This is a genomic window from Bradyrhizobium nanningense (assembly GCF_004114535.1).
GTDB classification, from domain to species: Bacteria; Pseudomonadota; Alphaproteobacteria; order Rhizobiales; family Xanthobacteraceae; genus Bradyrhizobium; species Bradyrhizobium nanningense.
In genome coordinates this window covers 1-56,947 of the sequence record NZ_LBJC01000078.1, presented here as the reverse complement: position 1 = coordinate 56,947, position 56,947 = coordinate 1, and the positions used below count along the sequence as shown (strand labels likewise).

Sequence of the window (56,947 nt, the reverse complement as noted above, 5' to 3'; positions counted from 1 at the left end):
TCAGGTGCGCAATTTCGCACCATAGTTCGTGCTCCGCGCGCCCCGGAATGACCGGGCTGCGTGCCCGAGGCCGCGCCAAGCCCGACAATTGGGCATTGGGCGACTTGAACGGGGCAGGCGAAAGGGATAACCACCCGTCTCAGTTTTCCCCTCCTTACGTGTCTAAAGGACAGGCTCACATGGCGCGCGACAAGATTGCTTTGATTGGCTCCGGTCAGATCGGCGGAACGCTGGCTCATCTCATCGGCCTGAAAGAGCTGGGCGACGTGGTGATGTTCGACATCGCCGAGGGCGTGCCGCAGGGCAAGGCGCTCGACATCGCGCAGTCCTCGCCGGTCGACGGCTTCGACGCGCATTACAGCGGCGCCAACTCCTACGAGGCGCTCGACAACGCCAAGGTCTGCATCGTCACCGCCGGCGTGCCGCGCAAGCCCGGCATGAGCCGCGACGACCTCCTCTCCATCAACCTCAAGGTCATGGAGCAGGTCGGCGCCGGCATCAAGAAGTACGCCCCCGACGCCTTCGTCATCTGCATCACCAACCCGCTCGACGCCATGGTCTGGGCGCTGCAGAAGGCTTCCGGCCTGCCGCACAAGAAGGTCGTCGGCATGGCCGGCGTGCTGGATTCGGCCCGCTTCCGCTACTTCCTGGCCGACGAATTCAACGTCTCGGTCGAGGACGTCACCGCATTCGTGCTCGGCGGCCATGGCGACACCATGGTGCCGCTGGTGAAGTACTCCACCGTTGCCGGCATTCCGCTGCCCGACCTCGTCAAGATGGGCTGGACCTCGCAGGCGCGCCTCGACGAGATCGTCGACCGCACCCGCAACGGCGGCGCCGAGATCGTCAACCTGCTCAAGACCGGCTCGGCCTTCTACGCGCCGGCCGCGTCCGCGATCGCGATGGCCGAGAGCTATCTGCGTGACAAGAAGCGCGTGCTGCCCTGCGCCGCCTACCTGAACGGCGAATACAGCGTGAAGGACATGTATGTCGGCGTGCCCGTCGTGATCGGTTCCAAGGGCGTCGAGCGCGTCGTCGAGATCGAGCTCGCCGGCAAGGACCGCGAGGCCTTCGACAAGTCGGTCGGTGCCGTCCAGGGCCTGGTCGATGCCTGCAAGAAGATCGCCCCCGATCTTCTCGGCCGCTAAGGCGCAACCAATCCCCGCCGAAGACCGAAAACCCGGTCTTCGGCGGTTTCATTTCCGGGGTCCGGAGCCGGCCGGCTCCGGGTTCGGCAGTCCAGAGATCGATGTCAAAGAATCCGGGTTGCAGTTCCTGTGGTATATGGTATGCCAGCCACAAGACTGAGGTGGGCCCTAGAGATCACCGCCCGCGGGTTCAGGGAGCGACCATATGAATATCCATGAATATCAGGCCAAAGCGCTGCTGAACGAGTTCGGCGTGCCGATCTCCAAGGGCGTGCCGGTCCTTAAAGCCGCGGACGCGGACGCTGCCGCCAAGGCGCTGCCTGGTCCGGTTTGGGTGGTGAAGAGCCAGATCCACGCCGGCGGCCGCGGCAAGGGCAAGTTCAAGGAAGCCAGCGCCGGCGACAAGGGCGGCGTGCGCATCGCCAAGTCGGCCGCCGAAGTCTCCGAATTCGCCAAGCAGATGCTGGGCGCCACCCTGGTGACCGTGCAGACTGGCCCCGCCGGCAAGCAGGTCAACCGCCTCTACATCGAGGACGGCTCCGACATCGACAAGGAATTCTATCTGTCGATCCTGGTCGACCGCGAGACCTCGCGCGTCTCGTTCGTGGTGTCGACCGAAGGCGGCGTCAACATCGAGGACGTCGCGCACAACAGTCCTGAGAAGATCGTGACCTTCTCGGTCGATCCCGCCACCGGAATCATGGGCCATCACGGCCGCACGGTCGCGAAGGCGCTGAACCTGTCCGGTGATCTCGCCAAGCAGGCGGAAAAGCTCACCGCGCAGCTCTATGCGGCCTTCGTCGCTAAGGACATGTCGATGCTGGAGATCAACCCGCTGGTCGTGACCAAGCAGGGCCAGCTCCGCGTGCTCGACGCCAAAGTGTCGTTCGACGACAACGCGCTGTTCCGTCACCCCGAGGTGCTGGCGCTGCGCGACGAGACCGAAGAAGACGCCAAGGAGATCGAGGCGTCCAAGTACGACCTCAACTACGTCACCCTCGACGGCAATATCGGCTGCATGGTCAACGGCGCCGGTCTCGCCATGGCGACGATGGACATCATCAAGCTCTACGGCATGGCGCCGGCGAACTTCCTCGACGTCGGCGGCAGCGCCAGCAAGGAGAAGGTCGCGGCCGCGTTCAAGATCATCACCGCCGATCCCAACGTGAAGGGCATCCTGGTCAATATCTTCGGCGGCATCATGAAGTGCGACGTGATCGCCGAAGGCGTCACGGCCGCCGTGCGCGAAGTCGGCCTCAGCGTTCCGCTGGTGGTCCGCCTCGAAGGCACCAATGTCGAACTCGGCAAGAAGATCATCCGTGAATCTGGACTGAACGTGGTGCCGGCCGACAATCTCGACGACGCCGCGCAGAAGATCGTGAAGGCCGTCAAGGGAGGCTAAGGCCATGGCCCAGGACCATCTCGCCGCATCATCTCCGCTTCCCGAGCATGCGCGTCTCGCCGCGTTCGCCGGCGAATGGGATGGCGAAGAGATGGTCTTCCCGTCGCGCTGGACGGCGGGCGGGCCGGCCACCTCTCGCGTTGTCGCGCGCATGGACCTCAATGGATTCTACCTGATCCAGGACGGTGTCCAGATGCGCGACGGCAAGCAGGTCTTCGCCACCCACGGCCTCTTCACCTACGACCGCGACGACCGGACCTACAAACTGTTCTGGTACGACTCGCTCGGCTACACGCCGCCCTCGCCCGCTTCCGGCGGGTGGGTCGGCAAGACCCTGACGCTGGTGCGCGGCTCGCTCCGCGGCAATGCGCGCCACGTCTACGAGATCATCGACGACAATTCCTATTCGTTGAAGATCCAGTTCTCGCCGGACGCGGAAGGCTGGGCCGACGTGCTCACCGGCGTCTACCGCCGCATCCACTGACCTCTCACTCGTTAGTTCGCGAAAGCAGACCTCATGTCCATCCTGATCGACAAGAACACCAAGGTCATCTGCCAGGGTTTTACCGGCAAGAACGGCACCTTCCATTCCGAGGCCGCGATTGCCTACGGCACCAAGATGGTCGGTGGCACCTCGCCGGGCAAAGGCGGCGCGACGCATCTGGGCCTGCCGGTGTTCGACACCGTGCGCGAGGCGCGTGAGAAGACCGGCGCCGATGCGTCGGTGATCTACGTGCCGCCGCCGGGCGCGGCGGATGCGATCTGCGAAGCCATCGACGCCGAGATCCCGTTGATCGTCTGCATCACCGAAGGCATTCCTGTTATCGACATGGTGCGGGTCAAGCGCTCGCTGATCGGCTCCAAGTCGCGCCTGATCGGGCCGAACTGCCCGGGCGTCATGACCGCCGGCGAGTGCAAGATCGGCATCATGCCCGCCAACATCTTCAAGACCGGCAGCGTCGGCATCGTTTCCCGTTCAGGCACGCTGACCTATGAAGCCGTGTTCCAGACCTCCCAGGAAGGCCTCGGCCAGACCACCGCGGTCGGCATCGGCGGCGACCCGGTTAAGGGCACCGAGTTCATCGACGTGCTGGAGATGCTGCTGGCCGACCCCAAGACCGAATCGATCATCATGATCGGCGAGATCGGCGGCTCCGCCGAGGAGGACGCGGCCCAGTTCCTCAAGGACGAGGCCAAGCGCGGCCGCAAGAAGCCGATGGTCGGCTTCATCGCCGGCGTCACCGCCCCTCCCGGCCGCCGCATGGGCCATGCCGGCGCGATCATTTCGGGCGGCAAGGGCGACGCCGGTTCCAAGACCGAAGCGATGAAATCGGCAGGGATTACAGTGTCTCCGTCACCCGCCCGCCTCGGCCACACGCTTGCCGAAAAGTTGAAAGGCTAATTCACTTCTTCGTGCTTTTCCGGGCGAAGTTTCGCAGCAAATAGGGTAAAGGGTGCCTGTCGCGCCGAGCCTCTGCCGGGAGCTCGGCGCCAGCGCCGTTTGTTATGCGCGAACCGAAATCGCCAGGAACTCCAGTATGTCTCGCCAGGACGCGAACGCAGCCTTTGCCTTGTCATCGTTTTTGCAGGGCACCAATGCCACCTACATCGACGAAATCTACGCCCGCTACCAGAAGGACCCATCCTCGGTCGACGCCGAGTGGCAGGACTTCTTCAAGAGCCTGAACGACGCTCCTGCTGACATCAGCAAGAACGCGGAAGGGCCGTCCTGGGAGCGCGACAACTGGCCGCTCACCCCGCAGGATGACCTGACCTCCGCCCTCGACGGCAATTGGGCCGAAGTCGAGAAGGCGGTCGGCGGCAAGATCGCCGCCAAGGCGCAGGCGAAGGGTGCTGCTCTATCCTCCGCCGACCTGCTCCAGGCGACGCGCGATTCCGTTCGCGCCCTGATGCTGATCCGCTCCTACCGCATGCGCGGCCACTTCCACGCCAAGCTCGATCCGCTCGGCATCGAAGCCCAGCGCAACCGCGAGGAGCTCGACCCGCGCACCTACGGCTTCAGCGAAGCCGATTTCGACCGCAAGATCTTCCTCGATCACGTGCTCGGTCTCGAATACGGCAGCTTGCGCGAGATCACCGCGATCTGCGAGCGCACCTATTGCCAAACGCTCGGCGTCGAGTTCATGCATATCAGCAACGCCGCGCAGAAGGCCTGGATCCAGGAGCGCATCGAGGGACCCGATAAGGAGATCTCGTTCACCCGCGAAGGCCGCAGGGCGATCCTGATGAAGCTGGTCGAGGCCGAAGGCTTCGAAAAATTCTGCGACACCAAGTTTACCGGCACCAAGCGCTTCGGCCTCGACGGTGGTGAAGCGCTGATCCCGGCGCTCGAGCAGATCATCAAGCGCGGCGGCAATCTCGGCGTGAAGGAGATCGTGCTGGGCATGCCGCATCGCGGCCGCCTCAACGTGCTGACCCAGGTGATGGCCAAGGCGCACCGCGCCCTGTTCCACGAGTTCAAGGGTGGTTCGGCCAACCCCGACGCGGTCGAAGGCTCCGGCGACGTGAAGTATCACCTCGGCGCCTCCTCGGACCGCGAGTTCGACGGCAACCGCATCCATCTGTCGCTGACCGCCAACCCCTCGCATCTCGAGATCGTCGATCCCGTCGTGCTCGGCAAGGTCCGCGCCAAGCAGGACCAGCATGGCGATCCGCCTGATATGCGCATCTCGGTGATGCCGCTTCTGATGCACGGTGACGCCGCGTTCGCCGGCCAGGGCGTGGTCGCCGAGTGCTTCGGCCTGTCCGACCTGAAGGGCTACCGCACCGGCGGCTCCGTGCACTTCATCGTCAACAACCAGATCGGCTTCACCACCTATCCGCGTTACTCGCGCTCCTCGCCCTATCCGTCGGATGTGGCGAAGATGATCGACGCGCCGATCTTCCACGTGAATGGCGATGATCCGGAAGCCGTCGTGTTCGCGGCCAAGGTCGCGACCGAATTCCGGCAGAAGTTCCACAAGCCTGTCGTCATCGACATGTGGTGCTATCGTCGCTACGGCCACAACGAGGGCGACGAGCCGGCTTTCACCCAGCCGGTGATGTACAAGCGGATCGCGGCCCATCCCTCGACCCTCACGCTCTATGCCAAGCGCCTGATCGCCGAAGGCGTGGTCACCGAGGGTGAGGTCGACAAGCTGAAGGCTGACTGGCGCGCCCGGCTCGATGCCGAGTTCGAGGCCGGCACCTCCTACAAGCCGAACAAGGCCGACTGGCTCGACGGCAAGTGGTCCGGCTTCAAGATCGCCGATCAGGAAGAGGACGCGCGTCGCGGCGTCACCGGGGTCGACCTTCCGGTCCTGAAGGACATCGGCCGCAAGATCACCAAGGTGCCGGACGGTTTTCGCGTTCACCGCACCATCCAGCGCTTCCTCGACAACCGCGCCAAGGCGATCGACACCGGTGCCGGCATCGACTGGGCGACCGGCGAGGCGCTGGCGTTCTGCACATTGCTCCAGGAAAACCACCATGTCCGTCTGTCCGGACAGGATTCCGAGCGCGGCACCTTCTCGCAGCGCCACTCGGTCCTGATCGACCAGGAGGACGAGAGCCGCTACACGCCGTTCAACCATCTCGGCCACGAGCAGGGCCATTACGAGGTCATCAACTCGCTGCTGTCGGAAGAGGCCGTGCTCGGCTTCGAATACGGCTATTCGCTCGCCGAGCCGAACACGCTGACGCTGTGGGAAGCCCAGTTCGGCGACTTCGCCAACGGCGCGCAGGTCGTGTTCGACCAGTTCATCTCCTCGGGCGAACGCAAATGGTTGCGCATGTCCGGTCTCGTCTGCCTGCTGCCGCACGGCTATGAGGGCCAGGGACCGGAGCACTCCTCGGCGCGCCTGGAGCGTTACCTGCAGATGTGCGCCGAAGACAACATGCAGGTGGTCTACCCGACCACACCGGCGAACTACTTCCACGCCCTGCGCCGTCAGCTGCACCGCGAGATCCGCAAGCCGCTGATCATGATGACGCCGAAATCGCTGCTGCGTCACAAGCGGGCGGTGTCGCGTCTCGAGGAGCTGGCCAAGGATACGACCTTCCACCGCATCCTCTATGATGACGCCCAGATGCTGCCGAACGAGGCGGTCAAGCTCGTCCCCGACGACAAGGTCCGCCGCATCGTGCTGTGCTCCGGCAAGGTCTATTACGACCTCTACGAGGAGCGCGAGAAGCGCGGCATCGACGACATCTATCTGATGCGCGTCGAGCAGCTCTATCCGGTGCCGCTGAAGGCGCTGGTGGCCGAGCTGTCGCGCTTCAAGAAGGCCGAAGTGGTGTGGTGCCAGGAAGAGCCCCGCAACATGGGTGCCTGGCACTTCATCGAGCCCTATCTGGAATGGGTGCTGAACCAGGTGAACGGCGCGAGCCGGCGTCCGCGTTATGTCGGCCGCGCCGCTTCCGCCGCGACCGCCACGGGTCTGATGTCGAAGCATCAGGCGCAGCTGAAGGCATTCCTGGACGAAGCACTGAGCTAGGCAATTTCAAACTGAGTCATGCCCCGCGAAGGCGGGGCATCCAGTACTCCGTGGCATTCGATCTCATCATCGACGTCACGGCGCACCGGATCGCCCGCCCCAGTACGCAAGCGCGCACAAGGCGGGCGCTGACACATGAATTCAAGACCGCGATCTCCTTAAGGAAAAGACCATGACTGAAATCCGTGTGCCGACGCTCGGCGAATCCGTCACCGAGGCCACCATCGGCCGCTGGTTCAAGAAGGCCGGCGATCCCGTCGCCGTCGACGAGCCCTTGGTGGAGCTCGAGACCGACAAGGTCACCATCGAAGTCCCCGCGCCCTCCGCCGGCACGCTGAGCGAGATCGTCGCTGCCGATGGCGCAACCGTTGCCGTGGGTGCGCTGCTCGGTCAGATCACCGATGGTGTCGGCGCAGCGAAACCCGCCGCGGCACCCGCCAAGCCCGCCGCAGCTCCGGCGCCCGCCGCTGCTGCGCCAGCTCCGGCAGCCAAGGCTGCGCCGGCCGATGCCCCGCTGGCGCCTTCGGTGCGAAAACTCTCCGCCGAGACCGGCATCGATGCTTCCACCGTTCCGGGCTCCGGCAAGGACGGCCGCGTCACCAAGGGCGACATGCTCGCTGCGATCGAGCGCGCGGCCTCGGCGCCGACCCCGGTCAACCAGCCCGCCGCCGCCGTACAGGTCCGCGCGCCGTCACCGGCCGATGACGCGGCCCGCGAAGAGCGCGTCAAGATGACCCGGCTGCGCCAGACCATCGCGCGCCGCCTCAAGGACGTGCAGAACACCGCGGCCATGCTGACGACCTTCAACGAGGTCGACATGACCAATGTCATGGCGCTGCGGGCCCACTACAAGGATGCGTTCGAGAAGAAGCACGGCGCCAAGCTCGGCTTCATGGGCTTCTTCACCAAGGCCGTCGTGCAGGCGCTCAAGGACATCCCGGCCGTCAACGCCGAGATCGACGGCACCGACCTTATCTACAAGAATTATTATCACATCGGCGTCGCCGTCGGCACCGACAAGGGCCTCGTCGTGCCCGTGGTGCGCGACTGCGACCACAAGTCGATCTCCGACATCGAGAAGAGCATCGCCGATTTCGGCCGCCGCGCCCGTGACGGCCAGCTCAAGATCGACGAGATGCAGGGCGGCACCTTCACCATCACCAATGGCGGCATCTACGGCTCGCTGATGTCGACCCCGATCCTGAACGCGCCGCAGTCCGGTATCCTCGGCATGCACAAGATCCAGGAGCGGCCGATGGTCGTCGGCGGCAAGATCGAGGTCCGCCCGATGATGTATCTGGCGCTGTCCTACGATCACCGCGTCATCGACGGCAAGGAAGCCGTCACCTTCCTGGTTCGGGTCAAGGAGAGCCTGGAAGATCCGGCGCGCCTGGTGCTCGATCTCTGATCCCTGATGCTCTGCGAGCGCCGTCGCCCTTCGCGACGGCGCGTGTCGAACCATGGAGGCGCGCGTGACGGATAAAGTCGTTGTCATCACCGGCGGCAGCCGCGGAATCGGTCGCGCGACTGCTCTTGCAGTCGCCGCGCGCGGCTTCCGCGTCGTGGTCGGCTATGCCAGCAACAAGAAGGCCGCCGACGAGGTGGTGGCGCAGATCGAGGCCAGCAACGGCAAGGCCATCGCGGTGAAATGCGACGTCGCCGAGGAAAGCGATATCCTCGAATTGTTCAAGGCGGCGGACAAGTTCGGCACCCTCGGGGCGCTCGTCAACAATGGCGGCATCGTCGGCCAGAGCGGCGTGCGCGTCGATGAGATGTCGGCCGAGCGCATCCAGCGCGTGATGGCGGTCAACGTCACCGGCTCCATCCTCTGCGCGCGCGAGGCGGTGAAGCGGATGTCGACCAGGCACGGCGGCAAGGGCGGCGTCATCGTCAATCTGTCGTCGGTTGCCGCCAAGCTCGGCGCTCCCAACACCTATGTCGATTACGCCGCGTCCAAGGGCGCGGTCGATTCCTTCACCATCGGTCTCGGCTATGAGGTCGCGGCCGAAGGCATCCGCGTCGCCGCGATCCGTCCCGGCCTGATCGACACCGAGATCCACGCTGCCGGCGGCGAGCCCGACCGGGCCCATCGTCTGGCCCATATGGTGCCGATGAAGCGCGTCGGCACATCAGATGAAATCGCCAACGCCATCGTCTGGCTGATGTCGGACGAGGCCTCCTACGTCACCTCAGCCATTCTCGATGTGTCCGGCGGACGCTGACGCGCCGGCGGACGCTGACACATCCTCATCACGCTAAACTTACGGGACTTTCTCTCATGGCTACCTACGATCTCGTCGTCATCGGCACCGGACCGGGCGGTTATGTCTGCGCGGTGCGCGCCAGCCAGCTCGGCATGAAGGTCGCCGTGGTCGAAAAGAACGCCACGCTCGGCGGCACCTGCCTCAATGTCGGCTGCATGCCGTCGAAGGCGCTGCTGCACGCCTCCGAGATGTTCGAGGAAGCCGGCCATTCCTTCGCCAAGATGGGCGTCAGCGTGTCCGCGCCGAAGCTCGATCTTCCGGCGATGATGAACTTCAAGCAGCAGGGCATCGACGGCAACGTCAAGGGCGTCGAGTTCCTGATGAAGAAGAACAAGATCGACGTGCTGAAGGGCACCGGCAAGATCCTCGGCACCGGCAAGGTCGAGGTTGCCGCCGACGGCAAGTCGCAGGTGGTCGAGACCAAGGCCATCGTCATCGCCACCGGCTCGGACATCGCGCGCCTCAAGGGCATCGAGATCGACGAAAAGCGCATCGTGTCCTCGACCGGCGCGCTGTCGCTGGAGAAGGTGCCGGGCAGAATACTGGTCATCGGCGCCGGTGTGATCGGGCTCGAGCTCGGCTCGGTGTGGCGCCGACTCGGGTCCGAAGTCATGGTCGTCGAATTCCTCGATCGAATCCTGCCTGGCATGGACGGCGAGATCGCCAAGCAATTCCAGCGCATCCTGGAAAAGCAGGGATTTGCATTCAAGCTCGGTTCGAAGGTCACCGGCGTCGAAGTGAACAGCAAGGCACTGCTTGCGAAAATCGAACCGGCTGCGGGTGGCGCGGCCGAGACCATCGAGGCCGACGTCGTTCTCGTCTGCATCGGCCGCGTGCCGTACACCGACGGGCTGGGCCTGAAGGAAGCCGGCGTCGCGCTGGACGCGCGCGGCCGCGTCCAGATCGATCCGCATTTCGCTACCAGCCTCAAGGGCGTCTATGCCATCGGCGACGTCGTTGCAGGTCCGATGCTTGCGCACAAGGCCGAGGATGAGGGCGTTGCGGTGGCCGAGATCATCGCCGGCCAGGCCGGCCATGTGAATTACGATGTGATCCCGGGTGTCGTGTATACCACGCCGGAAGTGTCCTCCGTCGGCAAGACCGAGGAGGAGCTGAAGCAGGCCGGCACCGCTTATACCGTCGGAAAGTTTCCCTTCACCGCCAACGGCCGCTCCAAGGTCAACCAGACCACCGACGGCTTTGTGAAGATTCTCGCAGATGCGAAGACCGATCGCGTGCTCGGCGTGCACATTATCGGCCGCGAAGCCGGCGAAATGATCCACGAGGCGGCCGTTCTCATGGAGTTTGGCGGCAGTGCGGAAGATCTCGCGCGCACCTGTCACGCGCATCCGACCCGCTCGGAGGCCATCAAGGAGGCCGCGCTTGCAGTCGGCAAGCGGGCCATCCATATGTAACAACGCGCCCAGCACCGAATCGGGCGGGAAACACATGCTGCGCCGCCTCCTTCAACCGGTCTGGGTCCTGCTTGCGATCGTCTTCCTGATCGAAGCCTGGCTGTGGGACCATCTCGAGCCGATCGTTGCGAAGGTCGTCGCAGCCATTCCGCTGGCGCGCTTCAAGCAATGGCTGACGGAGCGCGTCGATGCGCTGTCGCCGGCCATGACACTGATCGTGTTCGCCGTGCCTGTCATCCCGCTGTTTCCGCTCAAGCTGGTCGGCCTGTGGCTGCTCACGCATGAGTACTGGACCAGCGCGGTCTTCACGATCCTGTTCGCAAAGCTGCTCGGCGTCGGCGTCACCGCCTTCGTGTTCGACGTGACGCGCGACAAGCTTCTGGAGATGCACTGGTTCGAGCGGATCTACGAGCTGGTGCTGAGGCTGCGCGCCAAGGCCGCCGAGCTGGTCGACCCGATCAAGCAGCGCATCCGCGAGCTGATCGCCGGCAACGGCGAGGGCTGGTCGTCACGGACGCTCCGCCTGATCCAGCGCTTCAGGAAGAGCGTGCACCAGGCGCGGTGAGCTGCCGGCCACATATTCGGTGTTCGCCACACACTCGCTGTCATCGCCCGGCTTGACCGGGCGATCCAGTATTCCAGAGACAGAGAGATTAGAACCGAGAAGCCGCGGTGTACTGGATGCCCCGGTCAAGCCGGGGCATGACACTGTCTGTGTGGCGTCAAACCGCGCGCCTCAACACCCTAATGCAGATGCAACAGATGCGGCCACCACAGGCCGAGCGCGGTCATGAACAGGCCGGCGAGCGTCAGGATGCCGCTGACATAGGCCAGCGCGAACATGCCGGTGATGATGGTGGCCGAGGCCAGCACGATGCCGATCTGGAAGGCGGCCGAGGCCAGCTCGAAGTGATGGTATTTCGCGGTCGCCTCGTCGCGGTCGTGCTCGGCATGCTTGGCCTTCTCGGCGAGCTGCTCGGTGCCTTCGCCGGTCTCGGGCTCGGAGCGGTAGCGCTGCGCCGTCTTGGTCCAGTCGTCGACCTGCTTCTGCACGGCGGGCTTCTGCGCCTCGTCCGCGGCGGCGAGCGTGAGCTTGCCCTGTTCGGCCGCGGTCGCCACCACGGTGCGGCGGATGCTCTTGGCCTGGAAGAACGCCCAGAGGTTGGCGGCTTCGACGTTCTTGCTGATCGATTCGGTCTGGGCGCCTTTGCCGAGCGTCTCCGAGACCGCCAGGAACAGCGCCAGCACGGCGATCAGGAGCGCGATCTTCTTGTTCGAGCCGGACGCGTGTTCGGCGTGCTCGGCATGCTCCATGCTTTCATGTGCGCTCATAAGTCCCTCCTGCCTCGGTTCCGCAACGATTGACCGAACCGCGCGGCGTGCGCAAGAGGCCTGAGCGCTATGACGTCAGTATGTCAGCGGCTCTCGTGTCCCGGACGCGGCGCAGCGTGTAACGCTGCGACGCTGAGCCTGGACCCAGAAGCTACAGGCGATCACGCGCTGGGATGGGCCCCGGCTCAGCAGCGCACCGCTAAGCAGCGCTGCGCTGCGTCCGGGGCACGAGAGCTCGCCAAGTGTCACCGCCGCGGATGCGCGCTGGCATAGACCTCCAGCAGCCGCTCGGAATCGATGCCGGTATAGACCTGGGTGGTCGAGAGCGAGGAATGGCCGAGCAATTCCTGGATGGCGCGCAAGTCGCCGCCGCGCGAGAGCAGATGGGTGGCAAAGGAATGACGCAGCGCGTGCGGCGTGGCGCTGTCGGGCAGGCCGAGCGCGCCGCGCAGCCGCTCCATCGCGAGCTGGATGATGCGCGGACTCAGGGGACCGCCGCGCGCGCCGACGAAGATCGGGCCCTCCGCCGGCAGCGGATACGGGCACATCGCAACGTATTCCTGCACCAGCTCGAGCACGTTCTGCAGCACCGGCACCATGCGGGTCTTGTTGCCCTTGCCGGTGACGACGAGCACGTCGCCTTCGCCTGCCTTCGGCACCTCGCGGCGCTTCAGGCCGAGTGCCTCGGAGATGCGCAGGCCGGAGCCGTACAGAAGCGCCATCACCGCGGCGTCGCGCGCCAGGATCCAGGTTTCGCGATCCTCGCCGGCGCGCTCGTCGGCATCCGCAAGACGTTTAGCCGAGGCCATCGGCAATGGTTTCGGCAGGCTCTTCGCCACCTTCGGCGCGCGAATGGCGGAGAGTGCGCCGACCTTGCCCTTGCCCTCGCGTTCGAGGAAGCGCCCGAACGAGCGCAAGCCTGCGAGCGCACGCATCAGGCTGCGGCCAGCGATGTCGTCGGCCCTGCGCATCGCCATGAAGGCGCGCACGTCGGTCGCTTCCAGCGCGGCGAAGCGCTTGAGCGTGACGCGTTCGCCCCAATGGGCACAAAGGAAATCCAGGCATTGCCGCAAGTCGCGGCCATAGGCCTCCAGCGTCTTCGGCGACAGCCGCCGCTCGGCGCCGAGATGCGACAGCCAGCGCGTCATCTCCTGCGCGATCGAGGGATCGGCGCTGGCGAGCTCGATTTGGGGTGCGGCGGCTTTGCTCATCGCTCTGGACGGAATGATTCCGCTCAGTATATCGCATCACACTTGTTTATCGTTCGCTAAGGCGGGCCCCCGACGCTACCTTGACGCCTCCGGGTTCCGATTCTCCCTGCAAAGACCAGTTGATGGATCATTCGTCGCGCCGCACGACCACCCCCGCCAACGCGACCGGCATGGTCGACGTGCTGGTGCCGGTCGCGCTCGACCAGACCTATTCCTACAAGGTGCCGCGTGGGATGGAGCTGAAGGCGGGCGATCTCATCGGCGTGCCGCTCGGGCCGCGCGAGGTGCTGGCGGTGGTCTGGGGCGAAAACGCCAATCCGGATCCACGCCTGCACAACCGCCTCAAGGAGGTCAGCGAGAAGCTCGACATCCCGCCGCTGAAGCCCGAGCTGCGCCAGGTGGTCGACTGGGTCGCCAATTACACGCTGAGCCCGCGCGGCATGGTGCTGCGCATGTGCCTGCGGATGGGCGAGAATCTCGGCCCCGAGCGGCTGCGTCCCGGCGTGCGCCTCGTCGGCGATCCGCCGAAGCGGCTGACGCCGGCGCGGCAGCGCGTGCTCGAGGTGCTGTCAGACCGGCTGCTGCATGGCAAGTCCGAGGCGGCCAAGGAGGCGGGCGTCTCGGCCGGCGTGATCGACGGCCTCGTCGATGAGGGCACGCTCACGGTCGAGCCGATGCCGCCGCCGGCGCCGCCGCCGGTCCCCGATCCGGAGTTCGGCCGGCCGGATTTTTCCCCGCTGCAGCGGGCCGGCGTGGATGCGATGCGCGCGCTCGCGGCCAACGGCACCTTCCACGTCGCGCTGCTCGACGGCGTCACCGGCTCGGGCAAGACCGAGGTCTATTTCGAGGCGGTGGCGGAAACCATCCGCCGCGGCAAGCAATCGCTGATCCTGATGCCGGAGATCGCGCTTACCGGCCAGTTTCTCGATCGCTTCGCGCAGCGTTTCGGCGTGCGCCCGATCGAGTGGCACTCCGAGCTCACTCCGCGCACCCGCGCGCGCAATTGGGCGGCGATCTCCTCAGGCACCGCGCCGGTCGTGGTCGGCGCGCGCTCGGCGCTGTTTCTTCCCTACGCCAATCTCGGCCTGATCGTGGTCGATGAGGAGCACGACCAGGCCTACAAGCAAGACGAGGGCGTGCATTATCACGCCCGCGACATGGCGGTGGTGCGCGCGCATATCGCCAAGATCCCGGTCGTGCTGGCCTCGGCGACGCCGTCGGTCGAATCCGAGGTCAATGCGCGCAAGAACCGCTATCAGCGCATCGCGCTGCCCTCGCGCTTCGGCGGCCAGCACATGCCGCATATCGAGGCCATCGACCTGCGCCGCGAGCCGCCCGCGCGCGGCCGCTTCATCTCGCCGCGGCTTGCCGGCGAGATCAGGACCGCAATCGAAAAGCGCGAGCAGGCGCTGCTGTTCCTCAATCGCCGCGGCTATGCGCCGCTGACGCTGTGCCGTGCTTGCGGCCATCGCTTCGCCTGCACCATCTGCGATGCCTGGCTGGTCGATCACCGCTTCCGCCAGCGCCTGGTCTGTCACCATTGCGGCTTCTCGATGCCGCGCCCGCATCTCTGTCCGAACTGTTCGGCCGAAGAATCGCTGGTCGCGGTCGGGCCCGGGGTCGAGCGCTTGCAGGAGGAGGCGGCCGCGTTGTTCCCGCAAGCCCGCACCATGGTGCTGTCGAGCGATCTCATCACCTCGATCGAGACGATGCGCATCGAGCTCGCCGAGATCGCGGAGGGCCGCGTCGACATCATCATCGGCACCCAGCTCGTGGCCAAGGGCCACAACTTTCCCCGCCTCAATCTGGTCGGCGTGGTCGACGCGGATCTCGGCCTGTCCAACGGCGATCCCCGTGCGGCGGAGCGCACCTGGCAATTGCTCAACCAGGTGATCGGCCGCGCCGGGCGCGAGCAGGGCCGCGGCGTCGGCTACTTGCAGACGCACCAGCCCGACCATCCCGTGATGAAGGCGCTGATCGCCTGCGACCGCGAGGCCTTCTACGACAGCGAGATCGAGCTGCGCGAGAAGACGCTGTATCCGCCGTTCGGCCGGCTCGCGAGCTTGATCATCTCCGCCGGCGACCGCCCGAGCGCGGAAGGCCTGGGCCGCAAGCTTGTTGCGCTTGCGCCGCGCGACGAGCGCGTCGTCGTGCTCGGCCCGGCGGAGGCGCCGCTCGCCGTCATCAAGGGCCGCTACCGCTTCCGCATCCTGGTGAAATCGGCGCGTGGGTTTGATCTGTCGGACTATTTGCGCAACTGGCTCGCGGTCTGTCCGAAGCCGACGGGCAATCAGAAGCTCGAAGTCGACGTCGATCCGCAGAGCTTTTTGTAGAGGCGGCGCACACTCTCTCCCCGTCATTGCGAGGAGCTCTTGCGACCAAGCAATCCAGAATCCCTCCGCGGAAAGACTCTGGATTGCTTCCGCCTTCGCCAAGGCTTCGGCGGACAAGTCGCTCCGCTCGCAATGACGGCGAGACAGCAGTGCGCACTCTCGCCTCTCGTGCCCCGGACGCAGTGCAGCGCCCCTCAGCGCTGCGCTGCAGAGCCGGGACACGCTCGGCAACGACGGGCCAAACAAAAAGCCCGCGGTCCCCCAAGACCGCGGGCTTGTTTCGTGCGCGCATCAAACTGATGAAAACTGCGCGTTCGATCAGACGCTTGATCGCGCCTTAGGAGACGACTTCCGCGGTGACGCGGCCGACGCCGGCGCCGGTGAGGCCGATGGCGCGGGCGGCGCCCGTGGAGAGGTCGAGAACCCGGCCGCGAACGAACGGGCCGCGGTCATTGATGGTGACGATGACGCTCGAGCCGCGATGGGTGACGCGCAGCTTGGTGCCGAACGGCAGCGAGCGGTGCGCCGCGGTCAAGGCGTTCTGGTTGAAGCGCTGGCCCGAGGCCGTGCGGCTGCCGGACTCGTTGCCGTAATAGGAGGCCATGCCGGAGAAGCTGTGGCCGGTGCCCGAGGTCGGATTCATCGACGCATTGGCGTTGCGCCAATCGGAAGTCGCGTTGGAATCGGCCTGAGCCTGGTGGCGGTGGTGATGCCGGTGATGCCGGGATTTGGCGGAAGCTTCGGTGGCAGTTCCACCGATGAGGAGAGTTGCGGCAACGAAAGCGATCGCCGTGCGCGGCCGGGTCGCAAAGCCCAGCGTCTTGAAAGACAGCATTTAGTGGTCCCTAAGCTAGTATTGCCACATATGTGGCTAGTGGAGCCCCCATCAGTTTGCGAGCGGTTTGGCGTTTCGATTCCCAATGCGGCGTGATTTGGGCAGTAAATCCATTCTGTGTCGTCATGAAACATCTTGTTACTCGAAGCCGATATTCAGCTGATGTTCCGTAATCTTCGCCTTTAACGATTCATTAACCTATTGATTACTTCAAAGTACTGTAAAACGAAGTCATCGCTTCCAGAGTTTAGAATTGGGTAAGTATTCGGCGAGTGGAACTCAGGGCGCCGGAATCACGCCTCAGCGATCTGTGTTCATGGCCGCTATGCGCTGGAGGCAGGAACCAATGAGAGGGAGGGCGGCGAGAGGCCCCGCCAATTTGCGACCCGGCAGGTCGCCATCCGAGTCCCTGGTCAGTCCTGATCCGATCTTCGGATCAGGCCGTCATCGACCTGGTGCAGCGTGTGACGAACTGTCGACAGAACCTCGTGCCTTTAATTTGGCGTCATGTTGCACCTGCGCGCCTGCTATGTTAGCAAAGCCGCGATTTTAACGAGCCCGGCACGTTCCGTGCTGGTCGAAAATCGAAGTCCCGCTTGAATTCCAAGGGCTTGGATCGCTAGGCGCCGCTTCGTGGCGACGGTTTTTCCCTTGCGAGTTTGACAGCAAAAAGAGCACGTCTGTGGCTGCAGAAGATACGTCCGTTTCCGGTGTGTCCGGCCGTTATGCAACGGCCTTGTTCGAACTGGCCCGCGACCAGAAAGTGGTCGACGAGGTCAAAGCCGATCTCGAGAAATTCGAGGCGCTGCTGAACGAGAGCGCCGATCTCAAGCGCCTCGTCCGCAGCCCGGTGTTCGCGGCCGACGCCCAGTCCAAGGCCCTCGCGGCCGTGCTGGACAAGGCCGGCATTGCCGGGATCTCCGCCAATTTCCTTAAAGTGCTGACCGCCAACCGCCGCCTGTTCGCGGTGGCCGATGTCATCCGCGCCTACCGCGTCCTCGTTGCCAAGTTCAAGGGCGAGACGACGGCCGACGTGACCGTGGCGGAAGCGCTCTCTGACAAGAATCTCGACGCCCTCAAGGTTGCCCTGAAGTCGGTGACCGGCAAGGACGTCGCGCTGAACCTGAAAGTCGATCCCGCGATCATCGGTGGCCTTGTCGTCAAGCTGGGCAGCCGCATGGTCGATGGTTCGCTTCGCACCAAACTCAATTCGATCAAGCACGCGATGAAAGAGGCAGGCTGATGGACATCCGCGCCGCGGAAATTTCCGCGATCCTCAAGGACCAGATCAAGAATTTCGGCCAGGAAGCTGAAGTTTCCGAAGTCGGACAGGTGCTGTCCGTCGGCGACGGTATCGCCCGCGTCTACGGTCTGGACAACGTCCAGGCCGGTGAAATGGTCGAGTTCGAGAACGGCACCCGCGGCATGGCGCTGAACCTCGAAACCGACAACGTCGGTGTCGTTATTTTCGGTGCCGACCGTGAAATCAAGGAAGGCCAGACCGTCAAGCGCACCCGCGCCATCGTGGACGCGCCGGTCGGCAAGGGCCTGCTCGGCCGCGTCGTCGACGCGCTCGGCAATCCCATCGACGGCAAGGGTCCGATCCAGGCCGACAAGCGTATGCGCGTCGACGTCAAGGCGCCCGGCATCATCCCGCGCAAGTCGGTGAGCGAGCCGATGGCGACCGGCCTCAAGGCGATCGATGCCCTGATCCCGATCGGCCGTGGCCAGCGCGAGCTGATCATCGGCGACCGTCAGACCGGCAAGACCGCGATCGCGCTCGACACCATCCTGAACCAGAAGCCGCTCAACGCGCAGCCGGACGAGAACATCAAGCTGTACTGCGTCTACGTCGCGGTCGGCCAGAAGCGTTCGACCGTTGCTCAGTTCGTGAAGGTGCTGGAAGAGCAGGGCGCGCTCGAATATTCGATCGTCGTCGCCGCCACGGCGTCGGATCCGGCGCCGATGCAGTACATCGCGCCGTTCACCGGCTGCACCATGGGCGAGTACTTCCGCGACAACGGCATGCACGCCGTCATCATCTATGACGATCTGTCCAAGCAGGCCGTCGCCTACCGCCAGATGTCGCTGCTGCTGCGCCGCCCGCCGGGCCGCGAAGCCTATCCGGGCGACGTGTTCTATCTGCACTCCCGCCTGCTCGAGCGCGCGGCGAAGCTGAACAAGGACCAGGGCTCGGGCTCGCTGACGGCGCTGCCGGTCATCGAAACCCAGGCCAACGACGTGTCGGCCTACATCCCGACCAACGTCATCTCGATCACCGACGGTCAGATCTTTCTGGAGACTGACCTGTTCTTCCAGGGCATCCGTCCCGCGGTGAACGTCGGTCTGTCGGTGTCGCGCGTTGGTTCGTCGGCGCAGACCAAGGCCACCAAGAAGGTTGCCGGCAAGATCAAGGGCGAGCTCGCGCAGTACCGCGAAATGGCGGCGTTCGCGCAGTTCGGCTCCGACCTCGACGCCTCGACCCAGCGCCTGCTGAACCGCGGCTCGCGCCTCACCGAACTCCTGAAGCAGCCGCAATTCTCGCCGCTGAAGATGGAAGAGCAGGTCTGCGTGATCTGGGCCGGCACCAACGGCTATCTCGATCCGCTTCCGGTCAACAAGGTGCGTGCGTTCGAGGACGGTCTGCTGTCGCTGCTGCGCGGCAAGCACGTCGACATCCTCAACGCGATCCGCGACAGCCGCGACCTCTCCGACGACACCGCCGGCAAGCTGAAGTCGGTGGTCGAAGGCTTTGCGAAGAGCTTCGCGTAACGGCAAGCATGGCCGGATCCGTCCGGCCATGACCGCTTCGCGAGAGGCGAACCAATAAGAAGCGTGCCCGGCGCCCGGCCGGGCATTGTGGTAGGGACAGGCTAGCGGTCCGACGCTTCAGTCGAATCGCCGGGGTGAACGAAGAATGGCGTCACTTAAAGACATGCGCGTCCGCATCGCCTCCACCAAGGCGACGCAAAAGATCACCAAGGCCATGCAGATGGTCGCGGCCTCGAAGCTGCGCCGCGCGCAGACCGCCGCCGAAGCTGCGCGTCCCTATGCCGACAAGATGAGCGCGGTGATCTCCAACATCGCCAGCGCCGCCGCGGGCTCGCCCGGCGCGCCGGTGCTGCTGGCCGGCACCGGCAGGGACCAGGTTCACCTGCTGCTGGTCTGCACCGGCGAGCGCGGCCTGTCCGGCGCCTTCAACTCGTCGATCGTGCGCCTCGCCCGCGAGCGCGCTTTGGCGCTGATGGCGCAGGGCAAGGACGTGAAGTTCTTCTGCGTCGGCCGCAAGGGTTACGAGCAGCTGCGCCGCCAGTTCGACAAGCAGATCGTCGAGCATCTCGACCTGCGCAGCGTCCGCCAGCTCGGCTTCGTCAATGCCGAGGACATCGCCAAGAAGGTGCTGGCGCGTTTCGACAACGGTGAATTCGACGTCTGCACGCTGTTCTATTCGCGCTTCCGCTCGGTGATCGCGCAGATCCCGACCGCCCAGCAGATCATTCCGCTGGTGGTCGAGGAGGGCGCTGCCGCCAACACGACGTCTTACGAATACGAGCCGGAAGAGGACGAGATCCTCGCCCGTCTTCTGCCGCGCAATCTCGCGGTCCAGATCTTCCGCGCGCTGCTCGAGAACAACGCCTCGTTCTACGGCGCGCAGATGAGCGCGATGGACAACGCGACGCGCAACGCCGGTGAGATGATCCGCAAGCAGACGCTGGTCTACAACCGCACGCGTCAGGCGCAGATCACCAAGGAACTGATCGAAATCATCTCGGGCGCCGAGGCCGTCTGATCAAGACGCTTCAGTACCCACTCAACCCAACATCCCGGTCGTAGACCGTGGCTTAGAAGTTCGGATCGAAGGAGACATTCAATGGCAGCCCAGGTCGGTCGCGTCACCCAGGTCATCGGCGCCGTCGTCGACGTGCAATTCGAAGGCCACCTCCCGGCCATTCTCAATTCGCTCGAGACCAAGAACGGCGGCAACCGCCTGGTGCTCGAAGTCGCCCAGCATCTCGGCGAGTCCACGGTCCGCACGATCGCGATGGACACCACCGAAGGTCTGGTCCGCGGCCAGGAAGTGACCGACACCGGCGCTCCGATCCGCGTTCCCGTCGGCGAAGGCACGCTGGGCCGCATCATCAACGTCATCGGCGAGCCGATCGACGAAGCCGGTCCCGTCAAGACCGAAGGCCTGCGCGCCATCCACCAGGAAGCGCCGACCTACACCGACCAGTCGACTGAAGCTGAGATTCTCGTCACCGGCATCAAGGTCGTCGATCTTCTTGCTCCATATGCAAAGGGCGGCAAGATCGGCCTGTTTGGCGGCGCCGGCGTCGGCAAGACCGTGCTGATTCAGGAGCTGATCAACAACGTCGCTAAGGCGCACGGCGGTTACTCGGTATTCGCCGGCGTCGGCGAGCGCACCCGCGAGGGCAACGACCTCTATCACGAGTTCATCGAGTCCAAGGTCAACGCAGATCCGAAGAACCCCGATCCGAGCGTGAAGTCGAAGTGCGCGCTGGTGTTCGGTCAGATGAACGAGCCGCCCGGCGCCCGCGCCCGCGTCGCGCTCACCGGCCTCACCATCGCGGAAGACTTCCGCGACCAGGGCCAGGACGTGCTGTTCTTCGTCGACAACATCTTCCGCTTCACCCAGGCCGGCTCGGAAGTGTCGGCGCTGCTCGGCCGTATTCCGTCGGCGGTGGGTTATCAGCCGACGCTCGCCACCGACATGGGCGCGCTGCAGGAGCGCATCACCACCACGCAGAAGGGCTCGATTACCTCGGTGCAGGCCATCTACGTTCCGGCCGACGACTTGACCGACCCGGCGCCGGCGACCTCGTTCGCGCATCTTGACGCGACCACCACGCTGTCGCGCTCGATCGCCGAAAAGGGCATCTACCCGGCGGTGGACCCGCTCGACTCGACCTCGCGCATGTTGCAGGTGCACGTCGTCGGCGAGGAGCATTACACGGTCGCCCGTCAGGTCCAGCAGGTGCTGCAGCGCTACAAGGCGCTCCAGGACATCATCGCCATTCTCGGCATGGACGAGCTTTCGGAAGAGGACAAGCTGACCGTGGCCCGCGCCCGCAAGGTCGAGCGCTTCATGTCGCAGCCGTTCCACGTCGCCGAAATCTTCACGGGCTCGCCGGGCAAGTTCGTCGACCTCGCCGACACCATCAAGGGCTTCAAGGGCCTGGTGGAAGGCAAGTACGACCACCTGCCGGAAGCCGCCTTCTACATGGTCGGCACCATCGAAGAGGCCGTCGAGAAGGGCAAGAAGCTGGCTGCTGAGGCGGCCTAAGGGCGAATGGCGAATAGGGAGTAGCGAATAGATTCGCTGCTCCCCCTAGGTTCGCCACTCGCCATTCGCTATTCGCTACTCGCAGGTACACCATGGCCACCTTCCATTTCGATCTCGTGTCTCCGGAAAAGCTCGCCTTCTCGGGCGAGGTTGATCAGGTCGACATCCCCGGCGTCGAGGGTGACTTCGGCGTGCTGGCCGGGCATGCGCCGGTCGTCGCGGCGATCCGCCCCGGCATTCTCACCATCAGCACCGCTGGCCGCCACGAGAAAGTCATCGTGCTCGGCGGCCTCGCCGAAGTCTCCGAAAGGGGCCTGACCGTGCTCGCCGACGTCGCGACGTCGCTGGCCGAGCTCGACCGCGCCCAGTTCGCCGAGACGATCGCGGAGATGGAAGAGGGGCTGAAGGAGCACGAAGGCGGCGAGCTCGATCACGCGATCGAGCGGCTCGACCACTTCAAGAGCATCCAGCAGCAGCTCAACTCGACGGCTATGCACTAAGCCCCGGGGCACCGCTCCGGGGCCAAGCTCGAAATTTCTGAATAGATTCAGCGCTCGTCACCGACCGTGGCGGGCGCTGAAACTTTGTTGCACCGTGCTACCGATCGCGGCATTCTCCTTGTGAATGTTGTTCCCGGGGCGGGGCGCAGATGAAACGCAAGATCGCAGCGATCTTCGCAGCCGATATTGCCGGTTACTCGAGGCTGGTCGCGGAAGACGAGGAGGAGACGCTGCGGCGCCTGGCCTCCTATCGCGAGGTCGTCGACGATTTCATCGCCAGGGCCAGCGGGCGCATCTTCAACACGGCCGGCGACGCCGTGCTCGCGGAATTCCCCAGCGCCGTCGATGCGGTGCGCTGCGCGATCGACATCCAGGAAAGCTTGCGTACCCGCAACATGGCCTATCCGCCGAGCCGGCAGATGTCGTTCCGCATCGGCATCACCATCGGTGACGTGGTCGAGCGCGACGGCGATCTGTTGGGCGACGGCGTCAACATCGCGGCAAGGCTGGAAGGGCTCGCCGAGGTCGGCGGCATCTGCGTCTCGCGCGCGGTGCACGAGCAGGTCGCCAACAAGCTCTCGGTACAGTTTGCCGATATCGGCGCGCAGGAGGTGAAGAATATCCCGACGCCGGTGCACGCCTACATGGTGGCGATGCGGCGCGAGGACGGGGGCTATGGCAAGCCGCAGCTGAAGAAGCCGGCCTCCAAGCTCGCCGCCGCCCCGGTGTAAATGTGGCCGCTGGCGGTCGCGGTGGTCTCGATCGTCGGCATCGGTGTCACCGGCTTTCTCTACAACACCAAGCTCAAGCAGACCGCGAATGTCGCAGCGGCGCCGGCCGTGACGCCCAGCGCAACACCGACGTCGAGTGCCGCGGCGTCGAGCCCAACGCCGACCCAGCTGGCCAAGGCCCCGATGACACCGCCCAATGCCGGCGCCGCGATGGCACCAATGCCGATGCCCTCGCCATCGCCGATGGCCGGCAAGCTTGCGGCGGATAGCGTGCCCTTCATCAACGAGCGCGTGCGCAATTTCCTCGCCGGCGATTATTCCGCTGCCGGCGACTACAAGGCCTTCGCGCTCAATGTCGGCGGCTTCACCGGCTCGGCGCTGAACCAGGCAAGCGAGGAGGCCGCGCGCAACGCCGCGCTCGAGCAATGCCAGAAGCGCGCCGATGCCGCGCAATCGCCGCGGCGCTGCGAGCTCTATGCCGTCGGCAACACGATCGTCTACACCCACGGCAAGCCGCCGATGCCGCCGCCGCCCTACGTCCGGCATGATGCGATGACCGAGCGGGCCTTCGCGTCTAAGGATTTTCCGATCGTGCGCGAGCCGCAGAAAGTGCGGATCGAGAACATATTCGTGCCGGCGGCGAAATCCCGCTCGGTCGCGCTCGGCCCGGGCGGACAATATTTCATGGTGCTCGGCGCCTCATCCGCCGAGGAGGCGGCGCGGCGGTCGCTGGAATCGTGCGGCGCGATCGCCGGCGTCGCGTGCATGGTCGTCGCGGCCGACGACAATTTCGTCGTGCCGATCCCGACCCTGTTCAGGACCACCGGCTTCTTCCATGCCGCCTCCAACGCCTCGATCCTGGCCGATGCGCGCGGCGAGGTGGTGCGCAAGCTCGGCGACGCCATGGGCTGGAATGCGGTCGCCGTCGGCACCGCCGGCCGGCCCGGTCTCGGCCTCAAGGCCGCCGACGAGCAGGCCGCCGTCAATTCCGCCCTCGTCGACTGCGCCAAGCGCGACAGCGATTGCCACGTCATCGCGGTCGGCCCGTTCACGGTGGGACCTGCGAATTAGCTCTCAATGTGATGAGCCTCGACCGACGCTGCGACGGCGGAGGGAATGAGAGAGTGGGGCTCTCTCCAACCGTAAATTTCCGGCGAAAATATCTCAACGATTTCAACCCCGTTTTACTGTGCATGGGGTTGTTTTCGCGGTTTTAGTTTCCGAAGGGCGCGAAGTGCTGGGCCACAGCACGGTAAACCTCCCGCCGGAACGGCACCACGAGATCGGCGACGCGGTCGAGGCGCTCCCAACGCCAGGCGTCGAACTCTGCGGGCTGGCCGTTGCGGGGCGTCAGCGGGTCGATCTCGTCGTCGCGGCCGGTGAAGCGCAGCGCGAACCATTTTTGCCGCTGGCCGCGGAATTTCGCCAGGCGATGCGTCTGCGGGCCGTCGTAAGGCGGGAATTCGTAAGTGAACCAATCGGTCTCGCCGAGATAGTCGGCGCTGACGACGCTGGTCTCCTCCCAGAGCTCGCGCATCGCGGCATCACGCAGGTTCTCGTCCTCGTCGACGCCGCCCTGCGGCATCTGCCAGTCGAGCCCGGGCAGGATGATCTCAGGGCCATCGCCCTTGAAGCGGTGGCCGATCAGCACGCGGCCGTCGGCATTGAAGAGGGCGATGCCCACGTTGGGGCGGTAGGGTTTTTGATCAGTCACGCGCGCATCTCTCGTCGTCTTTCCAGGCGATGCCTTAGCACCGAACCCGGAACGGCGATCTGAATTAATCCTCCGCCAGCGCGGAAAATTCCTGCACCACGCGCTCATAGACCGGGCGCTTGAACGGAATGATCAGCCCGGTCAGATTCTTCATCGGCTCCCAGCGCCAGCTGACGAATTCGGCCTTGTGGCCGCCGCCGCCGGGCTTTTCGACGTTGATCTCGCTGTCCTTGCCGGTGAAGCGCACCGCGTACCATTTCTGGCGCTGGCCGCGGTAGCGGCCCTTCCAGGCGCGTCCGGCGACCGTGCGCGGAATGTCGTAAGTGAGCCAGTCCGGGACCTCGCCGAGCCGCTCGACCGAGCGCACGCTGGTCTCCTCATAGAGCTCGCGCTTGGCGGCTTCCCAGGTGTCCTCGCCGGGATCGACGCCGCCTTGCGGCATCTGCCAGACATGGGTGTCGTCGACATGTTCGATGCCGCCGGCGCGGCGGCCGATGAACACCAGTCCCTTTGTGTTGATCAGCATCACGCCGACACAGGTCCGGTAGGGCAGATCCTCGTAACGCGCCATTCCGCCAGACCTCTCGCATGCTGCCGGTACGGCTTGACCCGCCCCCGCCAGGACAAGTGCCGTACCAATTTGTTGATTTAGCTGGATTTTGATTTCAGCATCGCGGTTGTCAATGGCACCAAAAGAATACCCCGGTCGCCCAATGTCTTGGTCCAGGCGGCGATGCGGTCGATCGAGACCGGGAGGGCGGAGGCCGTGCCGACGGCGATGCCGCGCTCGCGTGCCGCCGATTCGAGCTTGTTCAGGGCGCGGTCGATCTCGGTCGCCGTCGGCACCACGTCGATCGCAATGTCGCCCTTGCCGAACGGCATGGCCTGGTTCGCTGCCGCCTGGGCTGCGATGCTGCGGGGTGAGGAGCCGTCGTCGAAGAAGCCGAGGCCCCGCTTGGCGGCCTCGCGGATGATCGGCTGCATCGCCGGCTCGGTCGCGATGAAGCGCGCACCCATGAAATTGGCGATGCCGGCATAGCCCTGCATCCGGCTCAGATGCCAGTACAGGCGGTCCATGTTCTGGTCGGCGCTGAGCGAGGTCAGCAGCGTCTGCGGACCCGGGTCGTTGTCGGGAAAATCGTAGGGCTCCATCGGGATCTGCAGGAAGATCTCATGGCGCTGCGCGCGGGCCCGTTCGGCGAGCTTGCCGGGATCGGCGCCATAGGGCGTGAAGGCCAGCGTCACCGCCCCCGGCAGCTTCATGATGGCGTCGGTGGTCTTGGCGGCGCCGACGCCGAGGCCGCCAATCACGATGGCGACCACCGGCATCTTGGCGGCCTTGGCGCGATCAGCCTCCGCCGCATAGACATTGAACGGCTTCAGATCGCCGGCGACCATGGGGATCATGCCGTAGCGGGACTTCTCCAGCAGCTTCTGGTCGATCCCGGCCATGACCGCCGGCGGGGCTGACGCTGCGGCATCGCCCTTATCGGCGGCTTCGCCGGCACCGATCACCACGTCGTGGCGGGCGCCTGTGGAGCCGTCGATCATGGTTACGGTCTTCTGCTCACCGGGAGCGGCCTGCTTCGGCGCTTCCTTGGTCTCGTGCTTGCTGTCCTGAGCGGCGGCCGGCTTCTCGTCCGCCGCCTTGTCGATCGGCTTGATCGCAATCCGTGTCATCGGCTCGCCGCCGAGCGGATCCTTGTTGAAGATGGCGAAGCCGGCAAAGGTGACCAGGAACAGGCCGAGCAGGACGGCGAGCAGCTGCATGGCCGTGAACGGCAGCCGCAGCCGGCGTTTCCGGCGCGGCTTGTCCTGTCCGAGCGGGGCGCTCAGATCATCGGCCGTTTCAGTCATGCGCGATCCCGAATCACTGCGAATGACGATACCACGCCGAGGTCAAGCGGCGGCAGGCCGGGATAGGCCGGGGATGCCAGGAGTTCCCAAGCAAAAAGGGCGGCTCCGGGAGCCGCCCTTTGCGTTGGGATCGCGTGAGACGCCGACCTAGTTCGCCGCTTTGGGCTTGTCGGTCGTGGCCTTGGTGTCGCCGCCAGGCGTGGGCGCCGCCGAGGCGCTGTTCTTGATGCCGTGGAGCAGGTCGCCGGCGAGCTTGAGCGCCTTGTCGTCCTTGGCGTCCGGCGGGACGTAGGACTGCGAGCCGGTCTTCTCGTCGCCGTCGTTCTTGAGATGGCCGCGCAGCGAAGCCTCGCCCTTGGTGTCGGTGCGCGCCTTCAGCTCGTCCGGCACGTCCTGCAGCACTTCGATGTCGGGAACGATGCCCTTGGCCTGGATCGACTTGCCGGACGGCGTGTAATAGCGCGCCGTGGTCAGCCGCAGCGCGCCGTTGCCCGAGCCGAGCGGAATGATGGTCTGCACCGAGCCCTTGCCGAACGAGCGGGTGCCGACGATGGTCGCGCGCTTGTGGTCCTGCAGCGCGCCGGCGACGATCTCCGACGCCGAGGCCGAGCCGCCATTGACCAGCACGATGACCGGCTTGCCCTTGGTGAGGTCGCCCGCATGCGCGGTGCGGCGCTGGGTCTCCTCGGCATTGCGGCCGCGGGTCGAGACGATCTCGCCCTTCTCCAGGAAGGAGTCGGAGACGGTGACCGCTTCCTCGAGCAGGCCGCCCGGATTGTTGCGCAGGTCGATGATGTAGCCCTTGAGCTTGTCGCCGATCTGATTCGAGAGGTTGGTGACCTCGCGCTTCAGGCCTTCGGTGGTCTGCTCGTTGAAGGTGGTGATGCGGATATAGGCGATGTCGTCCTGCTCGACGCGCGCGCGCACCGAGCGGACGCGGATGTTGTCGCGCACCAGGGTGACGTCGATCGGATTGTCCTGACCCTTGCGGATGATCTTGAGCTTGATCTTGGTGTTGACCGGGCCGCGCATCTTCTCGACCGCCTGGTTCAGGGTCAGGCCCTGCACCGCCTCGTCGTCGAGATTGGTGATGATGTCGTTGGCCATGACGCCGGCGCGCGAGGCCGGCGTGTCGTCGATCGGCGAGACCACTTTGATGAGGCCGTCTTCCATCGTGACTTCGATGCCGAGGCCGCCGAACTCACCGCGCGTCTGCACCTGCATGTCGCGGAAGCTCTTGGCGTCCATGTAGCTCGAATGCGGATCGAGGCCGGTGAGCATGCCGCTGATGGCGGATTCGATCAGCTTGGTGTCGTCGGGCTTCTCGACATAGTCGGAGCGCACGCGCTCGAAGACGTCGCCGAACAGATTGAGCTGGCGATAGGTGTCCGCGGTGGCCGCTCGCGCGCTGGAGCCCATGAACACCGCGCGGGGCTGGGTCACGAACAGCGTCAGCGCCGCACCGGTGGCTGCGCTGAGGAGGATTACTGAAGTCTTGCGCATCATCCGCGAACCTTCTCGCCTTCATTTGCGGCCCACCATGGGCCTGGATCGATTGGAGTGCCGTCCTTACGGAACTCGACATACAGCACAGGTTGACTCGCGTTCGTCGCGAGAATGGAGGCGACTTGAGATGTCGACCCCATGGTCGCGACCGGCTCCCCCGTGAGCACAAACTGTCCGATGTTGACCGAAATACGCTCCATACCGGCGATCAGGACATGATACCCGCCCCCGGCATTGAGGATCAAGAGTTGTCCATAGCTGCGGAACGGGCCGGAATAGACCACCCAGCCGTCACACGGCGTTGTGACCTGGGAGCCTGGCTTAGTTGCCAGCGAAATGCCTTTCTGGACCCCGCCGACCCCGTCGGAACCGCCAAAATCCCTGATCTTGTTACCATTAACCGGAAGCGGCAGGAGACCCCTAGCCGAGGCAAAGGCGATCGCGGGGGTGGTCCGGGACCGGTCCTTGAATGCGCCCGGACCTGACTTGGCGCTGGCGGCCGCCTTGGCCTCGGCCTGCTTTGCGGCCTCGGCGGCCTTCTCAGCGGCCTTGGCGGCGCTTTGCAGATCCTGCTCCATCTTGGTGATCAGGCCCTGGAGATCGCCGACCTGCTTTGAAAGCATGATCGCGCGCGAGTTTTCGGCGTTGAGATCTTTTTCGCGCGCCGCCTGCTGGCGCTGCCGCTCGTCGACCAAGGCCGTGAGCCGGGTCTGGTCGCTGCGGACCCGGTCGCGGTCCGAGGCGAGCTGGTCGCGCTCGGTGGCGATGGTCTTGCGCAAGGCCACGAGTTCGCCGAGCTCGCTTGCGATCTTTTCGGCGCGGCCGCGCAATTCCGGCACCACGGCGCCGAGCAGCATCGCCGTGCGTAAGGATTGCAGCGCATCTTCGGGCCGCACCAGCAGCGCCGGCGGCGTGCGCCGGCCGGCGCGCTGCAACGCCGCCAGCACCTCGACGATGTCGGCGCGGCGCGAATCCAGCGACGCCCGCATCTCCTGCTCGCGGCCGTTCAGGTTTCGCAGCCGCGCCTCCGTGTCGTCGATCTTGGTCTCCACGGCGCGCACATTGGCTGCGGTGTCGATCAGCTGCTGATTGAGCTGGGTGCGGTCCTGGCCGAGCGCGGTGATCTCGGCCTTGAGCTTGGCCTGTGCTTCCTCCGCGCTCTTCTGCCTGGCGCGGGCGGCTTCCAGCTCCTGCTCGCGCTGCTTGATGGCATCGGGCGAGACGGCTGCGGTCTGGGGCGCCGGGGTCGCCGTCTGAGCTTGCGCGAGGCTTGTGCCGGCAACGCTTGTGATCAGCAACAGGTTGAGGAGCGGCGCTCGCATCGTGTCGGCAAAGGTGCTCGTTGTGGCGCGCATCACGCGCGGTGATAGGGGTGGCCGGCCAGAATGGTGGCGGCCCGGTAAAGCTGTTCCAGAAGCATGACGCGGACCATTTGGTGCGGCCAGGTCGCAGAGCCGAACGCGATCGCGAGCTTGGCCTTACGGCGCAATTCGGGCGAAAGTCCGTCCGCCCCTCCGATCACGAAGATAGTATGTCCGGCGCCTTCGTCCCGCCAGCGCGCAAGATGCCGTGCGAATACGGTGGAATCGAGATTCTGGCCGCGCTCGTCCAGCGCCACCAGGATCGATTTTTCCGGAATATGCGCGGCGATCGCCGCGGCCTCTTCGCTCATCCGCGTCGCAGTGTCGCGCGCGCGGCTCTCGGGGATTTCGTGGATGCTGAGCTCGCGGAATCCGAGCTTGCGGCCGGCCTCCTCGAAGCGCTCGAAATAGCGGTCGGCAAGCTCCCGTTCGGGGCCCTGCTTCAGCCGGCCCACCGCAATGACAGCAACACGCATGATCTCTTCAGGGTCGCGTTTTCAACACCGCGCGCATGATGCGCGCGCACGACGCTAGCATGCGCGTCAGCCGATTCGAAATCGGCCCGATGAGCCTAGATCGCCTTCGCCGCCCCTGGGCCCTGAGTGTACAATCGCTCGAGATTGTAGAACTCGCGGACCTCGGGTCTGAATACGTGCACGATCACGTCGCCGGAATCGATCAGCACCCAGTCGCAATTGGGCAAGCCCTCGACATGGATGTTCTTGATACCGTTTTCCTTCAGGCTCTTGGTGACGTTTTCCGCGATCGCGCCGACGTGCCGGTTGGCCCGGCCCGTGGTGACGATCATGTAGTCGGAGTACGCCGATTTGCCGCGAAGGTCGATGGTGACCGTCTCTTCCGCCTTCATGTCCTCGAGGCGGGAGAGGATCAGGCTCAGCGTCTTGTCGGCGTCGGGTTGCGCCTTCAAGGCCGCAGCTTTGGTCGATGTTTTACGCGTCGGCTTGGCAACCTTGGGTAAAACAGACTTGGACAATACAGATGTGGTCAGGGACCATTCCTTTCACTGTATCGCGAACGCCGAATCCGGCGCCCACCGGCTACACTACATCATGTGGGGTTAAGGGTTTCAATATGCCAGAGAGGCGGAAGTCCACACCACCTTCGTCCCCTCCGTCTCACGTCGTTCCCTTCCAGCTCCCGTCCGGGTTCCGCAGGCCCGTCGAGGACAGATTCAGCTTCAATCCGGTCAGAAATACCCAGGCCGGCGCTGGGCGATCCGCAAGCAGGGCCGCCTTATCCTCGGGCAGACGGTAGCGCGATAACGCCTGGGCTGCGGGGGAGGCGAGGGCGCGAAAGCTCTGCGGCGGACGGTCGATGACTGCGACCGGCACCTGGGCGGCGATGCGCCGCCAGTCCTGCCAAAGGTGGAATTGAGCGAGATTGTCAGCGCCCATGATCCAGACAAAGCGCAGGCCCGAGAAGCGGCGGCGCAAGGTGTTGATCGTGTCGATAGTGTAGCGCGTACGGATGACGGATTCGAGACAGCTGACCTCGATGCGCGGATCGTTCGCGACCTCGCGCGCGGCCCGCATGCGCGCGCCGAGCTCATGCAGCGTGCCGTTCTCCTTCAGCGGATTGCCGGGGGTGACCAGCCACCAGACCCGATCGAGCTGCAATCGCTTGAGCGCGAACTGGCTGATGGCGCGATGCGCCTGATGCGGCGGATTGAACGAGCCGCCGAGCAGGCCGATGCGCATGCCCTCCGTGTGGGGCGGAGCCGCTTGCGCCACGGAACGCGGCAAGACGAAATTGTTGCTCAATGCCCCGCGCCTCGCGACGTTTACGGCCGGGTCTGCCCGGTGCCGTGGACGCGATATTTGAAGCTCGTCAATTGCTCGGCGCCGACAGGCCCGCGGGCATGGAATCGGCCGGTGGCGATGCCGATCTCGGCACCGAAGCCGAACTCGCCGCCATCGGCGAACTGCGTCGAGGCGTTGTGCAGCACGATTGCGGAATCGACCTCGCTGAGGAATTTCTTCGCGGCAGCCTCATCGGCGCTCACGATCGCATCGGTGTGATGCGAGCCGTGGTTCTGGATGTGCGCGATCGCGCCGTCGACGCCGTCCACCACCTTCGCCGCGATGATCGCATCGAGATATTCGGTGTCCCAATCGTCTTCGCTGGCGGGTTTTACGCGCGGGTCCGTTTTCTGTACCGCGTCGTCGCCGCGCACTTCGCAGCCGGCATCTAACAGCATCTCGACCAGCGGTTTCAGATTCTTCGCAACAGCGGCGCGATCGACCAGCAGCGTCTCGGCCGCGCCGCAGACGCCGGTGCGGCGCATTTTTGCGTTGAGCACGATCGACTTCGCCATGGCGAGATCGGCGCTGGCATCGACATAGACGTGATTGACGCCTTCGAGATGCGCGAAGACAGGCACGCGCGCTTCTTGCTCGACGCGCGCGACGAGGCTTTTTCCTCCGCGAGGCACGATCACGTCGATCGCGCCATTCAATCCTGACAGCATCATGCCGACCGCGGCGCGGTCGCGCGTCGGCACCAGCGTGATCGCAGCCTCGGGCAGGCCGGCTTCGCGCAGGCCCTGCACCAGGCATGCATGGATCGCCCGGCACGAACGGAAACTGTCCGAGCCGCCGCGCAGGATCACGGCATTGCCGGATTTCAGGCACAGCACGCCGGCGTCCGCGGCGACGTTCGGCCGGCTCTCGAAGATGACGCCGACGACGCCGAGCGGCACGCGCACGCGCTCGATGGTCATGCCGTTCGGCCGCTGCCAGCTCTCAGTGACGATGCCGACGGGATCGGCGATACCGCGCACGATGCCGATGCCCTCGGCCATGCCCTCGATGCGCGCCGGCGTCAGCGTCAGGCGGTCGATGAAGGAGGAGGTGGCATTGCCGGAGGCGCGGGCTTCAGTGACGTCTTCGGCATTGGCGGCGAGGATCGCCGCAGCTTGCTGACGGATCGCCCGCACCATGGCCTCCAGCGCCCGGTTCTTCTGCTCCGGCGGCGCCAGCGCCAGCACGCGCGCCGCAGCGCGGGCCCGGCTCCCGAGATCGGACATCAGGGCCTGAAGATCGGCATTGCCGTCGACAGCTTTGAGGGGGGCGGCCATGGGGGTCAAAACCTTCTGCTAAGGCGGTGTCCTAGCACGGAAATCCCGCTTTTGCGAAGGGCGGGGAGGGTATGGCAGGTCTCCCGCCATTGGCCAACCTCGACGTCATGGCCGGGCTTGACCCGGCCATCCACGGCTTTTCGGCGCGAAGAACGTGGATGCCCGGGACAGGCCCGGGCATGACGGTTGCAGGCCGGCTTCGTGCTACCCGCCCACAACCAGATCGTCGCGATGGATCATCTCCGCGCGGCCGCTGATGCCGAGGATGGTCATCACATCAGGGGACGAGCGGCCCCTGATCCGCTCGGCCTCATCGGCGTCATAGGCGATCAGGCCGCGGCCGACCTCGCTGGTATCAGGGCCGCGCACGATCACGGCATCGCCGCGGGCGAACTGGCCCTCGACCTTGATCACGCCGGCCGGCAGCAAGCTGGCGCCGGCACGCAGCGCCGTCACCGCGCCGGCATCGATCGTCAGCGTGCCCTTCGGCTCCAGCGTGCCCGCGATCCAGCGCTTGCGCGAGGTGATGGGGTTGGCCGGCGTCAGGAACCAGGTGCAGCGGCCGCCATCGGCGATCGCCTGCAGGGGGTGCTCGATCTTACCGGAGGCAATCAGCATATGCGTGCCGCCGGTGGTGGCGATCTTGGCCGCTTCGACCTTGGTGCGCATGCCGCCGCGCGACAGCTCGGACTCGGCGTCTCCAGCCACCGCCTCGATCTCCGAGGAGATGCTCTCGACCACCGGAATCAGTCTTGCGTTCGGATTGTTCTTCGGCGGGGCGTCGTAGAGGCCGTCGATGTCGGACAGCAGCACCAGCAAGTCGGCGCTCGCCATGGTGGCGACGCGCGCGGCAAGGCGGTCGTTGTCGCCGTAGCGGATCTCGTTGGTCGCCACAGTGTCGTTCTCGTTGATCACGGGGATCGCGCGCCATTCCAAGAGCTTGCCGATGGTGGAGCGCGCGTTGAGATAGCGACGGCGCTCCTCGGTGTCCTGCAGCGTCACCAGGATCTGGCCGGCGCCGATGCCGTGGGCCCCAAGCACCTCCGACCAGATCCGCGCCAGCGCGATCTGGCCGACGGCGGCGGCGGCCTGGCTTTCTTCCAGCTTCAGCGGACCGCGCGGCAATTTGAGCCGGCTGCGGCCAAGCGCGATCGAGCCGGAGGAGACGACGAGGACGTCGCGCCCGTCCTTGTGCAGCCTGGCCATGTCATCGGCGAGCGCGGCCAGCCAGGACGCCCGCACCTCGCCCTTGTCGGAATCGACCAGCAGCGCTGAGCCGACCTTGACCACGATGCGGCGGAATTGACTGAGTTCGGGGCTGGCCATAATGCGCCTGGACGATCTGCTCTGCGTTGGAAACGGCGGAGCGAGAGAGCGACGCCGATAGGCCCGCTTTTGCAGCAGGACGATGGCCGGCGCAAGGCGGCCGGGATGGTAAACGGCAAATGTCGGCCTTGTCCGCGACGCGTCTCTGGTCCTAACTGATGCCAACCAAAATGGGGTCAAAGGGGAAACGCATGGATCGCCGCAAATTCATGGCCGGATGTCTCGGAGGATCTCTTGGAGGATATGTCGGCCTGCAGCTGCTGGCGCAAACGGGCGGGGCGCAAGCGCAGGCCGGGCTGAGCAAGATCATCTTCCCATTCGCGGCCGGCGCGGGCGGCGACACGCTGTGCCGGCTGATCGCGCAGGAGATGGCGCCGGTGCTGCAGCGGACCATCGTGGTCGAGAACCGCACCGGCGGGGACGGCCTGATCGGCATCAAGGCGGTGAAGGGCGCGAGCCCCGACGGCAGCATGGTGCTGGTGACGACGGGCCCCACCATGTACCTGCTGCCGATGGTCGAGACGACGCCGAGCTTCGACACCGCCAAGGATTTCGTGCCGGTGTCGCTGCTGGCGCGGTTCGAATTCGCGCTGGTGATCAATCCGGCGGTCGAGGCCACCGATTTCAAGAGCTTTGTGACATGGCTGAAGGCGCATCCGGACAGGACGTCGTTCGGCGTGCCCAGCAACGGCACCATTCCGCACTTCATGGGCTCCAAGCTCGAAAAGGATCTCGGCATTCCCCTGACCCGCGTGCCCTATCGCGGCAGCGCGCCGATCCTCAATGATCTCGTCGGAGGCCACATCTCTTTCGGCATCACCACGCTGGCCGATGCGTTGCCGCAGCATCGCGCCAAGGGCGTGAAGATCATCGCGGTGTCGAGCGCCGAACGCTCGCCGTTCGCGCCTGACGTACCAACTCTGAGGGAGAGCGGCATCGACCTCGTGGCGGACGCCTGGTACGGCATGTGGCTTCCCGCCGGCAGCCCGCCGGAGTTCGCCAGCAAGCTCGGCGCCGCCGCGAGCGCGGCGCTCGCCAAGCCCGAGGTGAAGGAGAAGCTGACGGCGATCGGGCTGATTCCGGTCGGATCCACCCCGGAAGGATTGACGAAGGAGCTCGCCGCGAACATCGCGTTGTGGCAGCCGATCGTGAAGGCGACCGGATACAAGATCGAGAATTGAATCTGGTTTGCGGGGTCATGACACAGCGGTTACTCGGCGCAGCGCGCGTATTTGCGAGCAATTATCAGATCGTCGTGTGCGACGATCCATTCACGCCCCTCGATGACGAGCAGAACTGGGACGCGGAGAAAACAAAACGAGGTTTTGCTGGCGTGCCGGCGTTTCGGATGATTGGCACGGAAGCTGATCTCAACGACCACTGGGTTGAGCTGGTGTCGTGCGACCGGCCCCCTTCATCGGATGAATGGCAGCGGATCACCTGCGTGCATTTCCATTCCGGAAGCGGGCGGATCCACGTCATGTCGGTGATCGATAGCGATCCGCCAATTTCTGCGGATATCGAGCGGGGCGACTATGCCGTCTACGCGGCGGCGCAAAATCTCGGGATCGATCAGTCGAGCCTGGGTGAAACCGGGAAACTCTCGGATGCCGAAATTGCCGAGCGAAGGGACATTGAATGGCATCGGCTCTTTCTGGTGCCAGGTAAGCCTGAATTTGAAGGGCGCGTGGTTGATCGCTAGCTAGCCGCGCGCTCTATCCCCTCATCCTGAGGAGCGCGCTTTTGCGCGCGTCTCGAAGGATGAAAGGCCCGGCTGTCGCAGCGGGGCCTGCATGGTTCGAGACGGCGCTTGCACGCCTCCTCACCATGAGGGTCTTCACATCTTCGCGCGCTGCGCGATGCCGTCCTTGATCGCCGCGAGCTCTGCCTCATCCCAGATGCCGATCAAGACCCCGCCTTTCACCTGCAGCTGATTGTCCGCATAGGCCGCGATCTTCTCGCGCGGCGTGGTGATGTGGTCGTTCGGATGCAGGGCCCAGTCGAACAGCTCGGCCTTCAGCCGCGCGATGATGCCGGCACATTCAGGATCGTCGCCGCGGTCCAAATACTCTTCCGGATCGGTTTCGAGGTCGTACAGCATCGGGCGGAAGCCGGAGGCGTGGATGTATTTCCAGCGGCCATCGAACACCATGAACAGGCGACAGCGTTCGATCGGCTGGTTCAGCTTCAGCCGCACGTCCTGCATGGCGTAGTCGTATTCGGAGAACGCCACCTTGCGCCAATCGCTCGGCGTGGGGCCGCGCAGCAGCGGCAGCAGCGAACGCCCTTCGAGAATGTGGCTCGGCACCTTGCCGCCGAAATAATCGACGAATGTCGGCGCAAGGTCGATGCCTTCCACCAGCGCATCGCTGCGCGTGCCGCGCGTGGCGTCGGCTTCCTGCGAGGGATCGATGATGATCAAGGGAATCTTCGCCGATTGTTCGTGGAACAGATCCTTCTCGCCCATCCAGTGATCGCCGAGATAATCGCCGTGATCGGAGGTGAACACGATCATGGTCGCATCCAGCAGATCGCGCTCTTCCAGGAACTTCATCAGCGCGCCCATCTGGTCGTCGATCTGGGTGATCAGGCCCATATAGGTCGGGATCACCTTCTCGCGGGCCTCGTCACGCGCCATGTTGCGGGAGTAGCGCATGTCCATGTAAGCGCCGAACACCGGATGCGGGCTCGAGCGCTCGCGCATCGAGCGGATCGCCGGGATCATGTCGTCGGTCGAATACATGCTGGCATAGGGCTCTGGCGCGATATAGGGCCAGTGCGGCTTGATGTAGGAGAGGTGCAGGCACCACGGCCGGCCGTCGGTCTCGGCCTCGCGGATGAAGTCCATCGCGCGGCGCGTCATGTAGGGCGTCTCGGAATGCTCGTCGGGCACGCGCGCGGCCTTGTCGGCGTGCACCAGCAGCCAGCCGTTCTGCAAGCTGCCGTCTTCCGACGCGCCTGAGTTGGCCCAATGCTCCCAGGGATTGGTGGCCTCGAAACCTTGCTGGCGTAGGTACTCGTCATATTTGGGACGCGGCCGACCGGTCGGATGCAGGCCGTCATCACGTTCATAGGGTTCAAAACCGCATTCGGCGACATGCACGCCGATCATTGATTCCGGCGGGATGCCGAGCGCCTTCATGCCTTCGAGGTCGGGCGCCATGTGGGTCTTGCCGACCAGCACGTTGCGCACGCCGATCTTCTTCAGGTGGTCGCCGAGCGTGGGCTCGCCGACACGCAGCGGCCAGCCGTTCCAGTGCGAGCCATGCGAGCGCATGTAGCGACCGGTGTAGAACGACATCCGCGACGGGCCGCAGATCGGCGATTGCACATAGGCCTTGCTGAACAGCACGCCGCGCTTGGCCATGGCGTCGATGTTCGGCGTCTTCAGCGTAGGATGGCCGGTGCAGCCGAGATAGTCATAGCGAAGCTGGTCGCACATGATCCAGAGAACGTTCTTCGCGCGCGCCATGCTTTGCCCTTTCCGCACATTCGTCGTTCGATGCTGCGATATAGGAGCCGCGATGACAACCTCTCCCGAAGGGAGAGGTTGATTTGCGCAGCAAATCGGGTGGGGGGTGCTACAAGAGGCAGAGCCCCTCACCCGGCGCTACGCGCCGACCTCTCCCCATGGGGAGAGGTGTCAGATCGGGGCTGCGTTCTCACACTGTCCGAATCACGCCGACCACGGCTCCGCTTCGGCCGCGCTCTTGGCCTTGGCTGACACCGGGCTTTCGCCGATCACATCCGCGAGCGCGCGCAAGGCTTCCTTCACGCCCTGGCCGGTGGCGCCGGAGAGCAGCAGCGGCGTCTTCTTGGCGGCGCGCTTCAGCCGGTCCTTCTGCTTCTTGAGCTCGTCCGGCTCGACCGCGTCGATCTTGTTCAGTGCCACGATCTCGATCTTGTCGGTGAGCTGGCCGGCATAGGCGTCGAGCTCCTTGCGCACCGTCTTGTAGGCCTTGCCGGCATGCTCGCAGGTGGCATCGATCAGGTGCAGCAGCACGCGGCAGCGCTCGACATGGCCGAGGAAGCGGTCGCCGAGGCCGGCGCCTTCGTGCGCGCCCTCGATCAGGCCGGGAATGTCGGCCAGCACGAATTCGCGGCCGTCGGCGTTCACGACGCCGAGCTGCGGATGCAGCGTGGTGAAGGGATAGTCGGCGATCTTCGGCTTTGCCGCGCTGACCTTGGAAAGGAAGGTCGACTTGCCGGCATTGGGCAGGCCGACGAGACCGGCATCGGCGATCAGCTTCAGACGGAGCCAGATCCAGCGTTCCTCGCCCGGCTGGCCAGGATTGGCGTTGCGCGGCGCGCGGTTGGTCGACGACTTGAAATGCGCATTGCCGAAGCCGCCGTTGCCGCCCTCGGCCAGCACGAACTTCTCGCCGACCTTGGTGAAGTCGTGGATCAGCGTCTCGCGGTCCTCGTCGAAGATTTGCGTGCCCATCGGCACCTTGAGCACGATGTTCTTGCCGTTGGCGCCGTGACGGTCCGAGCCCGAGCCGTTCTCGCCCTTCTGGGCCTTGAAGTGCTGCTGGTAGCGGTAGTCGATCAGCGTGTTGAGGCCGTCGGCGACCTCGATGATGACGTTGCCGCCGCGGCCGCCATTGCCGCCGGAGGGGCCGCCGAATTCGATGAACTTCTCGCGGCGGAACGCCACGCAGCCGTTTCCGCCGTCACCGGAGCGGATGTAGACCTTTGCTTCGTCGAGGAATTTCATGGGCCATAGGTAGGCCAGCCAGTCCCGCGCGGCAACCCGGATAGACCCGCAAATCGGCCGAAATTCCGCGAATTGCGACCCTTGCTTAACCAGCCGGCGGCCATTCCTGCTCGTCGTCCCGGACAAGCGAAGCGCAGATCCGGGACCCCCGCGCGAGCGCTCGCGCTCGTCGCGATAGCCACAGGGAGCGGTTTGGCGAAGACTGGTCAATGCTATCCGGTGAAACGACGTGGGCCTGTAGTTATGGATCCCCGCGTTCACGGGGATGACGTCAGATGGGTCGCTTCCGGATCAGGAATTTTTGCATTCCCTCCAGCACCAGCTCCTTGCGCTGGTTGAATACAGTGCTGCGTAGCTTCACCGCGCCGGTCGTGCGTCCCGGCACCAGCTCGGTGACCTCGAGCGCCGGATAGATCGTGTCGTCGGCGAACACCGGTTTGAGAAACCGGCTCGACTGCTCGAGGAAACCGACCAGGGACTCCTCGACCATGAACGGAAACAGGCCGGCGCCGGGCGCGGTGTGGATCAGGGTCTGGAAACCGTGGGCGAGCAGATGCGGCATGCTGCGGCTACGGCAATATTCCACGTCGTAGTGCACGGGATGGGTGTCGCCGCTCGCGGTCTGGAACGCCGCGAAGATGGCCGAGGTCTGGGTGCGGCTCGGCAGCACGAAGCGTTCGCCGACGACGAAATCCTCAAACCAGCGTTGCGTGGGGATCATGCGATGCCGGGTCGGGTCGAAATCGGTCATGTCAGTGCTCTCTGCTCGTGATCGGCTTATCGCTACCGCGATGCTAACGGTGCGACAATCCGTTCAATTCGGCTTGCGCGGGCTTGTCGCGGCGGCTCACGTCATTAAAACGACCGCAAGCGACTCTATTCGCCGGATTTCCGCGCTCTCTCCGCTCGTCATTGCGAGCGAAGCGAAGCAATCCAGTCTGTCTCTGCGGAAGCAGACTGGATTGCTTCGTCGCAAGAGCTCCTCGCAATGACGGCTCCCACACGCGACAGCAATGCCCCTCTTCAAGAACCTCTCCGCCTATGATGATCGCTCGGCGCGCCTCGCCGGCATTGCACTCATGGTGCTGTCGATCTTCATGTTCTCGTTCGGCGATGCCATGGGCAAGTTCCTGGTCGGGACTTATTCGGTGGGGCAGCTGTTGTTCCTGCGCGCCTGCGCCGCGCTGCTGTTGCTGTCGCCGCTGATCTGGAAGCAGCGTCACCAGTTCCTGCATCTGGAGCGGCCGGGCCTGCAGCTGTTCCGCGTGGTGCTCTCGACGCTCGAGGTCGCCGCCTTCTTCCTTGCGACGGTCTATCTGCCGCTCGCCGACGTCATCACCTATTATCTCGCCGGCCCGATCTTCGTCACCGCGATGTCGGCGATCTTCCTGGGCGAGAAGGTCGGCTGGCGCCGCTGGACCGCGATCCTGATCGGCTTCTGCGGCGTCTTGATCGCGCTGCGGCCGTCGGCGCAGACCGTCAGCCTGCCGGCGCTGATCGCGCTCGGCGGCAGCCTGTCATTCGCGACCCTGATGCTGATCACGCGCAGCCTGCGCAAGACGCCCGACATCGTGATGGCGTCCTCGCAGTTCGTCGGCACGTTCTCGCTGGGCGCGGTGCTGTCGGCGTTTCACTGGGTGCCGCCGACCGCTGGCAGCCTCGTGTTCTTCGCGCTGGCCGGCGTAATTTCGGTCACCGCGCTGTTCTGCGTCAACCGCTCGCTCAAGCTTGCACCGGCCAGCGTCGTGGTGCCTTACCAATATTCGATGATCGTCTGGGCGGTGATCTTCGGCTTCGTCGTGTTCGGCGACGTGCCGTCGATCGCCACGCTCATCGGCGCCGCCATCATCATCGGCGCCGGGTTCTACATTTACTTGCGCGAGCGTGATCTCGGCCGCGACAGCGCCGAGGTGAATCCGCCGGCTTGAACGCAGCCGAACAACTCCGCTGTCGTCCCGGACAAGCGCGCCTGAAGCGCGCGCCGATCCGGGACGACAGTCGCGTATGTGGTGCGCCCCTACCTCATCCGCCTCGCGCTGCTCCAGCTCTTCAGCGAGGCCCACACGCCGCGCGACAGGCGGAAGCAGTCGACCGGCGTCGACGAGCCCAGCGCCAAAAATCGGTGCAGCTGGACGCCGCTCCACTGGAAGCCGCACTTCTCCAGCACCTTGCGCGAGGCCGGATTGGTGACGCGCGCGCCGGCATAGAGATGATCGTCCTCGAACTCCTCGAAGAAGAAGTCGATCGCGCCGCGTGCCGCCTCGGTGGCAAAGCCCCGGCCCCAATGCTCGACGCCGAGCCAGTAGCCGAGCTCGGCATTGCCAGGCGTGGAGCAGTCGATGCCGACCATGCCGACCGGCCCGGTATCGTGCTCGATCAGGAACACGGTCTCGCTGCCGAGCGCGGCGGTGGCGCGGATGAATGCGACGGCGTCGTCCTGCGAATAGGGATGCGGCAGCCGGCGGGTGTTTTCCGCGACGCGGCGGTCGTTGGCGAGCCGGGCGATGGTCCTGACGTCGGCAAGCGTCGGCCGCCGCAACGTCAGCCGTTCGGTGGCGACGACGCTGGGTCTCGCCTCAGCCAAGGTCACGCTCGAGAAATCCTGCAACATGTCCGGCTCCGTGAAAGTCACTAAGTCAAAGTGAGCAAGTCAAAAGAAAAGGGGAGGCCGGTTTCCCGCCTCCCCTTGGAGCCTTCGATCGCTATGATCTGGACTCCGCCGGTTCAGTCGGGACCGGCGGACTCCAATTTGATCCACCGTCTATTCAGCAGCCTCTGCGATCGGGAGTACCGATACGAAGGTGCGGCCGTTGGCTTTGGCCTGGAACGCAACACGACCCTCGATCTTGGCGAACAGAGTATGGTCCGTGCCCATGCCGACATTAAGGCCGGGGTGCCAGGTGGTGCCGCGCTGACGCGCAATGATGTTGCCGGGAGTGACGACCTCCCCGCCGAACGCCTTGATACCGAGGCGCTTGCCCTTGGAATCGCGTCCGTTACGCGATGAACCGCCTGCTTTTTTGTGAGCCATGGCTCGTCTCCGAAATCCTGCGTAGTTCTAGGTCAATTCCTTGACGGAATCATTTCAAAATTTCTCACGCATCAATTCGTGAATTGGCGTGATCAATTCCAGTTATTCGGCGGCTTCCGCTGCCGGCTCTTTCGCCACCTTTTCCTTCTTCGGACGCGGGCCCTTGGTGGGCTTGGCGTTGTCCGTCAGGATCTCGCTGACGCGCAGAACCGTGATCTCGTCGCGATAGCCGCGCTTGCGGCGCGAGTTCTTGCGGCGGCGCTTCTTGAACGCGATGACCTTGGGGCCGCGCTTGTGGTCGAGCACCTCGACCGCAACGGACGCGCCTGCGACCGTCGGAACGCCCAGCACCGGCGTGTCGCCGCCGACCACCAGAACTTCATTCAACTGCACGATCGAGCCGACTTCGCCTTCGATCTTGCCTACTTCGAGAACATCATCCGGCACGACGCGGTATTGCTTGCCGCCGGTTTTGATGACTGCGAACATCGTTCTTTCTCCGTGTTCAATCCCGGCCTCACGACGGATTGTCAGGGGCCGGCTTTTTGTCAGTCGCTAAGGGTTCATGCGAGTTTTGTGCGGGCGGGAGTTATCCCTTTGAAAACCCACGCAAAAACAAGCGGCGCGAGAAACGCCCCGCGCCGGCTGTGGGACTTATAGCCGCCGCGCGCTGGGAGTCAAGGAAAACTGCCGAAAAGCGCCCGGATTTGAAGGATTTGGGCCCATCCCGGCGCGTCGGCCGAATCTGCGGCCGGTTTGCAACCAACGGGTTCCCTCCCCGTTGTGTCCTCGCAAATCAGACACGCGGGCAAGGGCTCTCATGGCAACGGACGAATTGGTCAAGACGACGGGCATTGCCCAGCACGGGGCAGGCCGGCTGCCGTCGGTCGACGTCGACAGCTTCAACATCGAGATCAAGGACGACGACGGCTTTCTCGGCGACCGCGCCAGCAAGGGGGCGTTTCGCGAGATCCTCGAAGAGTGGCGCAAGCCGCTGCGCAAGTCCGGCGAGGATCCCTTTGGCGATGAGCCGTCCGACAAGATCAGCAAGAAGGCCCTCGATGCCGTTCTGATCGGCGACGATACCGAGGCCACCGCCGTCGTGCACAGTGCGATCGAGGATTTCGCGCAGGAGCTGGCTTACGTCACGCGGCGGTTTCTCAAGACCAAGGCCTGGGCCAAGACCGAATGCATCGTGGTCGGCGGCGGCTTTCGTGCCAGCCGGCTCGGCGAAATTGCCATTGCCCGGGCCGAGATCATCCTGAAATCGGAAGGCTTCAAGGTCGACCTGGTGCCGATCCGCTTCGATCCGGATGATGCCGGCTTGATCGGGGCCCTGCACCTTGCGCCGTCCTGGATTTTCGAGGCCTATGACAGCATCCTGGCGGTCGACATCGGCGGAACCAACATCCGCTGCGGCATCGTCGAGACGCGCTGGAAGAAGGCGCCCGATCTGTCCAAGGCGGTCGTCTTCAAATCCGATCTGTGGCGCCACGCTGATGACGAGCCGAGCCGCGAGGCCGCGGTCAAGCGGCTGGTCAAGATGCTTCAAGGCCTGATCGAGGACGCCGAGGCCGAAGGCTTCAAGCTCGCACCCTTCATCGGCATCGCCTGTCCCGGCGTGATCAACGCGGACGGCTCCATCGAAAAGGGCGCGCAGAACCTCCCCGGCAATTGGGAGAGCAGCAAGTTCAACCTGCCGGCGAGCCTGGTCGAGGCCATCCCTGTCATCGGCGAGCACGACACCGCGGTCCTGATGCACAATGACGGCGTGGTGCAAGGCCTCTCCGAAGTGCCGTTCATGCAGGACGTCGAGCGCTGGGGCGTGCTCACGATCGGCACCGGGCTCGGCAATGCCCGCTTCACCAACCGCCGCAAGGACAACGGCAAGGACAAAGACCGGGATTCCACGGAGAATGGGAAGAAAAAGAGCAAGTCGGACAAGGAGTAACCTTGACCGGTTAGGTTAAGGACCGGATTGCGTTGCGGCGCGCCCGCTGCACGCTAGGGTCGAATCGTCGCTTCCAGCTGGCCGGCGAAGCCGCCCTTCCCAGCCAGTATTTCAATGAGCGGCACCGGGACCGCCAGTGTTTACCGCGTCTGGCGGTCCCACCCCGTTTTCGGATCGGTCGACCTCAACTCCAGCCGATGCGCTGAAAGAACGCTGCGATCTCCATCGCCGCGTGATCCGGATCTTCCCGATGCGGGAAGTGGCCGACGCCGGGAAACATCGCAAGATCGAGCGCGCTGAAAGTCTCCCCCAGCCGGTCGGTCCAGGCATAAGGAAACAGCGGATCGTGCTCGGCCCAGCGGACGCAGGCCGGCACGCTGATCGGCGGCAGCGGCGGCGCTTCGCCCTTCATCATCGCAAGCCGCCCGGCATGCGAGGCGCGATAATGCGCAAAGCCGCCGGCGAGATTGCCGTCTTTGAAGAAATTGTCGGTGAAGGCGTCGAGGACGTGGTCGAAGGCGTCTTTCCGATGCGCCCAGCCCCGCAGGAAATGGCTGATATAGAGCCGGCAATTGTCCCGGCTGGCGCCGATGAGCCGCTCGGCCATCTCCATCTGGTGGAAGGACTGATACCAGATGTGGTTGAGCCGGTCCGGCGCGCCCATGCGCGGCCCGATCCCGGGGTAGACGAAATCGAAGAAAGACAATCCGGCCAGCCGCCCAGATGCCTGCCGCGCCAGCGGCTGCATCACGGCGCCGCCGACATCGTGGCCGACCACCCCGAAACGGTCGATGCCGAGCCGGTCCATCAGCGCCAGCATATCGGTGGCATGGCCATCCGGCCCGTAAGGCCCGTCAGGCTTGTCGCTATCGCCGAAGCCACGCAGGTCGGGTGCGATCAGCATGAAACGGTCGGCCAGCCGTGCTATGACCGGCTCCCAGGTCAGCCAGAATTCCGGCCAACCATGCAGCAAAAGCAGCGGTTTGCCCGCTCCGGTGCGGACCAGGTGCAAATTGGCGCCGTTGGCCTCGATCGTCAGATGCTCCATGGGGGTTCCTCCGAGGTGAGGTGCGGGGTGAAAGAGGCAGCGGATTTTCCCCTTTCGCGCCTTGTCTGGCCCGCCATCCTCGCCTATTAACGCCCCAACCACAGGGGCCGCAGCTCCTATATGGCGCCTTCAGGAGAGGTGGCAGAGTGGTTGAATGCACCGCACTCGAAATGCGGCATAGGTGCAAGCCTATCGGGGGTTCGAATCCCTCCCTCTCCGCCATAATTGAAAACCGCGCCGAGAAACCTCCTCAGAATCAGCCTGATACCGGCGAAGCTCACCCCGATCGTTCCGCCAGCACTGCTCGCGCCGTTGCCACGAATGCTTGCGCCGCAGGCGATAGCGTTCGGCCCTGCCGCTGCAACAGGGACACCGGTCGCGTAATGGCCGGGCGTACCAGCGGCTTTGCGATCAGGGTCGGAAACTGATCGGCCGGCAGCATGGTTGCGGGCAGGATGGCGAGGCCGAGGCCTTGCGCGGTCATGGCGAGCGCGGTGTTGATCAGCGTCACTTCATAGGTCGGCGAGAGGTGCTTGCCCTGCGCGCCGAGCGCCTGATCGATCTGCACGCGGATCCGTGTCGCGCGCCGCATCGCAATCGTCGGCAGCTGCGCCAGTTCGTCCCATGTGAGGGAGCGACGTGCGGCGAAGTCCGCGGTGCGGCGGCCGATGGCACTGAGGCGGCCCCGGGTCAGTGTCTCGATCGTCATGTCGGCGAATTCGCCCTCCACGCTGCCGATCGCGAATTCCGCGTCGGTTGCGATCAGGCGCGGCACGAGATCGTCGGCGGCAACGTCGCGCATGTCGATTTCGATGGCAGGATGGGTTTCGCGGAACTTCGCGAGCACCAGCGGCAGCAGCGCCGATGCGGCGCCGGCTGACGCGACGAACGCGACGCGGCCGGCGCGCGCTTGCGCGAGGTCACGCATGCGCCGCGATAAGCCCAGCGCATCGCCCAGCATCCGTTCGGCGGCATGAACCGCCTCATCAGCGGCCAGCGTCGGCCGCACCGACCGCGTCGAGCGGTCGAACAGTTTGACGCCGAGCTGGCTCTCGAGCTGCTGGATCAACAGGCTCGCCGCCGATTGCGTGATCCCGAGTTCGCGCGCCGCCCGGGTGATGCTGCGCGTGCGATACACGCCGGTAAAGGCTCGGAGCTGCCGCAGAGTGACATTCATAGGTGAAGCTTATGAATTGATGAGTTCTTTCTGTCTTATCTCATAAGCAACCCTGCAATAAAATGCACGCTGCGCCGACGGCAAATCCGCGGTTGGCAAAGGGATGAAACGAGCATGAGGACACAGGTGCTGGTGGTGGGCGCCGGGCCCGTAGGTTTGACTGCGGCGATGGACCTTGCTTCGCGCGGGATCGACGTCGTGGTCGCGGATATCCGCCATGCCGGCGATCCGCCCAGCGTCAAGTGCAACCACGTCTCGGCGCGCTCGATGGAAATCTTCCGAAGGCTCGGCGTCGCTGCAAAGCTGCGCGATGCGGGACTCCCGGCAGACTTTCCCAACGATTGCTCCTACCGCACCACGGCGACCGGCATCGAGCTCTGTCGCATCGACATCCCCTCGCGCGCACGCCGCTACAGCGCGACCGGCGGCCCCGATACCTGGTGGCCGACGCCAGAGCCGCCGCACCGGATCAACCAAGTCTATCTCGAACCGATCCTGTTCAGTCATGCCGCCGCGCAGTCGCGCATCACCATTCTGGCGCGCACGGAAGTCGTGTCCATCGAGCAGGATGACGACCATGTGGTCGCGCTGGCGCGCGACCTCGACAGCGGAAATTCGCTTCGTATCGAAGCCAGCTTCGTGATCGGCTGCGATGGCAGCCGCTCGCTTGTTCGCAAATCGATCGGCGCCAACCTGTCCGGCACGCCCGTGATCCAGCGCGTGCAATCGACCTTCATTGAAGCGCCGCAACTCAAAGAGCTGATGGGCACGCACAAGCCAGCCTGGATGGTGCTCTCGCTCAACCCGCGACGCTCGGGCACCACGGTTGCGATCGATGGTCGCGATCGCTGGCTGATCCACAATCACCTGAAGCCCGATGAGCCCGAATTCGACTCGGTCGATCGCGATTGGTCCATCCGCGCCATTCTCGGCGTTGACGAGCGCTTTGAATATCGGGTGCTCAGCAAGGAGGACTGGGTCGGGCGCCGGCTGGTGGCCGATCGCTTCCGCGACCGCAGGGTCTTCATCTGTGGCGACGCCGCGCATTTGTGGATGCCCTATGCGGGCTACGGCATGAATGCGGGCATCGCCGACGCCGTCGACCTCTGCTGGCAATTGGCGGCGCATCTGAACGGATGGGCGCCGGTATCGATCCTCGATGCTTACGAGGCGGAGCGTCAGCCCATCACTGAACAAGTGTCGCGTTTTGCGATGGACCACGCGATGAAGATGATGGCGCAGCGCGGCGGCGTCTCGGCGGAGATCGAGGACGACACGCCGCGTGGCCATGCGGCGCGCGCGGCGCTGGCCAGGGCGGCCTATGACCTCAACGTGCAGCAATATTGCTGCGCCGGATTGAACTTCGGCTATTACTACGATGCCTCGCCGATCATCGTCTATGACGGCGAGACGCCTCCGGCCTATGCGATGGGCAGCTTCACCCCCTCCACGGTGCCGGGCGCTCGCGCCCCACATCTGTTCCTGCGCGACGGGCGATCGCTCTACGATGCCTTCGGGGTCGGCTACACGTTGCTGCGGTTCGACTCGGCCATCGATGTGGCGCCGCTGACCTCCGCAGCAGAGACACGTGGTATGCCGCTGGCGCTGGTCGACGTTGCGCCGGACGAGGCGAACGGGGCTTATGCCGAAAAGCTGGTGCTGGTCCGGCCCGACCAGCACATCGCCTGGCGCGGGCAGGTCGCACCCGAGGATCCGGTGGGCTTGTTGGCACAACTCACCGGCGCGGCGGCGTAATACGAATATCAAGCCGCCTGTCTGGCGGCGGCCGGCCTGGTGATCACAAGAAGACGCATCGAGGAGGAGAACGTGTTTCACGTTGCAAGGCGCCGCATCCTGGCCGTGCTGACGGCCGCGACTTTCGCCGCGCTGCCGCTGGAGGCGGTTGAGGCGGCCTATCCGGAGCAATTGATCAAGATCATCGTGACCTTCCCACCCGGCGGCAGTGCCGACACCGTCATCCGCGCGCTCGAACCACTGGTCACCGCAGAACTCAAGCAGGGACTGGTGATCGAGAACCGCGCCGGGGCAGGGGGCAATATCGGCATGGGGGCGGTCGCACAGGCGAAGCCGGACGGCTATACGCTCGGCGTGGCGCCGGCAGGTGCGCTGACGGTGAATCCGCATCTCAACTCGTCGCTGCCGTTCGAACTGAAGGATCTCGCACCCATTACCCTGCTCGCGGAAATCCCCTTCGTGCTCGTCGCGTCCGCCGACATTCCTGCGCACAATACGGCCGAAACGATCGCGCTCGCCAAGGCCAAACCGGGCACGCTTTCGATCGGCCATGGCGGCAACTCGACTGCGATGCATTTGACCGCCGCGCTGTTCACGCAGAAGACCGGGATTACGATGGAGTTGGTCCCTTATCGCGGCACCGCACCGGCGACGGTCGACGTCCTCGCGGGCCACGTCCCCTTCGCGGTGCTGGATATCCCGTCATCGCGGCAATTGATCCTGGAGCGCAAGCTCAACGCGATCGGCGTTTCCTCGGCGCGCCGCCTTGCGTCCTTGCCCGATGTGCCGACCCTCGCCGAGAGTGGCGTTGCGGGCTTCGAATCCGTCGGTTGGTTCGGGCTCGTTGCTCCCTCAGGCACGCCTGCAGATGTCATCGGCAGGTTGAATGAGGCGTTCACGAAAGCGCTGAAGGACCCGTCGGTGGTCGAGAAGATCAGGACGCTTGGCGCGGAGCCTGCGCCGATGTCACCCGAACAGTTCGCCCGTTTCATTCAGGACGAAAGCACGAAATGGCGCAAGCTCATCAGCGAGGCCGGTATCAAGGCGAACTAGACGTCACCCGATTGCCTGGTTGGCTGAGGCGTTGCGCAGTAACCGACAACTCGGTATTCCCGCAGCCGGCGACGATAGCTTGAACCTGCCGCCTCCACGCCCCGACCTAGCAGTGCCCCGCCCGCCGGCCGGGGCCGAGGTGATCCACGACAATGTTCGAAAAGTCCTACCGCGACCGCCTCAACGCCGATCTTGCGCGATGGGAGGCCGATGGCGTGATTGCGCCGGCGGCGGCCGCTTCCATCCGCAATGCGCTGCCGCAGCTAGCGCCGGGCATCAACATCGCCGTGGTCGTCGGCATCGTCGGCGGTTTGCTGATCGCGGCCGCGTTCCTCGCCTTCGTGGCGGCGCACTGGACCGAGATCGCGCGGCTGGCGCGGTTCGCGATCCTGCTCGCCGGCATGGTCGCTACCTATGCCCTCGGGGCCTGGTTCGCCGCGAGCGGCCGCAATGTTCTTGCCGATCTCTGCGCCAGCGTCGGTGCGATCATCTTCGGGGCGGGCATCGCGCTGGTCGGCCAGATGTATCATCTCGGCGAGGATTTTGCCGGTGGCATGCTGCTGTGGTCGATCGGCGCGTTCGCCGCCGCATTCCTGACCGCCTCGCGCGGGGCGCTCGCGGTCAGCCTCGTCGCCGCCAGCATCTGGACCTGCATGCGGACTTACGACGCGCCTGATGTGCTGCATCTTCCGTTCGTGGCGGTCTGGCTGATCGCTGCTGGTCTCGCTTTTGCGTGGAATTCCCGCGTCGCCGCCCACCTCGTCGCGGTCGCGGTGCTGCCGTGGTGGATCGCGACGTCGCTTCGCTTCGAGTTCGACGGGTCCCAGCCGTCCTTCGTGCTCGCGAACGGTGCGGCCTTGCTGTTCGGCGCCGGGCTCGCGATCGCGGCTATGCCCTCGCCGCGGGCGATGCGACTTGGCAGCGTTCTGTCGATCTACGGCGCGTTCGCGCTGGCCGCTGTCGCGGCGCTCGAGGTGACCACGGTCGACGACATCTTTCGCGTTCGGAGCAGCACAATGTCCGGCCAGCCGCTGTGGGCGATCCTGTGCGGGGTCGCCGGGGTGATCCTCACCCTCGTCTCCGCCACGCTCACCAGGCGCCCGGGCGACATCCTCAGCGCCTGCGCGATCGCCCTCGTGCTGCTCGCCGCGCCGCTCTGGCCGGTCTCGACCGCCGGCGAGCCCTGGCTCGCTTATGCCGTGCTGCTGTGCGCCATGCTCTGCCTCGTCGTCTCAGGCGTGCTCGATGACGTGCGCCCGCGCATCGTCGCCGGCTGGCTCGGCATTGCAGGCGTCATCGCCGGCATCACCTGGGCGGTGAAGGGCTCGCTGCTCGGCCGCTCGGCATTCCTGGCGGCGGCCGGCATCGTCGCCGTCGTGTTTGCAACGGTACTCAATCGCGCACTGCCGAGGGCTGAACGATGATCTCGTCCATCGCAAGATTTTGGCAGCGCATCCCGAAAGCCGTGCTGTTCGGTGTCGCCGTCCTTGTTCAATGCGTGCTGCTGGTCCTGATGGTCGCCGACCGCATGCAGATCCTGCGCGAAGGCACGGAGGTGACCTTGCAGACGCAGCCGGTCGATCCGCGCGATTTCCTGCGCGGCGACTATGTCGTGCTCCGCTACGACATCTCGCAAGTGCCGGCCGGCGCGCTCGCCGGCAAGCCGACTGATGCGCGCAATCCGGTCGTATTCGTCAGGCTCGCGCCCAATGCCGACGGCCTTTACGCCGCCGTCTCGGTGCATGCCGAGCCTCTGCCGGTGACGGCGCCCGAGGTGCTGATCCGCGGCCGCGTCAGCTCTTCCTGCGGATCAACCGTCCGCACCTTCTGCGACAGGCTGACGGTCAAATACGGTCTCGAAAGCTATTTCGTGCCGGAAGGCGAGGGCGGCAAGCTCGAGCAGGCCCGCAACCAGCAGAAGCTGCGGATCGTCGCCGCCGTGCTACCCTCGGGCCGCGCCGCCATCAAGCGGCTGCTGCTCGACGGTGTGCCGGTGTACGAGGAGCCGCTAGACTGACCGACGATTACTTTGGCGCCGCCTTCAACGCCCGCCGCAGCACGTCCCACACGAGGGGATCGTTCATCTGCGTCACGTTGAAGCGCATGAAGTGCGAGGCGGTCTGCGAAACGCTGAACACGTTGCCGGGCGCCAGCACCACATTGTCCTCGAGCGCCGCGCGCGCGACCTGGGTGGCGTCCTGCCCGCCGGTGAGGCGGCACCACAGGAAGAATCCGCCGCGCGGCATCAGCCAGGGCTCGATGCCGATCGCCTGAAGTTTTCGCGCCACATCGCGGCGCGTCCGCGTCAGCTTTTGCCGGAGCTCCTCCATGTGCTTGCGATAGCCGCCGCCGACCAGCACCTTTGCGATGATCTCGGTCGCGACCGGACTGGAGCCGCCGAAACTGGTTGCGACCTGGAGGTCGATGAGATGCTCGATCCAGTCGGCCCGCGCGGCGATGTAGCCTGAGCGTACCGAGGCCGACAGCGTCTTGGAGAAGCTGCCGATGCGGATCACGCGATTGAGCCCGTCGAGCGCGGCAAGCCGCGGCGAGCGCTCCGGCTCGAGGTCGCCGAAAATGTCGTCCTCGATGATGATGAGGTCGTGCGCGGCGGCGGCGGTCAAAAGCCGGTGCGCGGTCGCAAGCGACAGCGTCGCGCCGGTCGGGTTGTGCAGGGCCGAATTGGTGATGTAGAGCCGCGGCCGCTCGGTACTGAGGATCTGCTCGAAGCGCGCGACATCGGGGCCCGTCGGCGTAGTGGGCACGCCGACGATCCTGGCCTGATGCGCCCGCAGCAGCGCGCGGAAATTGAAGTAGCAGGGATCGTCGACCAGTACCGTATCGCCGGGACGGAGCAGGAAGCGGCAGACGAGGTCGGTTGCCTGCGTCCCCGAGCCCGTCAGCATGAGCTGATCGACAGATGCGGCAATCGCATCCTCGGCAAGGCGCGCGAGCAGTAGCCGGCGCAGCACAAGTCCGCCGCGGGTGCTGCCATAATCGGTCAACAGATCCGCCTCGGTTCGCGCCAGTGCACGAATAGCGCGGCGCAAGCCCGCCTCCGGCATCCAGCTCGCCGGCAGCCAGCCACAGCCGGGCTTGGGGACGGCAGCGTCGGCATCGAGCGATTGCCTGGAGACCCAGAACGGATCGACTTCCCGGTCGCGCCGCGGCTCGACTTCGGTCAGCGCCAGCGGCGGCATGATCGTCGGCGAGACATAGAAGCCCGAGCCGCGACGGGCCCGGATCAGGCCCTCGGCGGCCAGGCGGTCATAGGCTTCCACCACGGTGGAGGGCGAGACGCCCATCGCTGCGGCGAGGCTGCGGATCGACGGCAGGCGGTCGCCGGCGCCGAGCGCGCGGCACGCGACCTTGGCGCGGATCGCGCTCATCACGTCGAGGGTCCGCGTGCCGCTGCGACCTCCGCTTTGCATCTCGCTGGCCAAGTGTATGACCTTCCATATCCATACAGTTTGGCCAGATTGTACTGGATTGTCACTGGTCTCGCCACCGCCGAAGGCCGAGTGTCGCGGCCCGAAAGGATGGGACGGACATGCAATCTGCGGGCAGCGGCTGGGGCAACGGACTTCTCGGCGTCATCATCTTCAGCGGCTCGTTGCCGGCGACGCGCGTGGCGGTCGGCGGCTTCTCGGCGCTGTTCCTGACGTCCGCGCGCGCGGTCATCGCCGCGCTGATTGGTCTTGCGGTGCTCGGCCTGCTCTATCAGGCCCGGCCGCAGCGCAAGGATCTCGCTTCCCTCACCATCGTCGCCGTCGGCGTCGTGGTCGGCTTTCCCCTGCTGACGGCGCTTGCGCTCCAGCACATCACGTCCGCGCATTCGATCGTCTTCATCGGCCCTTTGCCATTGTCGACGGCGATCTTCGCCGTGCTGCGCGGCGGCGAGCGGCCGCAGCCGCTGTTCTGGCTGTTTGCTGGTCTCGGCAGTGCCACGGTGGCCGGCTTTGCCTTGTCGGGCGACGGCTCGGCCTCAATCACCGGCGATCTCCTGATGGTCGCCGCGATCGTGCTGTGCGGGCTCGGCTACGCCGAAGGCGCGGCGCTGTCGCGCCGGCTCGGCGGCTGGCAGGTGATCTCCTGGGCGCTCCTGCTCGCGCTGCCGCTGATGGTGCCGCTCGCGATCCTGACCTGGCCGTCCGCCTGGAGCGGTGTTAGCGCGCTTGCCTGGATCGGGCTCGCTTACGTCTCGATCTTCAGCATGTTCGTCGGCTTCATCTTCTGGTACCGCGGCCTCGCGCTCGGCGGCATCGCGCGGGTCGGCCAGCTGCAGCAGCTCCAGCCGTTCTTCGGCCTCGCGCTCGCAGGACTTCTGCTGCACGAGCCCGTCGCCTGGAGCATGATCGCCGCGACGATGCTCGTGGTCGTCTGCGTCTTCTTCGCGCGGCGATTTGCGTGACGACAACCCCCGTTAGCTCCGTCTTCTGCCCGATTGGACCTGTTCGATCCCGGGGATTCGCGCGATTTGCCCGGCGAGGAAATCGACCAGCAACCGCACCCGTGCGACGCCGGATCGCTCCGGCACGATCAGCATGTTCAGCGGAACGGGAGGCGGCGAATAGTCCGCAAGCACGCGCTCGAGTTTGCCGGTCGCGAGAAGGTCGTGGATGAGCCAAAGATGTGTGGGTCCGATACCGCGACCGGCCGCGAGCGCCTCTCGCGCCGCAAGTCCGTGATCCACGCGCAATCGCCCTGCGAATGGGACCTCATGGCGTCCGCCGCGGCGTCCTTGCAGCACGAGCACATCACTGCCGGCGACGTTGGACATTCTGATGCCCTGGTGGCTTGCGAGGTCTCGCGGGCGCGCGGGCCTGCCGTGCTCGGCAAGATAGCCGGGCGCGGCGACGAGCACGCGCCGCGACTGCCCCAGCGATCTCAGCTTCATCGAACTCTCGGCGAGCGGCCCCAAGCGGAGCGCGACATCGACACCTTCCCTCACGAGGTCGACCCGTTCGTCGGTCAGGCTGAGATCCGCCGACACATCAGGATAACGGTTCTGGAAAGCGAAGATGAGGCGGCTGACGTGGAGCACGCCGAACGCCGCGGTGCAGGATATCCGTATCGTTCCGGCGGGCGCGCCTCGGGCGCTGCGCGCCTCGTCGCCGGCGTGTTCGACCAGGCGCAGGATCTGCACGCAATCGGCATAATAGCGGCGCCCCTCCTCCGTCATCGTCACGCTGCGCGTGGTCCGCGTGAGCAGCGGTACGCCCACGGCCTGCTCCAGCTCCCTTATGTGCCGTGTCACGGTGGGCTGCCCAACCCCAAGCTCGCGTGCGACGGCCGACAGGTTTCCCCGCTCGGCGACCCTCACGAAGCTTCGCATTCGCTCGAGGCTGACCTCCGATCTATCCATTTTTCGGCATAATCCTATTCATTTCCGACATCTACCGGATTGCTTTCCGCCGCGCTAGCTGCGTGACATCCTCAACGAATGGTGCCGATCATGAAGGTGTTGGTTGTGTTTGCGCATCCCGAGCAGCGTTCGCTCAACGGCTCGCTGCGGGATGTTGCGGTCAGGGAGCTCGAGGCCCAGGGCCACGACGTGCAAGTGTCGGACCTTTATGCCCAGGGCTGGACGTCGGCCGTCGGCCGCGCCGACTTCCCGACGCTGCCGGTGGACGCGCGGCTTGCGCCCGCCGCTGCGTCCAAGCAGGCTTTCGAGACCGGCACGCTCACCCCTGATGTCAAGGGCGAGATCGAGAAGCTGCTGTGGGCCGACATGCTGATCCTGCAATTCCCGCTGTGGTGGTTCAGCATGCCGGCGATCCTGAAGGGGTGGGTCGATCGTGTGTTCGCCTACGGCTTCGCGTATGGCGTCGGCGAGCACAGCGACAAGCGATGGGGCGACCGCTACGGCCAGGGCAAATTAGCCGGCAGACGCGCGATGCTGATCGTGACGGCCGGCGGCTGGCAGGAGCATTACTCGGCTCGCGGGATCAACGGGCCGATCGACGACCTGCTGTTTCCGATCCATCACGGCATTCTCTATTATCCGGGATATGAGGTCCTTCCACCGTTCGTCGTCTATAAGGCCGACAAGCTCGACGAAGCCGGCTTCGAAGCGACCGCCGAACGTTTGCGGGAGAGGATGAGGACGCTTGCGACGGCCTCGCCCATTCCCTATCGGCGCCAAAACGGCGGCGACTACCTGATTCCGAGCATGCAGCTCCGCGTCGGGCTCGAGGCTTCCGAGGCGAGCGGCTTCGCGATTCACCTCGCGCGTGCCGAGGCGAATATCCCGCCCGGGGAGTCTGGCGCCGGGTCGTCGCCCACCGATGTCCGCGCCGCGACAGCGCGCGTGCAGGGACTGTCCAGGCAGGCCGGCCGACGCGCGCGAGATTGACGATTCGCGCGCGCGTGCATCGACGTAGGAGCCGCGAACGAGCTCACTCCATCACAGTTTTCGTCAGCGTCGAGCGCGCGAACTTCTTCAGCGGCATCGGCTTGCCGAACAGGAAGCCCTGCACGAGGTCGAAGCCGAGCTCGTTGGCCATGACGAGGTCGGCGCGGCTCTCGACTCCCTGCGCCACCGCGCGCGCGCCATAACCCTGCGCGAGCTCGACGATGTGGCGGCACACCGTGCGCTTGAGCCGGTCATTGCCGCTACCGGTGACGAATTGCCGGTCGGCCTTCAGTTTGACGAAGGGAATCCTGTCCAGCTCCATCAGCGCCGGCCAGTTGACGCCGAGATTGTCGATCGACAGGCCGATATTGTGCAGGCCGACCTCGCGCGCGACCTCGGTCAGGAGATCGAGGTCGCGGATCGCCTCCTCGCTGTCGATCTCGACCGTCAGCCCGCCGAAGGCCGGATGCGTCGGCACGCGGCGGCAGAGGTCGCGCACCGCTTGCGGCTCCCTGAGATAGGAAGCGGGAAGATTGATCGACAGGTCGACCGGGCTTTGCTGTTCCAGCAGATAGTGCCAGTCCTGCATGGCGCGATCGATCACGAATTCCGACAGATCGCGCAAATGCGGATCGTGCGGCTCCGGAATGAAATAGGCCGGCGGCACGACGCCCCAGGTCGGATGCCGCATTCGCACCAGCGCCTCGGCGCCGCTGCGGACCAGCGTGCGCGCTTCGATCTTTGGCTGGTACCAAAGCTCCAACCAGCCGGCATGCAAGGCTTCGCCGACATGGACGGCCGGGCTCGGCGCCGGTTCCTCCGGCAGCAGCGTCGCGACACGCTCGCGCAGCGTCTCCGCGGCGAAGGGCGTGGTCAGCGGCGGCAGCATGGCAAGGCCATATTCCTCGCCGACCTGCCGCACCGCCTTGACGATGATCGATTCGCGGGCGCCGACCGCCAGAACTTTCCCGGCGAAGGCCTCACGCACCAATATCTCCAGAAACCGTCCCGGCTCGATGCCGTCGGTGGCGACGCCGAGCAGGATCAGATCCGGCAATTCGGTGGCCAGCACGGTCCGCAGCTCGTCCGCGCTGGCGCATTCGCTGGTGACGAAGCCAAGATCCTCCAGCACTTCGCTGAGGAAGGCGCGCAAGTGACGCTTGCTGTCGGCCACGCAGGCCCGCGGCGTCACCTTTCGCCGCCCGAAGGTCACAGGCCTTCGTCCGACGAGTTCAACCATCCCATCGTTCATCCTACACCACTCCCGTTCCGTGACGGTTTCTTAAACGGCGAGCGTGGGTTCAAATAAGGAGAGCTTCACATCGTTGTTGAATTATTTGAGTAACGTTAAACCCTGCAACTCGAGCTAATTTTTCGACAGTCTGTTCGAAAAGAATCCGCATACCCCAGCACCGCACGCGCAACGACTGCCAGCGCATGAGAATTTCTCTCGCGCGGCATAGAAGCGTGTTGTCGGCCAACGGGCGCAGGCGAGCGATGCAGTGGTGTGTCCTTTCGAAGCACCGGCGAGACCGTGAAGGATTAATTGCTGGCGGCTTTTTCGGGATGCGCGGCCCGTCGTGCGCGCCGACGGCGGTGAACAGGTTGGCGTCGCCCGTGGTGAGCGTGTCTGCGTCGCGCAGACGCGTCTTTCACGAGCGAGCGACACTGGCTTTGCAAGCGCCCGCCTTCGCGCGATGCGGGCATGTTTCATTGGCGCTCGCGATGGTTCTGCGACGACGCGGCCGGACCTGCGGCCACGAATGTGAAGCGCATCACACGCGTATTGTTGCACATGCGCTATTGCTCCGGGCAGCCGGTGGTGGGCTGTCGAGGATTACGACAATGACGACGCGGCGGATGATTTACTGGTGGTTCAGGGTTGTGATGTCAGGGCGATTTCTCGATCGCTTCCTGTGCCTGCCGCGCGCGCATTAGGTGTGGTCTGTCAGGAGGTTGTCCATCTGGTCTGAACCGAGGAAGCTGAGGTTGCGAAGCTTCAGTGTTCCAAGGAGAGACCAGATGAA

At 65.1% G+C, this 56,947-nt stretch carries 49 protein-coding genes, 1 tRNA gene and 1 pseudogene; 27 read left to right on the top strand and 24 right to left on the bottom strand.

Annotated features, from left to right (window positions below):
* The first annotated feature begins 179 nt into the window (after positions 1–179).
* The 9 genes from mdh to XH84_RS35055 all read left to right on the top strand — a co-directional run bounded on the left by mdh (position 180) and on the right by XH84_RS35055 (position 11,290).
* Complete coding sequence (mdh, locus tag XH84_RS35095; RefSeq protein ID WP_091893088.1) at positions 180–1,148, top strand: malate dehydrogenase; 969 nt, start codon at positions 180–182, stop codon at positions 1,146–1,148.
* Positions 1,149–1,353: 205 nt separating this feature from the next.
* Entirely contained in the window at positions 1,354–2,550 is a 1,197-nt protein-coding gene (gene sucC / locus XH84_RS35090) for an ADP-forming succinate--CoA ligase subunit beta (protein WP_128918858.1), read from the top strand.
* Between the two features lie 4 nt (positions 2,551–2,554).
* A complete protein-coding gene (locus XH84_RS35085) occupies positions 2,555–3,034 on the top strand; it encodes a DUF1579 family protein (protein ID WP_128918857.1) in 480 nt (159 codons plus the stop codon).
* A 33-nt stretch (positions 3,035–3,067) separates the two neighbouring features.
* Positions 3,068–3,952 carry a succinate--CoA ligase subunit alpha gene (sucD, locus tag XH84_RS35080; RefSeq protein WP_100236139.1) on the top strand — a complete coding sequence of 295 codons (885 nt, stop codon included), beginning with the start codon at positions 3,068–3,070 and terminating at the stop codon, positions 3,950–3,952.
* A gap of 136 nt (positions 3,953–4,088) precedes the next feature.
* Positions 4,089–7,046 (top strand): 2-oxoglutarate dehydrogenase E1 component, encoded by a 2,958-nt coding sequence (locus XH84_RS35075; RefSeq protein WP_128918856.1) that lies wholly within the window; start codon positions 4,089–4,091, stop codon positions 7,044–7,046.
* Positions 7,047–7,218: 172 nt separating this feature from the next.
* Positions 7,219–8,454: a 2-oxoglutarate dehydrogenase complex dihydrolipoyllysine-residue succinyltransferase gene (gene odhB / locus XH84_RS35070; protein ID WP_128918855.1), complete on the top strand. Its 1,236-nt coding sequence runs from the start codon at positions 7,219–7,221 to the stop codon at positions 8,452–8,454.
* 52 nt (positions 8,455–8,506) lie between these two features.
* Positions 8,507–9,268 carry an SDR family oxidoreductase gene (locus XH84_RS35065; RefSeq protein ID WP_128918854.1) on the top strand — a complete coding sequence of 254 codons (762 nt, stop codon included), beginning with the start codon at positions 8,507–8,509 and terminating at the stop codon, positions 9,266–9,268.
* 56 nt (positions 9,269–9,324) lie between these two features.
* Complete coding sequence (gene lpdA / locus XH84_RS35060) at positions 9,325–10,725, top strand: dihydrolipoyl dehydrogenase (RefSeq protein ID WP_128918853.1); 1,401 nt, start codon at positions 9,325–9,327, stop codon at positions 10,723–10,725.
* A gap of 34 nt (positions 10,726–10,759) precedes the next feature.
* Positions 10,760–11,290 carry a hypothetical protein gene (locus XH84_RS35055; protein WP_128918852.1) on the top strand — a complete coding sequence of 177 codons (531 nt, stop codon included), beginning with the start codon at positions 10,760–10,762 and terminating at the stop codon, positions 11,288–11,290.
* Positions 11,291–11,469: 179 nt separating this feature from the next.
* On the opposite strand, the gene XH84_RS35050 is transcribed toward XH84_RS35055, so the two are convergent.
* Positions 11,470–12,057 (bottom strand): DUF4337 domain-containing protein, encoded by a 588-nt coding sequence (locus XH84_RS35050; RefSeq protein WP_128918851.1) that lies wholly within the window; start codon positions 12,055–12,057, stop codon positions 11,470–11,472.
* A gap of 245 nt (positions 12,058–12,302) precedes the next feature.
* Positions 12,303–13,268, bottom strand: a complete 966-nt coding sequence (locus tag XH84_RS35045; protein ID WP_128918850.1) for a tyrosine recombinase XerC — start codon at positions 13,266–13,268, stop codon at positions 12,303–12,305.
* 122 nt (positions 13,269–13,390) lie between these two features.
* Here XH84_RS35045 and XH84_RS35040 point away from each other — a divergent pair, with 122 nt between their 5' ends.
* On the top strand, positions 13,391–15,601 hold the full coding sequence (locus tag XH84_RS35040; protein ID WP_128918849.1) for a primosomal protein N': 2,211 nt from the start codon (positions 13,391–13,393) through the stop codon (positions 15,599–15,601).
* 337 nt (positions 15,602–15,938) lie between these two features.
* Here XH84_RS35040 and XH84_RS35035 read toward each other — a convergent pair whose 3' ends face one another.
* Complete coding sequence (locus XH84_RS35035; RefSeq protein ID WP_128918848.1) at positions 15,939–16,436, bottom strand: septal ring lytic transglycosylase RlpA family protein; 498 nt, start codon at positions 16,434–16,436, stop codon at positions 15,939–15,941.
* Positions 16,437–17,118: 682 nt separating this feature from the next.
* On the opposite strand from XH84_RS35035, the gene XH84_RS35030 reads away from it, so the two are divergent.
* From XH84_RS35030 to XH84_RS35005, 6 genes and pseudogenes are all read left to right on the top strand, one after another.
* Positions 17,119–17,679, top strand: coding sequence for a F0F1 ATP synthase subunit delta (locus XH84_RS35030; protein ID WP_128918847.1), 561 nt, complete (start codon positions 17,119–17,121; stop codon positions 17,677–17,679).
* Positions 17,679–19,208, top strand: coding sequence for a F0F1 ATP synthase subunit alpha (atpA, locus tag XH84_RS35025; RefSeq protein WP_128918846.1), 1,530 nt, complete (start codon positions 17,679–17,681; stop codon positions 19,206–19,208). Before XH84_RS35030 ends, atpA begins: the two co-directional genes overlap by 1 nt.
* Positions 19,209–19,353: 145 nt before the next feature.
* Positions 19,354–20,226 carry a F0F1 ATP synthase subunit gamma gene (locus tag XH84_RS35020; RefSeq protein ID WP_128918845.1) on the top strand — a complete coding sequence of 291 codons (873 nt, stop codon included), beginning with the start codon at positions 19,354–19,356 and terminating at the stop codon, positions 20,224–20,226.
* A gap of 81 nt (positions 20,227–20,307) precedes the next feature.
* Positions 20,308–21,741: a F0F1 ATP synthase subunit beta gene (atpD, locus tag XH84_RS35015; RefSeq protein WP_128918844.1), complete on the top strand. Its 1,434-nt coding sequence runs from the start codon at positions 20,308–20,310 to the stop codon at positions 21,739–21,741.
* A 92-nt stretch (positions 21,742–21,833) separates the two neighbouring features.
* A complete protein-coding gene (locus XH84_RS35010) occupies positions 21,834–22,241 on the top strand; it encodes a F0F1 ATP synthase subunit epsilon (RefSeq protein WP_128918843.1) in 408 nt (135 codons plus the stop codon).
* Positions 22,242–22,390: 149 nt separating this feature from the next.
* Positions 22,391–24,043: pseudogene (locus XH84_RS35005) on the top strand (adenylate/guanylate cyclase domain-containing protein).
* Between the two features lie 142 nt (positions 24,044–24,185).
* Here the strand turns inward: XH84_RS35005 and XH84_RS35000 are convergent.
* From XH84_RS35000 to proB, 10 genes are all read right to left on the bottom strand, one after another.
* Positions 24,186–24,686, bottom strand: a complete 501-nt coding sequence (locus tag XH84_RS35000) for an RNA pyrophosphohydrolase (RefSeq protein ID WP_128918842.1) — start codon at positions 24,684–24,686, stop codon at positions 24,186–24,188.
* A gap of 64 nt (positions 24,687–24,750) precedes the next feature.
* On the bottom strand, positions 24,751–25,257 hold the full coding sequence (locus XH84_RS34995; protein ID WP_128918841.1) for an RNA pyrophosphohydrolase: 507 nt from the start codon (positions 25,255–25,257) through the stop codon (positions 24,751–24,753).
* 77 nt (positions 25,258–25,334) lie between these two features.
* Positions 25,335–26,543: a divergent polysaccharide deacetylase family protein gene (locus XH84_RS34990; protein ID WP_128918840.1), complete on the bottom strand. Its 1,209-nt coding sequence runs from the start codon at positions 26,541–26,543 to the stop codon at positions 25,335–25,337.
* 147 nt (positions 26,544–26,690) lie between these two features.
* Entirely contained in the window at positions 26,691–28,049 is a 1,359-nt protein-coding gene (locus tag XH84_RS34985; protein WP_128918839.1) for a S41 family peptidase, read from the bottom strand.
* Positions 28,046–29,371, bottom strand: a complete 1,326-nt coding sequence (locus tag XH84_RS34980; protein WP_128918838.1) for a murein hydrolase activator EnvC family protein — start codon at positions 29,369–29,371, stop codon at positions 28,046–28,048. Before XH84_RS34980 ends, XH84_RS34985 begins: the two co-directional genes overlap by 4 nt.
* 32 nt (positions 29,372–29,403) lie before the next feature.
* On the bottom strand, positions 29,404–29,886 hold the full coding sequence (rlmH, locus tag XH84_RS34975; protein ID WP_128918837.1) for a 23S rRNA (pseudouridine(1915)-N(3))-methyltransferase RlmH: 483 nt from the start codon (positions 29,884–29,886) through the stop codon (positions 29,404–29,406).
* A gap of 95 nt (positions 29,887–29,981) precedes the next feature.
* Complete coding sequence (rsfS, locus tag XH84_RS34970; RefSeq protein ID WP_100179365.1) at positions 29,982–30,338, bottom strand: ribosome silencing factor; 357 nt, start codon at positions 30,336–30,338, stop codon at positions 29,982–29,984.
* Positions 30,339–30,546: 208 nt separating this feature from the next.
* A complete protein-coding gene (locus XH84_RS34965) occupies positions 30,547–31,191 on the bottom strand; it encodes a nicotinate-nucleotide adenylyltransferase (RefSeq protein WP_164936177.1) in 645 nt (214 codons plus the stop codon).
* A 20-nt stretch (positions 31,192–31,211) separates the two neighbouring features.
* Positions 31,212–32,507, bottom strand: coding sequence for a glutamate-5-semialdehyde dehydrogenase (locus XH84_RS34960; protein WP_128918836.1), 1,296 nt, complete (start codon positions 32,505–32,507; stop codon positions 31,212–31,214).
* Between the two features lie 204 nt (positions 32,508–32,711).
* On the bottom strand, positions 32,712–33,833 hold the full coding sequence (gene proB / locus XH84_RS34955) for a glutamate 5-kinase (RefSeq protein ID WP_128918835.1): 1,122 nt from the start codon (positions 33,831–33,833) through the stop codon (positions 32,712–32,714).
* Positions 33,834–34,024: 191 nt separating this feature from the next.
* On the opposite strand from proB, the gene XH84_RS34950 reads away from it, so the two are divergent.
* Positions 34,025–35,014 (top strand): Bug family tripartite tricarboxylate transporter substrate binding protein, encoded by a 990-nt coding sequence (locus XH84_RS34950; RefSeq protein ID WP_164936176.1) that lies wholly within the window; start codon positions 34,025–34,027, stop codon positions 35,012–35,014.
* On the top strand, positions 34,969–35,535 hold the full coding sequence (comJ, locus tag XH84_RS34945) for a competence protein ComJ (RefSeq protein WP_128918833.1): 567 nt from the start codon (positions 34,969–34,971) through the stop codon (positions 35,533–35,535). Before XH84_RS34950 ends, comJ begins: the two co-directional genes overlap by 46 nt.
* A 135-nt stretch (positions 35,536–35,670) precedes the next feature.
* On the opposite strand, the gene XH84_RS34940 is transcribed toward comJ, so the two are convergent.
* The 3 genes from XH84_RS34940 to XH84_RS34930 all read right to left on the bottom strand — a co-directional run bounded on the left by XH84_RS34940 (position 35,671) and on the right by XH84_RS34930 (position 39,301).
* A complete protein-coding gene (locus XH84_RS34940; protein WP_128948685.1) occupies positions 35,671–37,305 on the bottom strand; it encodes an alkaline phosphatase family protein in 1,635 nt (544 codons plus the stop codon).
* Between the two features lie 204 nt (positions 37,306–37,509).
* The gene (gene obgE / locus XH84_RS34935) at positions 37,510–38,550 is read right to left on the bottom strand and encodes a GTPase ObgE (protein ID WP_128918831.1); all 1,041 of its coding nucleotides are present in this window, start codon (positions 38,548–38,550) and stop codon (positions 37,510–37,512) included.
* A gap of 271 nt (positions 38,551–38,821) precedes the next feature.
* Entirely contained in the window at positions 38,822–39,301 is a 480-nt protein-coding gene (locus XH84_RS34930; protein ID WP_128918830.1) for a MaoC family dehydratase, read from the bottom strand.
* A gap of 262 nt (positions 39,302–39,563) precedes the next feature.
* On the opposite strand from XH84_RS34930, the gene XH84_RS34925 reads away from it, so the two are divergent.
* Entirely contained in the window at positions 39,564–40,478 is a 915-nt protein-coding gene (locus tag XH84_RS34925; protein WP_128918829.1) for a DMT family transporter, read from the top strand.
* 89 nt (positions 40,479–40,567) lie between these two features.
* Here the strand turns inward: XH84_RS34925 and XH84_RS34920 are convergent, their stop codons facing one another.
* The 3 genes from XH84_RS34920 to rplU form a co-directional block, all read right to left on the bottom strand.
* A complete protein-coding gene (locus XH84_RS34920; protein ID WP_164936175.1) occupies positions 40,568–41,161 on the bottom strand; it encodes a GNAT family N-acetyltransferase in 594 nt (197 codons plus the stop codon).
* Positions 41,162–41,311: 150 nt separating this feature from the next.
* Positions 41,312–41,581, bottom strand: coding sequence for a 50S ribosomal protein L27 (gene rpmA, locus XH84_RS34915; protein WP_024338898.1), 270 nt, complete (start codon positions 41,579–41,581; stop codon positions 41,312–41,314).
* 102 nt (positions 41,582–41,683) lie between these two features.
* Positions 41,684–42,070 (bottom strand): 50S ribosomal protein L21, encoded by a 387-nt coding sequence (gene rplU / locus XH84_RS34910; RefSeq protein WP_128918827.1) that lies wholly within the window; start codon positions 42,068–42,070, stop codon positions 41,684–41,686.
* A gap of 331 nt (positions 42,071–42,401) precedes the next feature.
* Between rplU and XH84_RS34905 the strand changes: the two genes are divergently transcribed.
* Positions 42,402–43,532 carry an ROK family protein gene (locus XH84_RS34905; RefSeq protein WP_128918826.1) on the top strand — a complete coding sequence of 377 codons (1,131 nt, stop codon included), beginning with the start codon at positions 42,402–42,404 and terminating at the stop codon, positions 43,530–43,532.
* A 184-nt stretch (positions 43,533–43,716) separates the two neighbouring features.
* Here XH84_RS34905 and XH84_RS34900 read toward each other — a convergent pair whose 3' ends face one another.
* Positions 43,717–44,580 carry an alpha/beta fold hydrolase gene (locus XH84_RS34900; RefSeq protein ID WP_128918825.1) on the bottom strand — a complete coding sequence of 288 codons (864 nt, stop codon included), beginning with the start codon at positions 44,578–44,580 and terminating at the stop codon, positions 43,717–43,719.
* A gap of 132 nt (positions 44,581–44,712) precedes the next feature.
* On the opposite strand from XH84_RS34900, the gene XH84_RS34895 reads away from it, so the two are divergent.
* Positions 44,713–44,802, top strand: a tRNA-Ser gene (locus XH84_RS34895).
* Between the two features lie 55 nt (positions 44,803–44,857).
* Here the strand turns inward: XH84_RS34895 and XH84_RS34890 are convergent.
* Complete coding sequence (locus tag XH84_RS34890) at positions 44,858–45,757, bottom strand: LysR family transcriptional regulator (RefSeq protein ID WP_128918824.1); 900 nt, start codon at positions 45,755–45,757, stop codon at positions 44,858–44,860.
* Between the two features lie 114 nt (positions 45,758–45,871).
* Between XH84_RS34890 and XH84_RS34885 the strand changes: the two genes are divergently transcribed.
* The 4 genes from XH84_RS34885 (at position 45,872) to XH84_RS34870 (ending at position 50,582) form a co-directional block, all read left to right on the top strand.
* The gene (locus XH84_RS34885) at positions 45,872–47,512 is read left to right on the top strand and encodes an FAD-dependent oxidoreductase (protein ID WP_128918823.1); all 1,641 of its coding nucleotides are present in this window, start codon (positions 45,872–45,874) and stop codon (positions 47,510–47,512) included.
* A gap of 72 nt (positions 47,513–47,584) precedes the next feature.
* On the top strand, positions 47,585–48,565 hold the full coding sequence (locus XH84_RS34880; RefSeq protein WP_164936174.1) for a Bug family tripartite tricarboxylate transporter substrate binding protein: 981 nt from the start codon (positions 47,585–47,587) through the stop codon (positions 48,563–48,565).
* A gap of 152 nt (positions 48,566–48,717) precedes the next feature.
* Positions 48,718–49,989, top strand: a complete 1,272-nt coding sequence (locus tag XH84_RS34875; protein ID WP_128918821.1) for a DUF2157 domain-containing protein — start codon at positions 48,718–48,720, stop codon at positions 49,987–49,989.
* Positions 49,986–50,582 (top strand): GDYXXLXY domain-containing protein, encoded by a 597-nt coding sequence (locus tag XH84_RS34870; RefSeq protein WP_128918820.1) that lies wholly within the window; start codon positions 49,986–49,988, stop codon positions 50,580–50,582. Before XH84_RS34875 ends, XH84_RS34870 begins: the two co-directional genes overlap by 4 nt.
* Positions 50,583–50,589: 7 nt before the next feature.
* Here XH84_RS34870 and XH84_RS34865 read toward each other — a convergent pair whose 3' ends face one another.
* The gene (locus tag XH84_RS34865) at positions 50,590–51,996 is read right to left on the bottom strand and encodes an aminotransferase-like domain-containing protein (RefSeq protein WP_128918819.1); all 1,407 of its coding nucleotides are present in this window, start codon (positions 51,994–51,996) and stop codon (positions 50,590–50,592) included.
* A 119-nt stretch (positions 51,997–52,115) separates the two neighbouring features.
* On the opposite strand from XH84_RS34865, the gene XH84_RS34860 reads away from it, so the two are divergent.
* Positions 52,116–52,976, top strand: coding sequence for a DMT family transporter (locus tag XH84_RS34860; protein WP_128918818.1), 861 nt, complete (start codon positions 52,116–52,118; stop codon positions 52,974–52,976).
* A gap of 12 nt (positions 52,977–52,988) precedes the next feature.
* Here the strand turns inward: XH84_RS34860 and XH84_RS34855 are convergent, their stop codons facing one another.
* Positions 52,989–53,930: a LysR family transcriptional regulator gene (locus XH84_RS34855; RefSeq protein ID WP_128918817.1), complete on the bottom strand. Its 942-nt coding sequence runs from the start codon at positions 53,928–53,930 to the stop codon at positions 52,989–52,991.
* Between the two features lie 90 nt (positions 53,931–54,020).
* Between XH84_RS34855 and XH84_RS34850 the strand changes: the two genes are divergently transcribed.
* On the top strand, positions 54,021–54,920 hold the full coding sequence (locus tag XH84_RS34850; protein WP_128918816.1) for an NAD(P)H-dependent oxidoreductase: 900 nt from the start codon (positions 54,021–54,023) through the stop codon (positions 54,918–54,920).
* A 43-nt stretch (positions 54,921–54,963) separates the two neighbouring features.
* On the opposite strand, the gene XH84_RS34845 is transcribed toward XH84_RS34850, so the two are convergent.
* The gene (locus tag XH84_RS34845) at positions 54,964–56,172 is read right to left on the bottom strand and encodes an EAL domain-containing response regulator (protein ID WP_128918815.1); all 1,209 of its coding nucleotides are present in this window, start codon (positions 56,170–56,172) and stop codon (positions 54,964–54,966) included.
* Positions 56,173–56,947: the final 775 nt, after the last annotated feature.

What these genes read in the sequence shown, in the direction of transcription:
- XH84_RS34940 (WP_128948685.1), bottom strand. Translation starts at nt 37,305, where the DNA reads ATGGCGCGCGCGAAGAACGTTCTCTGGATCATGTGCGACCAGCTTCGC.
- XH84_RS34985 (WP_128918839.1), bottom strand. Translation starts at nt 28,049, where the DNA reads ATGATGCGCAAGACTTCAGTAATCCTCCTCAGCGCAGCCACCGGTGCG.
- XH84_RS35065 (WP_128918854.1), top strand. Translation starts at nt 8,507, where the DNA reads ATGGAGGCGCGCGTGACGGATAAAGTCGTTGTCATCACCGGCGGCAGC.
- XH84_RS35040 (WP_128918849.1), top strand. Translation starts at nt 13,391, where the DNA reads ATGGATCATTCGTCGCGCCGCACGACCACCCCCGCCAACGCGACCGGC.
- XH84_RS34885 (WP_128918823.1), top strand. Translation starts at nt 45,872, where the DNA reads ATGAGGACACAGGTGCTGGTGGTGGGCGCCGGGCCCGTAGGTTTGACT.
- XH84_RS35045 (WP_128918850.1), bottom strand. Translation starts at nt 13,268, where the DNA reads ATGAGCAAAGCCGCCGCACCCCAAATCGAGCTCGCCAGCGCCGATCCC.
- XH84_RS35085 (WP_128918857.1), top strand. Translation starts at nt 2,555, where the DNA reads ATGGCCCAGGACCATCTCGCCGCATCATCTCCGCTTCCCGAGCATGCG.
- XH84_RS35010 (WP_128918843.1), top strand. Translation starts at nt 21,834, where the DNA reads ATGGCCACCTTCCATTTCGATCTCGTGTCTCCGGAAAAGCTCGCCTTC.
- XH84_RS34850 (WP_128918816.1), top strand. Translation starts at nt 54,021, where the DNA reads ATGAAGGTGTTGGTTGTGTTTGCGCATCCCGAGCAGCGTTCGCTCAAC.
- XH84_RS35075 (WP_128918856.1), top strand. Translation starts at nt 4,089, where the DNA reads ATGTCTCGCCAGGACGCGAACGCAGCCTTTGCCTTGTCATCGTTTTTG.
- XH84_RS34980 (WP_128918838.1), bottom strand. Translation starts at nt 29,371, where the DNA reads ATGCGAGCGCCGCTCCTCAACCTGTTGCTGATCACAAGCGTTGCCGGC.
- XH84_RS34865 (WP_128918819.1), bottom strand. Translation starts at nt 51,996, where the DNA reads ATGCAAAGCGGAGGTCGCAGCGGCACGCGGACCCTCGACGTGATGAGC.
- XH84_RS34990 (WP_128918840.1), bottom strand. Translation starts at nt 26,543, where the DNA reads ATGACTGAAACGGCCGATGATCTGAGCGCCCCGCTCGGACAGGACAAG.
- XH84_RS34890 (WP_128918824.1), bottom strand. Translation starts at nt 45,757, where the DNA reads ATGAATGTCACTCTGCGGCAGCTCCGAGCCTTTACCGGCGTGTATCGC.
- XH84_RS35020 (WP_128918845.1), top strand. Translation starts at nt 19,354, where the DNA reads ATGGCGTCACTTAAAGACATGCGCGTCCGCATCGCCTCCACCAAGGCG.
- XH84_RS34875 (WP_128918821.1), top strand. Translation starts at nt 48,718, where the DNA reads ATGTTCGAAAAGTCCTACCGCGACCGCCTCAACGCCGATCTTGCGCGA.
- XH84_RS34860 (WP_128918818.1), top strand. Translation starts at nt 52,116, where the DNA reads ATGCAATCTGCGGGCAGCGGCTGGGGCAACGGACTTCTCGGCGTCATC.
- sucD (WP_100236139.1), top strand. Translation starts at nt 3,068, where the DNA reads ATGTCCATCCTGATCGACAAGAACACCAAGGTCATCTGCCAGGGTTTT.
- XH84_RS34920 (WP_164936175.1), bottom strand. Translation starts at nt 41,161, where the DNA reads ATGTTGCAGGATTTCTCGAGCGTGACCTTGGCTGAGGCGAGACCCAGC.
- obgE (WP_128918831.1), bottom strand. Translation starts at nt 38,550, where the DNA reads ATGAAATTCCTCGACGAAGCAAAGGTCTACATCCGCTCCGGTGACGGC.
- XH84_RS34870 (WP_128918820.1), top strand. Translation starts at nt 49,986, where the DNA reads ATGATCTCGTCCATCGCAAGATTTTGGCAGCGCATCCCGAAAGCCGTG.
- XH84_RS34925 (WP_128918829.1), top strand. Translation starts at nt 39,564, where the DNA reads ATGCCCCTCTTCAAGAACCTCTCCGCCTATGATGATCGCTCGGCGCGC.
- XH84_RS34845 (WP_128918815.1), bottom strand. Translation starts at nt 56,172, where the DNA reads ATGAACGATGGGATGGTTGAACTCGTCGGACGAAGGCCTGTGACCTTC.
- sucC (WP_128918858.1), top strand. Translation starts at nt 1,354, where the DNA reads ATGAATATCCATGAATATCAGGCCAAAGCGCTGCTGAACGAGTTCGGC.
- XH84_RS34995 (WP_128918841.1), bottom strand. Translation starts at nt 25,257, where the DNA reads ATGGCGCGTTACGAGGATCTGCCCTACCGGACCTGTGTCGGCGTGATG.
- XH84_RS35055 (WP_128918852.1), top strand. Translation starts at nt 10,760, where the DNA reads ATGCTGCGCCGCCTCCTTCAACCGGTCTGGGTCCTGCTTGCGATCGTC.
- XH84_RS34930 (WP_128918830.1), bottom strand. Translation starts at nt 39,301, where the DNA reads ATGACCGATTTCGACCCGACCCGGCATCGCATGATCCCCACGCAACGC.
- rplU (WP_128918827.1), bottom strand. Translation starts at nt 42,070, where the DNA reads ATGTTCGCAGTCATCAAAACCGGCGGCAAGCAATACCGCGTCGTGCCG.
- mdh (WP_091893088.1), top strand. Translation starts at nt 180, where the DNA reads ATGGCGCGCGACAAGATTGCTTTGATTGGCTCCGGTCAGATCGGCGGA.
- XH84_RS34900 (WP_128918825.1), bottom strand. Translation starts at nt 44,580, where the DNA reads ATGGAGCATCTGACGATCGAGGCCAACGGCGCCAATTTGCACCTGGTC.
- XH84_RS34855 (WP_128918817.1), bottom strand. Translation starts at nt 53,930, where the DNA reads ATGGATAGATCGGAGGTCAGCCTCGAGCGAATGCGAAGCTTCGTGAGG.
- XH84_RS34960 (WP_128918836.1), bottom strand. Translation starts at nt 32,507, where the DNA reads ATGGCCGCCCCCCTCAAAGCTGTCGACGGCAATGCCGATCTTCAGGCC.
- rlmH (WP_128918837.1), bottom strand. Translation starts at nt 29,886, where the DNA reads ATGCGTGTTGCTGTCATTGCGGTGGGCCGGCTGAAGCAGGGCCCCGAA.
- XH84_RS35035 (WP_128918848.1), bottom strand. Translation starts at nt 16,436, where the DNA reads ATGCTGTCTTTCAAGACGCTGGGCTTTGCGACCCGGCCGCGCACGGCG.
- odhB (WP_128918855.1), top strand. Translation starts at nt 7,219, where the DNA reads ATGACTGAAATCCGTGTGCCGACGCTCGGCGAATCCGTCACCGAGGCC.
- XH84_RS34905 (WP_128918826.1), top strand. Translation starts at nt 42,402, where the DNA reads ATGGCAACGGACGAATTGGTCAAGACGACGGGCATTGCCCAGCACGGG.
- proB (WP_128918835.1), bottom strand. Translation starts at nt 33,833, where the DNA reads ATGGCCAGCCCCGAACTCAGTCAATTCCGCCGCATCGTGGTCAAGGTC.
- lpdA (WP_128918853.1), top strand. Translation starts at nt 9,325, where the DNA reads ATGGCTACCTACGATCTCGTCGTCATCGGCACCGGACCGGGCGGTTAT.
- XH84_RS34950 (WP_164936176.1), top strand. Translation starts at nt 34,025, where the DNA reads ATGGATCGCCGCAAATTCATGGCCGGATGTCTCGGAGGATCTCTTGGA.
- rpmA (WP_024338898.1), bottom strand. Translation starts at nt 41,581, where the DNA reads ATGGCTCACAAAAAAGCAGGCGGTTCATCGCGTAACGGACGCGATTCC.
- atpA (WP_128918846.1), top strand. Translation starts at nt 17,679, where the DNA reads ATGGACATCCGCGCCGCGGAAATTTCCGCGATCCTCAAGGACCAGATC.
- XH84_RS35050 (WP_128918851.1), bottom strand. Translation starts at nt 12,057, where the DNA reads ATGAGCGCACATGAAAGCATGGAGCATGCCGAGCACGCCGAACACGCG.
- atpD (WP_128918844.1), top strand. Translation starts at nt 20,308, where the DNA reads ATGGCAGCCCAGGTCGGTCGCGTCACCCAGGTCATCGGCGCCGTCGTC.